General features: G+C 54.8%; 53 protein-coding genes and 10 pseudogenes (1 of these 63 only partly in view). 43 read left to right on the forward strand and 20 right to left on the reverse strand.

What is annotated here, in order from left to right:
- Positions 1–26: 26 nt before the first annotated feature.
- Both B8P98_RS28170 and B8P98_RS28175 read left to right on the forward strand, forming a co-directional pair.
- Positions 27–1,162 (forward strand): IS3-like element ISEc15 family transposase gene (locus tag B8P98_RS28170; protein ID WP_217353424.1). Its coding sequence is split into 2 segments (ribosomal slippage): positions 27–273 and positions 273–1,162, totalling 1,137 coding nucleotides; the frame shifts between segments, so codons are not numbered across the junction.
- A gap of 37 nt (positions 1,163–1,199) precedes the next feature.
- Positions 1,200–1,979: pseudogene (locus B8P98_RS28175) on the forward strand (transposase family protein); the annotation flags it as partial.
- A gap of 70 nt (positions 1,980–2,049) precedes the next feature.
- Here B8P98_RS28175 and B8P98_RS28180 read toward each other — a convergent pair.
- From B8P98_RS28180 to B8P98_RS28200, 5 genes are all read right to left on the reverse strand, one after another.
- Positions 2,050–2,868 (reverse strand): abortive infection family protein, encoded by an 819-nt coding sequence (locus B8P98_RS28180; protein WP_074196144.1) that lies wholly within the window; start codon positions 2,866–2,868, stop codon positions 2,050–2,052.
- Between the two features lie 8 nt (positions 2,869–2,876).
- Positions 2,877–3,449 (reverse strand): recombinase family protein, encoded by a 573-nt coding sequence (locus tag B8P98_RS28185; RefSeq protein ID WP_032676095.1) that lies wholly within the window; start codon positions 3,447–3,449, stop codon positions 2,877–2,879.
- A 287-nt stretch (positions 3,450–3,736) separates the two neighbouring features.
- On the reverse strand, positions 3,737–4,156 hold the full coding sequence (locus tag B8P98_RS28190; protein ID WP_224250481.1) for a hypothetical protein: 420 nt from the start codon (positions 4,154–4,156) through the stop codon (positions 3,737–3,739).
- Between the two features lie 190 nt (positions 4,157–4,346).
- Positions 4,347–5,879, reverse strand: a complete 1,533-nt coding sequence (locus tag B8P98_RS28195) for an IS3-like element ISKpn38 family transposase (protein WP_009310015.1) — start codon at positions 5,877–5,879, stop codon at positions 4,347–4,349.
- A 121-nt stretch (positions 5,880–6,000) separates the two neighbouring features.
- The gene (locus B8P98_RS28200; protein WP_228706668.1) at positions 6,001–6,903 is read right to left on the reverse strand and encodes an IS5 family transposase; all 903 of its coding nucleotides are present in this window, start codon (positions 6,901–6,903) and stop codon (positions 6,001–6,003) included.
- A gap of 225 nt (positions 6,904–7,128) precedes the next feature.
- Between B8P98_RS28200 and B8P98_RS28205 the strand changes: the two genes are divergently transcribed.
- The 16 genes and pseudogenes from B8P98_RS28205 (at position 7,129) to B8P98_RS28280 (ending at position 21,644) form a co-directional block, all read left to right on the forward strand.
- Positions 7,129–7,392 (forward strand): hypothetical protein, encoded by a 264-nt coding sequence (locus B8P98_RS28205; protein WP_064141889.1) that lies wholly within the window; start codon positions 7,129–7,131, stop codon positions 7,390–7,392.
- A 193-nt stretch (positions 7,393–7,585) separates the two neighbouring features.
- Positions 7,586–7,867 (forward strand): helix-turn-helix domain-containing protein, encoded by a 282-nt coding sequence (locus B8P98_RS31510; RefSeq protein ID WP_004118812.1) that lies wholly within the window; start codon positions 7,586–7,588, stop codon positions 7,865–7,867.
- Between the two features lie 34 nt (positions 7,868–7,901).
- Positions 7,902–8,471 carry a small heat shock protein sHSP20 gene (hsp20, locus tag B8P98_RS28215; RefSeq protein WP_004118809.1) on the forward strand — a complete coding sequence of 190 codons (570 nt, stop codon included), beginning with the start codon at positions 7,902–7,904 and terminating at the stop codon, positions 8,469–8,471.
- A 105-nt stretch (positions 8,472–8,576) separates the two neighbouring features.
- Complete coding sequence (gene clpK / locus B8P98_RS28220; RefSeq protein ID WP_004118798.1) at positions 8,577–11,426, forward strand: heat shock survival AAA family ATPase ClpK; 2,850 nt, start codon at positions 8,577–8,579, stop codon at positions 11,424–11,426.
- A 230-nt stretch (positions 11,427–11,656) separates the two neighbouring features.
- A pseudogene (locus B8P98_RS28225) lies at positions 11,657–12,293 on the forward strand (ATP-dependent metallopeptidase FtsH/Yme1/Tma family protein); the annotation flags it as partial.
- Positions 12,293–12,484: a hypothetical protein gene (locus tag B8P98_RS28230; protein ID WP_004118789.1), complete on the forward strand. Its 192-nt coding sequence runs from the start codon at positions 12,293–12,295 to the stop codon at positions 12,482–12,484. The pseudogene B8P98_RS28225 and the gene B8P98_RS28230, both read left to right, overlap by 1 nt.
- A gap of 87 nt (positions 12,485–12,571) precedes the next feature.
- Entirely contained in the window at positions 12,572–13,030 is a 459-nt protein-coding gene (gene hsp20-GI, locus B8P98_RS28235; protein WP_004118778.1) for a small heat shock protein sHSP20-GI, read from the forward strand.
- 22 nt (positions 13,031–13,052) lie between these two features.
- Positions 13,053–13,967 carry a heat resistance protein YfdX1 gene (gene yfdX1 / locus B8P98_RS28240; RefSeq protein ID WP_040088329.1) on the forward strand — a complete coding sequence of 305 codons (915 nt, stop codon included), beginning with the start codon at positions 13,053–13,055 and terminating at the stop codon, positions 13,965–13,967.
- 102 nt (positions 13,968–14,069) lie between these two features.
- On the forward strand, positions 14,070–14,957 hold the full coding sequence (gene yfdX2, locus B8P98_RS28245) for a heat resistance protein YfdX2 (RefSeq protein WP_013307890.1): 888 nt from the start codon (positions 14,070–14,072) through the stop codon (positions 14,955–14,957).
- Between the two features lie 89 nt (positions 14,958–15,046).
- Positions 15,047–15,688, forward strand: coding sequence for a heat resistance membrane protein HdeD-GI (hdeD-GI, locus tag B8P98_RS28250; protein ID WP_023329026.1), 642 nt, complete (start codon positions 15,047–15,049; stop codon positions 15,686–15,688).
- A gap of 48 nt (positions 15,689–15,736) precedes the next feature.
- A complete protein-coding gene (locus B8P98_RS28255) occupies positions 15,737–16,882 on the forward strand; it encodes a hypothetical protein (RefSeq protein WP_023329027.1) in 1,146 nt (381 codons plus the stop codon).
- On the forward strand, positions 16,872–17,312 hold the full coding sequence (trx-GI, locus tag B8P98_RS28260; protein WP_000786814.1) for a heat resistance system thioredoxin Trx-GI: 441 nt from the start codon (positions 16,872–16,874) through the stop codon (positions 17,310–17,312). The genes B8P98_RS28255 and trx-GI overlap by 11 nt, the downstream gene beginning before the upstream one ends.
- A 3-nt stretch (positions 17,313–17,315) precedes the next feature.
- Positions 17,316–19,025 carry a heat resistance system K+/H+ antiporter KefB-GI gene (gene kefB-GI, locus B8P98_RS28265; protein ID WP_023326110.1) on the forward strand — a complete coding sequence of 570 codons (1,710 nt, stop codon included), beginning with the start codon at positions 17,316–17,318 and terminating at the stop codon, positions 19,023–19,025.
- Between the two features lie 2 nt (positions 19,026–19,027).
- Entirely contained in the window at positions 19,028–19,525 is a 498-nt protein-coding gene (psiE-GI, locus tag B8P98_RS28270; RefSeq protein WP_040220900.1) for a heat resistance protein PsiE-GI, read from the forward strand.
- On the forward strand, positions 19,503–20,468 hold the full coding sequence (locus tag B8P98_RS28275; RefSeq protein ID WP_064141887.1) for a zinc metalloprotease HtpX: 966 nt from the start codon (positions 19,503–19,505) through the stop codon (positions 20,466–20,468). The genes psiE-GI and B8P98_RS28275 overlap by 23 nt, the downstream gene beginning before the upstream one ends.
- A 24-nt stretch (positions 20,469–20,492) precedes the next feature.
- Positions 20,493–21,644: a S1C family serine protease gene (locus tag B8P98_RS28280; protein WP_000323730.1), complete on the forward strand. Its 1,152-nt coding sequence runs from the start codon at positions 20,493–20,495 to the stop codon at positions 21,642–21,644.
- 224 nt (positions 21,645–21,868) lie between these two features.
- On the opposite strand, the pseudogene B8P98_RS28285 reads toward B8P98_RS28280, so the two are convergent.
- Positions 21,869–22,264 (reverse strand): annotated as a pseudogene (locus B8P98_RS28285) (IS5/IS1182 family transposase); the annotation flags it as partial.
- A gap of 224 nt (positions 22,265–22,488) precedes the next feature.
- Here B8P98_RS28285 and B8P98_RS28290 point away from each other — a divergent pair.
- The 8 genes and pseudogenes from B8P98_RS28290 to B8P98_RS28325 all read left to right on the forward strand — a co-directional run.
- On the forward strand, positions 22,489–23,484 hold the full coding sequence (locus B8P98_RS28290; protein WP_025714249.1) for an IS110 family RNA-guided transposase: 996 nt from the start codon (positions 22,489–22,491) through the stop codon (positions 23,482–23,484).
- A 322-nt stretch (positions 23,485–23,806) separates the two neighbouring features.
- Complete coding sequence (gene hxsD, locus B8P98_RS28295; RefSeq protein ID WP_000333416.1) at positions 23,807–24,079, forward strand: His-Xaa-Ser system protein HxsD; 273 nt, start codon at positions 23,807–23,809, stop codon at positions 24,077–24,079.
- Positions 24,079–25,467, forward strand: coding sequence for a His-Xaa-Ser system radical SAM maturase HxsB (gene hxsB, locus B8P98_RS28300; protein WP_004118216.1), 1,389 nt, complete (start codon positions 24,079–24,081; stop codon positions 25,465–25,467). Before hxsD ends, hxsB begins: the two co-directional genes overlap by 1 nt.
- Positions 25,460–26,572, forward strand: a complete 1,113-nt coding sequence (hxsC, locus tag B8P98_RS28305; protein ID WP_000005560.1) for a His-Xaa-Ser system radical SAM maturase HxsC — start codon at positions 25,460–25,462, stop codon at positions 26,570–26,572. The genes hxsB and hxsC overlap by 8 nt, the downstream gene beginning before the upstream one ends.
- Positions 26,569–27,204, forward strand: a complete 636-nt coding sequence (hxsA, locus tag B8P98_RS28310; protein ID WP_004118217.1) for a His-Xaa-Ser repeat protein HxsA — start codon at positions 26,569–26,571, stop codon at positions 27,202–27,204. The genes hxsC and hxsA overlap by 4 nt, the downstream gene beginning before the upstream one ends.
- A gap of 556 nt (positions 27,205–27,760) precedes the next feature.
- Positions 27,761–28,138, forward strand: coding sequence for an IS66-like element accessory protein TnpA (gene tnpA, locus B8P98_RS28315; RefSeq protein ID WP_064184130.1), 378 nt, complete (start codon positions 27,761–27,763; stop codon positions 28,136–28,138).
- The gene (gene tnpB / locus B8P98_RS28320; RefSeq protein WP_004152557.1) at positions 28,135–28,482 is read left to right on the forward strand and encodes an IS66 family insertion sequence element accessory protein TnpB; all 348 of its coding nucleotides are present in this window, start codon (positions 28,135–28,137) and stop codon (positions 28,480–28,482) included. Before tnpA ends, tnpB (B8P98_RS28320) begins: the two co-directional genes overlap by 4 nt.
- A 49-nt stretch (positions 28,483–28,531) precedes the next feature.
- Positions 28,532–28,870: pseudogene (locus B8P98_RS28325) on the forward strand (transposase domain-containing protein); the annotation flags it as partial.
- A gap of 20 nt (positions 28,871–28,890) precedes the next feature.
- On the opposite strand, the gene B8P98_RS28330 reads toward B8P98_RS28325, so the two are convergent.
- Positions 28,891–30,002 (reverse strand): IS3 family transposase gene (locus B8P98_RS28330; protein WP_087812879.1). Its coding sequence is split into 2 segments (ribosomal slippage): positions 28,891–29,741 and positions 29,741–30,002, totalling 1,113 coding nucleotides; the frame shifts between segments, so codons are not numbered across the junction.
- Positions 30,003–30,105: 103 nt separating this feature from the next.
- Here B8P98_RS28330 and B8P98_RS28335 point away from each other — a divergent pair.
- The 10 genes and pseudogenes from B8P98_RS28335 to B8P98_RS28380 all read left to right on the forward strand — a co-directional run.
- Positions 30,106–30,591, forward strand: a pseudogene (locus B8P98_RS28335) (Mu transposase domain-containing protein); the annotation flags it as partial.
- Positions 30,592–31,066: 475 nt separating this feature from the next.
- Positions 31,067–31,588 (forward strand): RNA polymerase sigma factor FecI, encoded by a 522-nt coding sequence (gene fecI, locus B8P98_RS28340; protein WP_004197062.1) that lies wholly within the window; start codon positions 31,067–31,069, stop codon positions 31,586–31,588.
- Positions 31,585–32,538, forward strand: a complete 954-nt coding sequence (gene fecR, locus B8P98_RS28345; protein WP_004197067.1) for a ferric citrate uptake sigma factor regulator FecR — start codon at positions 31,585–31,587, stop codon at positions 32,536–32,538. The genes fecI and fecR overlap by 4 nt, the downstream gene beginning before the upstream one ends.
- Positions 32,539–32,623: 85 nt before the next feature.
- Entirely contained in the window at positions 32,624–34,948 is a 2,325-nt protein-coding gene (fecA, locus tag B8P98_RS28350; RefSeq protein WP_095033676.1) for a TonB-dependent Fe(3+) dicitrate receptor FecA, read from the forward strand.
- A 44-nt stretch (positions 34,949–34,992) separates the two neighbouring features.
- Positions 34,993–35,895: a Fe(3+) dicitrate ABC transporter substrate-binding protein FecB gene (fecB, locus tag B8P98_RS28355; RefSeq protein WP_095033677.1), complete on the forward strand. Its 903-nt coding sequence runs from the start codon at positions 34,993–34,995 to the stop codon at positions 35,893–35,895.
- Positions 35,892–36,890, forward strand: a complete 999-nt coding sequence (gene fecC / locus B8P98_RS28360; RefSeq protein ID WP_004118243.1) for an iron-dicitrate ABC transporter permease FecC — start codon at positions 35,892–35,894, stop codon at positions 36,888–36,890. The genes fecB and fecC overlap by 4 nt, the downstream gene beginning before the upstream one ends.
- Entirely contained in the window at positions 36,887–37,843 is a 957-nt protein-coding gene (gene fecD, locus B8P98_RS28365) for a Fe(3+) dicitrate ABC transporter permease subunit FecD (protein ID WP_004118246.1), read from the forward strand. Before fecC ends, fecD begins: the two co-directional genes overlap by 4 nt.
- Entirely contained in the window at positions 37,844–38,611 is a 768-nt protein-coding gene (gene fecE / locus B8P98_RS28370) for a Fe(3+) dicitrate ABC transporter ATP-binding protein FecE (protein ID WP_004152282.1), read from the forward strand. It abuts the gene before it with no gap.
- A gap of 53 nt (positions 38,612–38,664) precedes the next feature.
- Positions 38,665–39,003 (forward strand): IS66 family insertion sequence element accessory protein TnpB, encoded by a 339-nt coding sequence (gene tnpB, locus B8P98_RS28375; protein ID WP_038806866.1) that lies wholly within the window; start codon positions 38,665–38,667, stop codon positions 39,001–39,003.
- Between the two features lie 49 nt (positions 39,004–39,052).
- A pseudogene (locus B8P98_RS28380) lies at positions 39,053–39,311 on the forward strand (IS66 family transposase); the annotation flags it as partial.
- Positions 39,312–39,333: 22 nt separating this feature from the next.
- On the opposite strand, the gene B8P98_RS28385 reads toward B8P98_RS28380, so the two are convergent.
- From B8P98_RS28385 to B8P98_RS31950, 3 genes are all read right to left on the reverse strand, one after another.
- A complete protein-coding gene (locus B8P98_RS28385; RefSeq protein WP_165765869.1) occupies positions 39,334–39,621 on the reverse strand; it encodes an EAL domain-containing protein in 288 nt (95 codons plus the stop codon).
- Between the two features lie 333 nt (positions 39,622–39,954).
- The gene (locus B8P98_RS28390) at positions 39,955–40,965 is read right to left on the reverse strand and encodes a zinc-binding alcohol dehydrogenase family protein (protein WP_004152284.1); all 1,011 of its coding nucleotides are present in this window, start codon (positions 40,963–40,965) and stop codon (positions 39,955–39,957) included.
- A gap of 22 nt (positions 40,966–40,987) precedes the next feature.
- Entirely contained in the window at positions 40,988–41,203 is a 216-nt protein-coding gene (locus B8P98_RS31950) for a hypothetical protein (RefSeq protein WP_004152285.1), read from the reverse strand.
- A gap of 222 nt (positions 41,204–41,425) precedes the next feature.
- Between B8P98_RS31950 and lacI the strand changes: the two genes are divergently transcribed.
- The 4 genes and pseudogenes from lacI to B8P98_RS28415 all read left to right on the forward strand — a co-directional run.
- Complete coding sequence (lacI, locus tag B8P98_RS28400; RefSeq protein WP_016831235.1) at positions 41,426–42,508, forward strand: DNA-binding transcriptional repressor LacI; 1,083 nt, start codon at positions 41,426–41,428, stop codon at positions 42,506–42,508.
- A 121-nt stretch (positions 42,509–42,629) separates the two neighbouring features.
- Positions 42,630–45,704 carry a beta-galactosidase gene (lacZ, locus tag B8P98_RS28405; RefSeq protein WP_004182121.1) on the forward strand — a complete coding sequence of 1,025 codons (3,075 nt, stop codon included), beginning with the start codon at positions 42,630–42,632 and terminating at the stop codon, positions 45,702–45,704.
- Positions 45,705–45,755: 51 nt separating this feature from the next.
- On the forward strand, positions 45,756–47,009 hold the full coding sequence (gene lacY / locus B8P98_RS28410) for a lactose permease (protein ID WP_004098904.1): 1,254 nt from the start codon (positions 45,756–45,758) through the stop codon (positions 47,007–47,009).
- A 65-nt stretch (positions 47,010–47,074) separates the two neighbouring features.
- Positions 47,075–47,215: pseudogene (locus B8P98_RS28415) on the forward strand (maltose acetyltransferase domain-containing protein); the annotation flags it as partial.
- Between the two features lie 14 nt (positions 47,216–47,229).
- Here B8P98_RS28415 and B8P98_RS28420 read toward each other — a convergent pair.
- A pseudogene (locus B8P98_RS28420) lies at positions 47,230–47,923 on the reverse strand (IS1 family transposase).
- Between the two features lie 54 nt (positions 47,924–47,977).
- On the opposite strand from B8P98_RS28420, the pseudogene B8P98_RS28425 reads away from it, so the two are divergent.
- Positions 47,978–48,334 (forward strand): annotated as a pseudogene (locus tag B8P98_RS28425) (ISNCY family transposase); the annotation flags it as partial.
- Positions 48,335–48,451: 117 nt separating this feature from the next.
- Positions 48,452–49,030, forward strand: a complete 579-nt coding sequence (locus B8P98_RS28430) for a hypothetical protein (protein WP_024623136.1) — start codon at positions 48,452–48,454, stop codon at positions 49,028–49,030.
- Positions 49,031–49,032: 2 nt separating this feature from the next.
- Here the strand turns inward: B8P98_RS28430 and B8P98_RS28435 are convergent, their stop codons facing one another.
- On the reverse strand, positions 49,033–49,470 hold the full coding sequence (locus B8P98_RS28435; RefSeq protein WP_370738648.1) for a DUF6904 family protein: 438 nt from the start codon (positions 49,468–49,470) through the stop codon (positions 49,033–49,035).
- A 72-nt stretch (positions 49,471–49,542) separates the two neighbouring features.
- Between B8P98_RS28435 and B8P98_RS28440 the strand changes: the two genes are divergently transcribed.
- Positions 49,543–50,693, forward strand: a protein-coding gene (locus B8P98_RS28440; protein WP_087796248.1) for an IS3-like element ISEc52 family transposase whose coding sequence is annotated in 2 segments (ribosomal slippage) — positions 49,543–49,792 and positions 49,792–50,693 — 1,152 coding nt in all. Because the reading frame shifts where the segments join, the coding sequence is not laid out codon by codon here.
- A 25-nt stretch (positions 50,694–50,718) separates the two neighbouring features.
- On the opposite strand, the pseudogene B8P98_RS28445 reads toward B8P98_RS28440, so the two are convergent.
- The 8 genes and pseudogenes from B8P98_RS28445 to B8P98_RS28480 form a co-directional block, all read right to left on the reverse strand.
- Positions 50,719–51,551: pseudogene (locus B8P98_RS28445) on the reverse strand (IS3 family transposase); the annotation flags it as partial.
- 195 nt (positions 51,552–51,746) lie between these two features.
- Positions 51,747–52,346 (reverse strand): cupin domain-containing protein, encoded by a 600-nt coding sequence (locus tag B8P98_RS28450; protein WP_032432508.1) that lies wholly within the window; start codon positions 52,344–52,346, stop codon positions 51,747–51,749.
- Between the two features lie 45 nt (positions 52,347–52,391).
- Positions 52,392–53,093, reverse strand: coding sequence for a DUF1989 domain-containing protein (locus tag B8P98_RS28455; protein WP_032432506.1), 702 nt, complete (start codon positions 53,091–53,093; stop codon positions 52,392–52,394).
- A complete protein-coding gene (locus tag B8P98_RS28460) occupies positions 53,090–54,343 on the reverse strand; it encodes a M20 family metallo-hydrolase (protein ID WP_032432505.1) in 1,254 nt (417 codons plus the stop codon). Before B8P98_RS28460 ends, B8P98_RS28455 begins: the two co-directional genes overlap by 4 nt.
- Positions 54,340–55,125, reverse strand: coding sequence for an amino acid ABC transporter ATP-binding protein (locus B8P98_RS28465; protein ID WP_032432532.1), 786 nt, complete (start codon positions 55,123–55,125; stop codon positions 54,340–54,342). Before B8P98_RS28465 ends, B8P98_RS28460 begins: the two co-directional genes overlap by 4 nt.
- A gap of 31 nt (positions 55,126–55,156) precedes the next feature.
- A complete protein-coding gene (locus B8P98_RS28470; RefSeq protein WP_032432503.1) occupies positions 55,157–55,798 on the reverse strand; it encodes an amino acid ABC transporter permease in 642 nt (213 codons plus the stop codon).
- Complete coding sequence (locus B8P98_RS28475) at positions 55,795–56,454, reverse strand: amino acid ABC transporter permease (protein ID WP_032432501.1); 660 nt, start codon at positions 56,452–56,454, stop codon at positions 55,795–55,797. The genes B8P98_RS28470 and B8P98_RS28475 overlap by 4 nt, the downstream gene beginning before the upstream one ends.
- A 10-nt stretch (positions 56,455–56,464) precedes the next feature.
- Positions 56,465–56,744, reverse strand: partial view of a transporter substrate-binding domain-containing protein gene (locus B8P98_RS28480; RefSeq protein ID WP_032432500.1) — the 3' portion only. 566 nt of this gene lie beyond the right edge of the window; only the last 280 of its 846 coding nucleotides appear in the window; its start codon lies off the right edge, out of view — the gene reads right to left on this strand; it ends in the stop codon at positions 56,465–56,467.

Raw genomic sequence — 56,744 nt, forward strand, 5'->3', positions numbered from 1 at the left:
CTATAGTTTGAGCATAGGAGGAGTCTATGGGCACACCACGTTTTACCCCTGAATTTAAGGAAGAGGCCGTCCGCCAGATCACCGAGCGGGGCTATTCTATTGCTGAAGTATCTGAACGGCTCGGCGTGTCGGCGCACAGCCTATATAAATGGCTCCGGGCTGTTAAGCCTGACAACAGTGGACAGCAGGCACAGGATTTACTGGATGCCAGAACAGAAATTCTCAGGCTGAAAGCACAGCTTAAACGCACTGAGGAAGAGCGGGATATTCTGAAAAAGGCAGCGCGGTACTTTGCAAGGGAGTCCGACTGAAGTATCGCTTTATCAACGATCACCGTGAAATCTGGTCGATCGTTACAATGTGTCGGGTCCTTAAGGTTGCCCGTGCCGGATTTTATGTCTGGCTCCACAACCCTGTATCTGCCGGAGAAAAGGATAACCAGCGACTGCTGGAACTCATCCGCGACTCCTATACGCTGAGTGGTGGAGTTTACGGTTATCGCAGGGTTCATGGCGATCTTCGCGAAATTGGCGAAGTGTGCAGCAGAAACCGGGTTGCCAAAATCATGAGGAAAAACAGGATTCAGGCTATACATGGTTATAAAGTGCCACGCGGGAGTCGGGGACGACCGTCACTGATAGCGCCTAATCACGTGCGGCGTGAATTTACTGTAGTGAAGCCCAATCAGGTGTGGGTCACCGACATCACCTACATCCGCACCTGGCAGGGCTGGCTGTACCTGGCAGTGGTTATCGATCTTTTTGCCCGTAATGTGGTGGGCTGGTCGATGAAGCCGACACTGTCGCGCGAGCTGGCACTGGATGCGCTGCTGATGGCGGTCTGGCGACGTAAACCTGAAGAAAACGTCATTGTGCACAGCGATCAGGGCAGTCAGTATGGCAGTGATGACTGGCAGCGGTTCTGCCGGGCCAATAATCTGGTACCGAGCATGAGCCGTCGCGGCAACTGCTGGGATAATGCAGTGGCAGAATCGTTCTTCAGTTCACTCAAAAAAGAGCGCATCAGGAAGCGGATATACAAAACCCGGGACATGGCCCGGGCGGATATTTTCGATTATATTGAAGTGTTCTACAACCGGGCCCGGCGCCACAGTCATCTCGGCGGCGTCAGCCCGGAGGCCTTCGAAAAGGCCTCGCAGTGAGGACAGAAACTGTCTACCGGAGCGTGGTCACTCCAGTGAATATGTTGAGAAACATGGTAAGCCGCTGGCATTTTACAGCGACAAACACGGTATTTTTCGAGTAAATCATGCCGCCGGAAGCAAATCTGGAACTCAATTTGGTCGAGTCCTGCACGATATTGGTGTTGAGCTTATCTGTGCGAACAGCCCTCAGGCAAAAGGTCGTGTTGAGCGTGCCAACAAAACACTTCAGGACAGGCTCATCAAAGAAATGCGCCTCAATAAAATAAGCAGTATCGAAGAAGCCAATGCTTGGCTGGAAACGTTTATCGTAAACTTCAACCAGCGCTTCGCCAAAACGCCCAAATATCCAAAAAACCTTCATCGCCCTGTGGCAGAAACGATTGTGGATCTGGATGATATTTTCTCATGGCAGGAAACCCGTAAACTCTCGAAATCATTAACATTCCGTTATGATAAGATGATATATCTGGTTGAACCCACAGAAGAAAACACCCGAATTGCCGGGGAGAATATTAAGGTCTTTGATTACCCTGATGGCACCCTCGCCTTCAAATACGGCCACCGCGCCCTCTCCTATCAGGTATTCGATAAACTGGACTGTATCGATCAGGGGCAAATTGTCGATAATAAGCGACTCGGTGCAGTGCTCCGATTGGCTCAGGATAAAATGGATGAATTGGATCGTAACGGCAAACGTGAGCGAAGCACAAAGATGCCGAAGCGGCGTGCTCAGGCTCGTATACAGGAACAGTTACGAGCAATTAATCCAGTTCTGGTTAATCCAAAAGAATTTCGTGCGAGCTTGAAAAGATAATCTTATCTAAATTTGTAAAGGCATTATTATATTACAATGCCTTTATAAAAAGATAGAAACTCCAATCTAATTATATTTTATTCGCATGGATAACATCCATAATAAATACAACTAAGGTGTGAGATGCATTGACTGCGAGTCTAGCTTCGGCAACTACGATCTGCGGAGGGTTTTGACCACGCCCATGAGCACTCCCTATATGTGATCTGAATGCACCAATACCGTCAATTATTGATGAAATTCCTTTTAAAATTTTGTGCTGATCATCCGCTAACGTAGCGTCGGCATTAAGGTTCAAGCTCGGCTGCACGGCAGCCCAAAGAGGTGCTACATTCAATTTTTGTGGCATAGGTAAATCGAATTTTTCTATGTAGCATTTTAATGCAGATTCAATTATCGCACATGCTGCGGTGACTGATGCATGCGGATCGGTTTGAATATTCTCTACTGCACGAAGAAACTCATTTTCAATAGATGAGTAGTCGCCAGACTTCAGATAATCCTCTAGCGTTTTAGAAATCGGAGTCGAACCTGATTTAGTGATAAATCCATTGAGTCTGTAGACTAATTGGTTCTTAGATAAAGCATCGATTATTCTTTTTTGCCCATATTCGACAGTAGATCCAGCTCCAGCCCTAGAGTATGAATTCGAAGGTAAACCCATGTAATTCTGGATGATACTGCCTAATACTGAAATTGCATCTATCGAGTCGTCTTCATTGCAAATTTTCAGCCAATTACTGCATTTGGTTTCACAGTTTCCCATTGGCACCTCACCAGGTGCGCCTGATTCCATAAACAGCGAATTTAAAGACGTATGGCTAAAATAATGTTCACTAAGTACTGAAGACACCGCGCCAATGACATTGTTAGGTATTTTATTATTCATTTTATTCCTTAGTTATTATTCGATTGCTGATTTTTAATGTATTTTTTTAACCGAAAGTAAGTGGCCCGCGAAATGCCTGTTTTTTCCATAACCACTCTGGCTGGTTGTTTCTGATCAATAAGCGCCATGGCCGAGTCCGATTTCAGGTGGGGCTTACGTCCGAATTTCACACCGGACGCCATAGCAATCAACCGTCCCTCGTTGGTACGTTCCAGAATACGCTCCCGTTCAGCCTCAGCCACAGCAGCCAAAATCTGAATCACCATTTTCCCCATTGTCCCTTCGGTACTCAGGCCATTTTCAAGAAAACGGATGGCAATCCCCTTTTTATAGCAGGCATCAACGATATGGATCATATCTGCGGTATTGCGCCCTAGCCGGTCCATTTTGGTACAAATGATAATGTCGTCTTTTTCCGCCCGGGCAAGCAGCTGCTGCAACCCTGCGCGGTCGTCCGTGGCTCCCGACATCATGTCAGTAAAAATTCTGTCATCTCTAACGCCAATTGATTTCAGCTCTGTAATTTGCACTGTCAGCTTCTGATGGCTGGTTGATACCCTTGCATATCCCAGTAATGCCATAATGGTCTCACAAATCGATATTGATACTATGAAGTATCATTAGACATAAATCACGATTTCTGATACTACATTTGAAGTCGTTTTGAGGAGTCTCACAATTTATAACATTTGAGACGAAGGTATTGTTCGAAAATGAGCATGAAGCCGGTGCGTAGCAAGAAGATGGCTAAAAGACGAGCGCAAGCCGGGCTCAGGAACAACTCAGGGCCATTAACCAAGTGCTGGTGAATCCGGCAGAGTTCAGGGCCAGCCTGAAACGTTAACAACCCCCTATCCTACTTATCCTGTTAGAAATGGCTCTGACAGGCATGGCAATATTTGCTGCCGAAATGGGCATTAATCCCTGTGGCTTGCATCACTGAGGAAAGTTTTTTGGGAGAGCCTTCGTAGCACTTAGGACAGAAAGGACCATTTGGCTTTCCATCAACAGATGTAGTTCTGTAATAAAAACCATCCCGGAATTCTAATTCATCAACTGTACTGAGTTGGGCTTTGAGAGATGAGATTTCCCCCTGCAGAGAACTTATCTCCTGTTGAGCTTCAGCGAGATTCATTCTGGCATCGCTCAGGCTTAAGTATAACTCGCTGAGTTTTAATCGAAACTCTGCTTCATTGAACGCTGCGGTTGCATCCTTAAGGTCTTTTGCAATATTGAAAGCCAGCTTTACTGCATTTAGCCCTGCTGTAATTGAAGCCATATCAGCCATTTATCTTTCCTTTTGATTAAATTCACAGCACCAATTATGCAAACTAAGTGCTCAAAGAACCTTGATGAAGTGCATAAAAGTGACATTTCAATTTTGGAGAAATAGGTGACATTTTAAACTTGCTTTAACAGGTAATGTAGAGGCTCAATGCTAATGTCTATTTGGGGGCTGCGGATGTTTTCCTGGACTGTTATGTTGTGATCCCAAGATGCTGCCGGTACTTCACAGGACTCATTGCACCTAATGATAGCTTGATACGTTTCTCGTTATACCAGCGTATGTACCTGTCCAGGAAGCAGATAAATTTTTCCAGCGTGATACCCGCCCAGTCTCTGCCATAGAACATTTCGTTTTTGATACGCCCGAAGAAGCCTTCACACGCAGCATTATCCGACGAGCATCCTTTGCGCGACATGGACCTTATAAGTCCGGAGGTGTTGATACGCTCGAGCCAGCCCGGCCACCGGTAATGGCCACCACGATCGCTGTGTATCACCGGTTTATCATGTTCGTTGAGCGTATCGAGTGCGTCATCGAGCATCGTATTCACCAGCGTCGCGTCCGGGCGTGTTCCTATCGACCAGCTTACAACCTGGCCATCAAAGCAGTCGATAACCGGCGACAGATAGACTTTTCCAGCCGGAAGCTGGAACTCCGTAATATCGGTCAGCCACTTCTCATTTGGCCTGCAGGAACTAAAATCCCGGGCGAGTAAATTTTCCGGTGCCGGACCGATTTCGCCACAGTAAGAGTTATATCGTCGTCGCCTGGTGCGCTTAACAACGAGCTGCTCTTCTGCCATCAGTCTGCGGACAACCTTTTCAGAAATAACCCTGTTGTTACTGCGAAGCATCGCGTGAAGGCGCCGGTAGCCGTAACAGCGGTAATTCTCCTCAAAGATATCGGCCATGATCACGCGTATTTCCGCATACTTATCGTACAGACGTTTGCTGGCTTTGTGGTAAAAATAACAGCTGCGGGCAAGTTGCAGAACGCTTAGCAACTCAGCAACGGGGTACTTTTTCTTAAGGGCATCAACTATCAGGGTTTTCTCCCTGTTTTTCAGTTTCAAAAAGCTGATGCCCAGATCTTTTTTTATCAGTTCATTCGCCTTTGTCAGTATGTCACGTTCGAGCTGCAGCTGATGAACCTGCTTCCTGAGATGCTGGATTTCACCGAGTAAAGCATCCTGATTTTTATCCTGAGGGGCTGCCTTTCGTTTGCGCATGGATTGATAAGCCTCGTCACTGATAAGGTCTTTCTTCCATTTGTACAGGACCGGGACGCTGACGCCTATGCTTTGTGCAACTTTACGCGCGGTTCCACGTCGGTTACAGAGCTCCCGGACGGCCTGAGACCTCTCTTGCGGGCTGAAGCATTTGCTTGTGCCTGAGCGAATGACCAGGGGACGCGCATTTGGGTAAAACTCTTCAATCCAGCGCTTTAGAATTTCGTTACTGGGGTAGCCGATGGCTCGGCGAGTGTACGACAGGCAACCACCGTGAGTAAGATAATGCTCAACAGCAGCAATTTTCTGTGTACGTGAATAGCGTTCTCTTGGTTTTAATTCCCTGGGTAAATCGCCCTTCTCTTCATAAATCCGAACCCAACGGCCCAGCTGTTTTGTGGAAGGATATCCCAGCTCCATGACGACAACGGAGGCTTTCTTTCCGTACCGGTAATAGAGTTCGACGGCCCGAATCCGGTCCTCGTATGAATGCATAAATTAACTCCTGAAGGTCCAGGAATTTGTCCGCACTTCCTTGTGGCTCATTAGGAATGTCCAGGGGCTTTGTTGAATAAATCAGATTTCGGGTAAGTCTCCCCCGTAGCGGGTTGTGTTTTCAGGTAATACGCACGCTTTCAGGCATACCTGCTTTCGTCATTTTGTTCAGCGCTCGTACCAGGGCCATAGCCTCCGCAACCTGACCATCGTAGTCACGCAGTGTCAGTGAACCTCCGAACAGCTGTTTTACCCGGTACATCGCCGTTTCCGCTATCGAGCGACGGTTATAATCTGTTGTCCATTTCCACCGCGCATTACTCCCGGTCAGCCGCTGATTCGCAACAGCACGGTTACGGTCTGCATATTCACCGGGCCAGTAACCCGCGCCTTTTCGGGGCGGGATAAGCGCGCTGATTTTCTTACGCCGCAGTTCATCGTGACAGAGCCGGGTGTCGTAAGCGCCGTCTGCCGATGCTGCCCTGATTTTTCTGTGAGTCTGCCGGATAAGACCCGGGAAGGCTTCTGAGTCCGTCACATTGTTCAGCGACAGGTCTGCACAGATGATTTCATGTGTGTTGCTGTCAACTGCCAGATGCAGCTTTCGCCATATACGACGGCGTTCTTTGCCGTGTTTTTTGACTTTCCATTCGCCTTCACCAAAGACCTTCAGCCCGGTGGAATCAATCACCAGATGCGCGATTTCACCTCGGGTGAACGTTTTGAAACTGACATTAACCGACTTTGCGCGCTTGCTGACACTGGTGTAATCCGGGCAGCGCAACGGAACATTCATCAGTGTAAAAATGGAATCAATAAAACCCTGTGCAGCCCGCAGGGTCAACCTGAACACGCGTTTAATGACCAGAACGGTGGTGATGGCGAGATCATAATAGCGCTGAGGTCTTCCCCGTGATGAAGGCGTTGCCGACTCATACCAGGCCTGAATAGGTTCATCATCCAGCCAGAAAGTTATGGAGCCACGGTTGATGAGGGCTTTATTGTAGGTGGGCCAGTTGGTGATTTTGAACTTTTACTTTGCCACGGAACGGTCTGCGTTGTCGGGAAGATGCGTGATCTGATCCTTCAACTCAGCAAAAGTTCGATTTATTCAACAAAGCCGCATTGAGGCTGTAGCCCAAGGCGATGTTTGCGATGGAGGCACCGGGTTCAGAACACTCCTGAATGACCTGAGCCTTGAAAGATTTGCTGTAGGTACGGCGCTGAGGGCGCATGGAAAATCCGCTTGATGGGCCATGGCCTTCGGCGGCGGTGTCGGGAAGGTGTGTTGGCCGGACGGATACTGTTGAACTACGTTGTCTGGAGCAACGGAAGTGTTTCGGCCCGACTCTGGAACGCGATCCGCAGCGACGACTGGGCAATTCCGCACGTTGGCCTGAGCAGCCTCGGGGAAATCGTCGTCTGGGCGCGCCCAGACGAGTTTCCGCCAAGGAACATGCAGACGAGCAAGGGGCTGCGGGCACTCGGCTACAACGTGAGGATCGGTGTTTGATCGAGGCGCCTGTGGCACACGCAGGCTGACGAGCCAGGCGCTGTCCATTGCCTGAGCAGTTGACCTGCATCAATGGGGCGGGAGAACGCTGCACATTGACTCTTGAGGTTATTCATAGTAGGTCTAATATTACAAAGTATTGCAAGGATTTCCTTGGCCGGAACCGCAAAGCGACGCGATTGGAGAGGGTGAGATGAAAGCGCACCTACAGGTGATTTTCACGCTCGATGAATTGGCTGCGTACTTGAAAGTCGGCAAGCGGACGCTTTATCGGCTCGCCGCACACGGGGAAATTCCGGCTTTCAAGGTGGGCGGGACGTGGCGGCTTCGTCAAAGTGAAATCGATCAGTGCATCAATGATCAGACCCGAGCCGGAGCAAAGAAGGAGGTGATGCGCAAGCGTGAACAGCAGAAGTCATCCGAGCAGCCCGTGTCGCCTGGGCGCACTGCCCGTCACAGCAGGCAAAGGGCTTGAGTAACTCGTTTTCCAATTTTTCTGGAGGTATGACATGGACATCGATTTCAAGAAGTTGGCTCCCTGGAACTGGTTCAAGAACGAGCAGCAAGAGCAGCAGACCGTCTCTTCCCTGCCGGTGCAGCGCAATGACCTGCCAGCGGCGAGCGGGCCAGTCAGCCCGATCCTGCAACTGCATCGGGAAATCGACCGGCTGTTCGATGACGCATTCCGGGGCTTCGGTTTTCCGGCGTTGAACATGCCGCAGTGGCCATCCGATTGGTCGGGCATGCTGAAGCCGGCCCTGGACATCCAGGAAACCGACAAGCAGTACAAGATTACCCTGGAAGTGCCCGGTGTCGAGGAGAAGGACATCCAGATAACTCTCGACAACGACGTGCTGATGGTGCGTGGCGAGAAGCGCCAGGAACAGGAGAAGAAGGAAGGTGGCTTCCACCGTGTGGAGCGCTCCTACGGCAGCTTTCAGCGTGCCTTGAACCTGCCTGACGACGCCAACCAGGATTCGATCAAGGCATCGTTCAAGAACGGGGTGCTCACGGTCACGATCGACAAGCGCGAGGTCAGCGCGCCGAAGCAGGGACGCTCGATCCCGATCAACGGCTGACGTCGCCGGCTCGTTCGTCACAAGAAAAACCCGGCACGAGACGAGGAGTCGCGGCTCGCGATGCCTCGTCGCCTCAACCTTGTCAACCTTCTCAGGAGCATCAGCATGGCCAGAAAACAATGCCAGGTCTGCGGCCAACCCGCCACCGTGCGGGTGGAAGCCAATCTCAACGGTCGTAACAGCACCATGCTGTTGTGCGACGACCATTACCGGCAATTAGTGCGCCAGCAAAAGCGCACCGTTTCGCCGCTGGAAGCCTTGTTCGGCTCGCGTAGCGGCCTGTTCGAGGACTTCCTCGGCAGTGACTTCTTCCGCATCGGCGAAGACGCGACGCCAGTTGCCGCCGATACCGATGACGTGGTCGATGCCTCGTTTGGCGAGCCCGCCACCGCAGGTTCGGGTGCGCCGCGCCGTCGCGGCAGTGGGTTGGCCAGCCGCATCAGCGAACAGTCGGAAGCCTTGCTGCAGGAGGCCGCCAAACACGCTGCCGAATTTGGCCGCTCCGAGGTGGATACCGAACATCTGCTGCTGGCGCTGGCCGACAGCGACGTGGTCAAGACCATCCTGGGTCAGTTCAAGATCAAGGTCGATGACCTCAAGCGGCAGATCGAGTCTGAGGCCAAGCGCGGGGACAAGCCCTTCGAGGGCGAGATCGGCGTGTCGCCGCGCGTGAAGGATGCGCTCAGCCGCGCCTTCGTGGCCTCCAATGAACTCGGCCATTCTTATGTCGGTCCAGAGCATTTCCTGATCGGTCTGGCCGAGGAAGGCGAAGGGCTGGCCGCCAACCTGCTGCGCCGCTACGGCCTGACGCCGCAGGCGCTGCGCCAACAGGTCAGCAAGGTGGTCGGCAAGGGCGCCGAGGATGGCCGCGCTGAGACGCCGACCAACACGCCAGAACTCGACAAGTACTCGCGCGACCTGACCAAGATGGCGCGCGACGGCAAGCTCGACCCGGTGATCGGCCGCGCGCAGGAGATCGAAACCACCATCGAGGTGCTGGCCCGGCGCAAGAAGAACAACCCGGTGCTGATCGGCGAGCCGGGTGTGGGCAAGACCGCCATCGTCGAAGGGCTGGCGCAGCGCATGGTGGCGGGTGAAGTGCCCGAGACCTTGCGCGACAAGCGCCTGGTGGAACTCAACATCAACGCCATGGTGGCCGGCGCCAAATATCGCGGCGAGTTCGAGGAGCGCGTGCAGAAGGTGCTGAAGGAGGTGACCGAGCACCAGGGCGAGCTGATTTTGTTCATCGACGAGGTGCACACCATCGTCGGTGCCGGCCAGGGCGGTGGCGAAGGCGGGCTGGACGTGGCCAACGTGTTCAAACCGATGATGGCGCGCGGTGAACTCAACCTGATCGGCGCCACGACGCTGAACGAGTACCAGAAATACATCGAGAAGGATGCCGCACTGGAGCGGCGCTTCCAGCCGGTGACGGTGCCCGAGCCGACGGTGGCCCAGGCCATCATGATTCTGCGCGGCCTGCGCGACACCTTCGAGGCGCACCACAAGGTCAGCATCTCCGAGGACGCGATCATCGCGGCGGCCGAGTTGTCCGACCGCTACATCACGGCGCGCTTCCTGCCGGACAAGGCGATCGACCTGCTCGACCAGGCGGCCGCGCGCGTGAAGCTGTCGGCCACGGCCCGGCCGGTGGCCGTGCAGGAGCTGGAGTCCGAACTGCACCAGCTACGGCGTGAACAGGATTACGTGGCCGCGCGCAAGCAGTACGACCAGGCCGCCGAGCTCGGCAAGCGCATCGAAGCCAAGGAGGCCGAGCTCAAGAAGCTCGTCGAGGACTGGGAGCGGGAGCGGGCCTCCGGCAGTGCCGAGGTCAAGGCGGAACACGTGGCGCAGGTTGTCTCGCGCCTGACCGGCATCCCGGTCAACGAGTTGACGGTGGAAGAGCGCGAAAAGCTGCTGCACTTGGAACAACGGCTGCACGAGCGCCTGGTGGGACAAGACGAGGCGGTCCGTGCCGTGGCCGATGCCGTGCGGCTATCCCGCGCCGGCCTGCGCGAAGGCAGTAAACCGGTGGCTACCTTCCTGTTTCTGGGCCCGACCGGGGTGGGCAAGACCGAGCTCGCCAAGGCATTGGCCGAATCGATCTACGGCGATGAGCACGCCCTGTTGCGCATCGACATGTCGGAATATGGCGAACGCCATACCGTGGCGCGGCTGGTGGGCGCGCCTCCGGGCTATGTCGGTTACGACGAAGGCGGTCAGCTCACCGAGAAGGTGCGGCGCAAGCCCTACAGCGTGCTGCTGCTCGACGAGATCGAGAAGGCACACCCTGACGTCTACAACATCCTGCTGCAAGTGTTCGACGACGGTCGCCTCACCGACGGCAAGGGCCGGGTGGTGGATTTCACCAACACCATCATCATCGCCACGTCCAACCTGGGTTCGGACATCATCCAGCGACGGCTGAAGGCGCGTGAGGCGGCTGGCGAGGAGTACGAAAAGACCAAGGCCGAGGTCATGGACGTGCTGCGCGGCCACTTCCGGCCCGAGTTCCTCAACCGCATCGACGAGATCATCGTCTTCCATGCGCTGGGCAAGGAGGAGATCCGCCACATCGTCGGCCTGCAGCTCGATCGCGTGGCGCGCAGCGCCGCCAGCCAGGGCGTGACGCTCACTTTCGATCAGACGCTGATCGACCATTTCGCGGAAGAAGGCTACAAGCCCGAGTTCGGTGCGCGTGAACTCAAGCGCCTGATCCGCAGCGAGCTGGAAACTGCGCTGGCGCGCGAGATGCTCGGTGGCGGCATCGGCAAGGGCGATCACGCCAGCGCACGCTGGGACGACAAGGCCGAACGCGTGGTGTTCGAACGCAAAGAGCCACCGCAGACCCCGGCCGAGCCGGAGCAGCCGGATGTCGCGAAGGCGACCGAGACGCCGCACGGCGACGCTGGCAAAGACTCGAGCAAGAAGAAGTCGGCGAGCGACGCATCTTGATGGCGGGCGAGGCTGCCGTGTCCGACTCCATCAGCCTGGCATGGGCAGCCTCCCTGGCATCGATCGCGGTGGCGGTCGTCTACAAGCGTGATCCGCGGTCGGCCACGCCGTGGGGGCTGCTCATCAGCGGCGGCACTGCCCTCCCGCTCGCTGGCCATCCGTTTGCGTGACGGTGCGGCCCGTCTGTTCACCTGATCCTCTGGCAACTCGACTTTCGAGGAACACGGTCCATGGAAAAAAAGAATCAATGGAATACCGGCTACTGGATCGTTGCCCTCCTGCTGTTGCTGAGTTTGCAGAGCTACTGGCAGACGGCGAAAACCGTCGAGCCGGTGCCCTACAGCGAGTTCGAGAAGGCGCTGGACGAGGGGCGCGTGGCCGAAGTGCTGGTGTCGGATCGTACGGTGACCGGGCGCCTGAAGTCGCCGGACAGCCGGGGCAAGACGACGATCGTGGCAACGAGGGTCGAACCCGATCTTGCCGATCGCCTGTCGAAGTACGACGTACCCTATGCCCGCGTGTTGGAGAGCACCTGGCTGAGCGATGTGCTGTCGTGGATCCTGCCAGCGGTATCCTTCTTTGGCGTCTGGTTCTTCCTGTTCCGCCGCTTCGCCGAGAAGCAGGGCATGGGCGGGTTTCTCAACATCGGTAAGAGCCGCGCCAAGGTGTTCGTGGAAAAGAACACCGGTGTGACGTTCGCCGATGTGGCGGGGGGGGGATGAGGCCAAGGCGGAGCTGGTCGCGATCGTCGATTTCCTGAAGAATCCGCAGGACTATGGCCGTCTCGGGGCGCGCATTCCCAAGGGCGTGTTGCTGGTCGGCCCACCGGGCACCGGCAAGACATTGCTGGCCAAGGCTGTTGCCGGGTGGCCGAATCGACCCAGGCGCGCATCGATCAGGCTATCCGCGACATCGTGATGGGCGTGTTCGAGCGCGCCTACCGGATTCTCGACATCAACCGCGCGGTGCTGGAGCGCTGTGCGCGCGAGCTGCTGGCGCGGGAAACGCTCGACGAAAGCGATATCCGTCAATTGACTCAAGGACTTGTTCGGAACTGAAAACAGTAGTAGCTGCCATTCAGAGTAAACCGACGGCTCTGTTCAGTGCGTCATCCAATTCGTCGGCATTGTTCAAGGAGAACCGATATGTCTGCATTGACTCCGTGGGACCCCTTCCGGGAACTGGATGAATTGCAAAACCGCCTGGCGACGATGTCCGGACGAATACCCCAGCGACAGGGCGCCCGTACCGGCAACGAAGCCATGACCACGGCGGACTGGGCTCCAATGGCGGACATCAGCGAGGATGAGAACGCATTCCTCCTCAAGCTGGATCTGCCGGAGGTCCCCAAGGATGCCGTGCGCGTCAGCGCGGAAAACGGTGTGCTCACCATCAGCGGCGAGCGCAAACTGGAAAAAGAGGAGCAGGGCAAGAAGTTCCACCGCATCGAACGTGCCTATGGCCGCTTTGTGCGCAGCTTTGTCTTGCCTGACAACGTTGATCCGACCAAGGTGACGGCTTCCATGAAAGACGGCGTGCTGGAAGTGCGGCTTGTCAAGGCCGAGCAAGCCAAACCGAAACAGATTGAAATCTCAGTCAACTAACTTCAATCAAGAGCCCAAGATCATGAATATCAAACAGCCACAATACACCTTCTCCGCACTTGCCCTGGCGGTTGTCGTCGGACTGAGCGGACCGGCTCTGGCCCAATCGGCGGCAGGTTCTAGCCCAGGTGCTTCAGCACCCTCTGCCGCATCCAAGGCGGCACAGCCACAGGTAGATGACAAGGCCGCCCGGGAAGCCGATAAAAAGCGTGCCGAGCTCACTCAAGACGCCATCACGGCGCTCACCAAGACCCAGGAGGCTTTGACCCTCCTTGATGCAAACAAGACCAAGGAGGCGCTTGCTGCGCTGGAACTGGCCAGCGGAAAGCTGGAACTGGTATTGGCACGCGACGCCAAACTTGCTTTGGCGCCGGTCGATGTACGCGTCATCACCCACGATATCCACGCCAACGTGGAATCGGTAAAGAAAGCGGTCAAGTTGTCTCGGGAGTTGTTGGGTGATGGCGAGGTGCAAAAGGCCCGGCCCATCGTTGCCAATCTGGCCAGCGAAATCGTAATCCAAACCGACAACCTTCCGATGGCAACGTACCCGGCAGCGATCAAATCGGCCGCACGGCTCATCGACAGCGGCAAGATCGACAACGCCAAAGCGGAACTCGCCCGAGCACTGAACACGCTGGTGGTGACCTCGGTCGCCTTTCCTCTGCCCGTGCTACGGGCCGAAGCCGCGATGGCAAAAGCTGAAAAGCTGGCCGAGACCGACAGGCGCGATGCCAAGCAGAACGAGGAGCTCAGCACCTTGCTGTCGTCCGTGCGCACGGAGATCGAGATGGCGCAGATCCTGGGTTATGGCAAGAAGGCGGACTTCAAACCCATCTTCGATCAGGTGAAGTCCATTGAGCAAAAGTCGGCTGGTGGCAAAAGCGGCAAGGGATGGTTCGACGAGTTGAAGACGCGCATCCAAAAGCTGTTTTGAGGTGATGAAGGGGCTGACTGCTCTGTCGGTCAGTCTCGCGATGTTCGCATTCAGCCCCAATAGATTCGCCTATTTTCACTATCTCATACGAGGCATATCACCATGAATGAGCAAACACCGAATCCCAATGCGACGAACGAAGGAAAAAACGAACAGGCCGCGGTAAGCAGCCTTCCTGTCAGTCCAGAGTCCAAGCCTGAAGTCGTCACGGAGGTACAGCCTGAGGTTCAGAAAGAAACGGACTCGCAGGCGGCAGACAAACGTAAACAAGTCCTCGATGAGGCAGTCTCGGCCTTGTCGCTGACCAAATCAGCGCTGGCCGCACTTGACGGCAAGGACACTGCACGCGCATTGGCAACGCTGGCCGAAGTGACGGGAAAGCTGGAGCTGATCGTCGCGCGCGAACCCACGCTCGCCCTGGCCGGCGTTGATGTGCGCACCATCGTGCACGACTTGTTCGCCAACACGGAAACCATTGAGGCGATGACCGACGAGGCGCTGGATGCCCTCAAACATGGCGAGGTGCAACAGGCTCGCCACGTGCTGGCTTTGCTGGCCAGTGAAATCGTGATCACGGTCACCAGCATCCCTTTGGCGTCCTATCCCGCAGCCGTGAAGGCAGTCGTGCCGCTGATCGATCAGGGCAAGATCGAAGAAGCCAAAGCCGCGCTGCAGTCAGCGCTCAGCACGCTGGTCGAGGAGCGCAGCGTGCTTCCGCTGCCCGTCCTGCGTGCGAAGCTGCTCCTGAAGCGCGCCGAGCCCCTGGTAGAAGATGGTCAGCGCAGCGAAGCATCCAATGAGCGCCTGGAGACATTGTTGAACGAAGCCCGGCAGCAGTTGGAAATGGCAGAACTGCTGGGCTATGGAAAAAGGAAGGACTTTGAGCCCCTGTACGCTGAACTCAAGAAAATCAAGGAAAAGACGGGAGGGGGAGGCTGCGGAAAAGGCTGGCTCGATGAAGTCAAGGCAAAACTGTCCAGGTTGTTCTGAAACCGCTGGAGAGGGGGCGCATAGCGCCCCCTCTCTTGTCCCATGAGTGTTTGATTTTTTATTTTGTATAGATCTTTAGGAGATATTGCATGAAAACAGACACCATCGCCAATTCCAATGCGGATGACCCCACCAAAGCACTGTGTTCGCTGAGCCAAAATTGGTGGCTTTTTGTGCTGCGCGGTGTCTTGGCATTGATTTTTGCAGCCCTCGCGTTCTGGATGCCACAATCGGCTCTGTTGGCCATGACCATCATGTTCGGCGCATTTTCCTTGGTCAATGGCGCGTTCAACTTGTTTGCAGCGGTGCGCCATATCCAGAAAAAAGAGCGCTGGGGCTGGCTGCTGTTCAGCGGCATTGTCGGCATACTTACGGGCGTCGTCGTCCTGGTTGCTCCTTGGGTCGCCACGATAGTCTTGGCTTCTTTTTTATGGGCTAGCGTGGGCTTCTGGGCGATTTTCACCGGTGTGCTGGAGATATCCGCCGCCGTTCGGCTGCGTCGGGAAATCAAGGGTGAAATCTGGCTTGCCCTCAGTGGACTGCTCTCGATTATCCTTGGTGCTATCGTCTTGTGGATATTTTTTACCCGTCCGGTCGAGTCATTCGTGGCCGCAGGCTGGCTGTTGGGTTTCCATGCGGCAGTCTATGGCGTCACGCTTTTGTTCTTGAGTTGGAGTCTTCGCAAACGCGCCTGGGGTAAGAGCGTGCCAAACCAAAATCTATGGATATGAGCATCCTCGATTCATGCCTCCATAGAAATGACATCGAAGGAGTCATACATGCAGATACAATATAGCTATCGAGCTATCGACAAAGAGTTTCATGAACCTTGGCAGAGAGCTTTGGGAAATGTGATCGAGCACGCCCTCAAGCCATTGCTCGACAAACACACTAAAGATTCAGCGCGACTTCAAATCGTCCTTGATCGCGACAAGATCAAGCGGCAATTTCTGGCCAGTGGCTATATGCACCTGCCCGGCAAAAAGATTGTCAGCGTTACTGCATCACATGACGAGCTGACGCCCCTCGCGCAGATGCTCGCACAGTCGTTGTTCCGTCAGGCCAAGAAGCATTTTGACCGACTGCATGCTCAGGATCAAATCAAGCGCAAAGCACGACGCGAGCGCTTGCGCGAGCTCAAGGTGCGGATTGCCGCAAAACCCGCATCAGCCGCCCATGAGGCCGAGGTGACCCGAATGCCTCTACTGTCGAAACTTGAGGCTGTCGCAAGGCGTGAGCTGGCTTATCTGCGGGCCGTCGGCGATTTACCGCGCGATTATCCGACGCTGCGCGACGTGGTGGATGAAGCGATTGTCCGAGCTAAGGTGGAATGGCAATCCGTGCCGGGGGAAAAAGAGGCTTACACCGGTCTTTTGAAGCATCTGTTCGCCGTCCTGGATAACGAAGTGGCAAGCAGCCGGCAATTTGGCGAATTCGTTTCTCTGGACGCGCCGGTCGAACCGGATGCCCAAGACGTGGCCGAGGCCATGGTGGAAGAGGAAATCTTCGAATTTTATCAGCACGATGACACACTCAAGCTGGCCGATATTTTCGCTGGCAGTCAGCATCCCGATGTCGCAACGATCGCGGAACAGGAGGAGCTGATTGATCGGTCGAGCGAGTTCGCTTTTGCATTTGACCTGCTGAAGGACATGCCGCGTTTGTGGCGGCGCATTTTTCTGCTTATCCGTGTGGACGGGCTGAATGCCAGCAGCGTCTCTGAAATCCTGCTGATTCCTAGTAAGGAAGATGCTGTCCGAAGGTGGCTCATGCAGGCCGAAGCATTCATCGCTGCTCATCTGGAAGAGGCCGGAGTAAGCAAAAACGGGAACGATTGGATCCAAGGCGTTGATTGGTCGGCATTGTCTGTGACCCGAAGCGAGGCAGCCTCACTGTGGTCCAAGGAGGCGAACCATGAAGAATGATCTTCACCTCGTCTGCCCGCATTGCCAGTCCATCAACCGCGTACCGACTGCGAAGCTATCGGAACATCCCAACTGTGGCCGCTGCCAGCAGCCCTTGTTCACGGGCGAGCCCATCGAGTTGACTACGGCGACGTTCTCGCGCCACGTGGAGCGCAGCGATCTGCCGCTGCTGGTCGATTTCTGGGCGCCATGGTGCGGGCCGTGCAAGATGATGGCGCCACAGTTCCAGCAAGCGGCGCACCAGCTCGAACCGAGGATCCGGCTGGCGAAGGTGAATACCGAGGCTGAGCCCCACCTGGCCGCGCAGTTCGGTATCCGCAGCATCCCGACGCTCGCCCTGTTCCAGGGTGGGCGGGAGATCGCCCGTCAGGCCGGCGCGATGGGCGCGCAGGACATCGTGCGCTGGACGTCGACGCAAGTGGGGCGCTGACCGATGCAGGGCTTGCTCGGCACTACGCTAATCCTGCTGGCGGCTTGCAGCCTGGCGGCGATGGCCACGGCGGCGTTCAGAGTGCCCGCCTTGCTGGGGTATCTCTCTGTCGGCGTTGTACTGGGCCCCTCAGTCATCGGCGTGATCGCGCCGGGGGAGACGCTGAGCTTTCTGTCCGAGCTGGGCGTGGCGCTGCTGTTGTTCATGGTCGGACTGGAATTCTCCCTCGGAGACTTCTGGCTCGCCCGCAGGACGGTGCTGATGGCGGGCGCTCTGCAGATGATCGCCGTGGCCCCGCCGCTGATCCTGCTATTGATGTGGCTGGGGCAGCCCGGCCAGAGCGCCGCGCTGCTCGGCACTGCGGCGGCCATGTCGTCCACGGCGCTGGTCAGCCGACAACTGGCCGACCAAGGCGAGCTCACCACCCGCCACGGACGCAGTGCCATCGCCGTGCTGGTCTTTCAGGACCTGGCCAGCGTGCCCCTGCTGGCCTTGCTGGCGATCTGGGCGCGCGGCGAGTCGCCGAAGATCGAGCATGTGCTGCTTGAAGTATTCGGTGTGCTGCTGCTGTTCGCGGCAGCGGCCCTCGTCTCGCGCCGTCTGTTGCATGGCCTGCTGGGCTGGGTGGCGCGGCGGGGCCACGAGGAATCGTTCGTGCTCGTCTCCTTGTGCGTGGTGGTGGCTGCCGCCGCTGCTGCGCACGCGGTCGGCGTATCCGCCGCCCTGGGGGCCTTCCTCGCCGGGATGGTGCTGGGCGAGAGCGACTTCCGGCACCACATGGAAAGCCACCTCAGGCCGTTTCGCGATGTGTTGTCGGGCGTGTTCTTCGTGACCATCGGCCTGCAACTGGACGCAGCACAGATTCTTTCGGCACCGCTGGCGGTGCTGGCGTGGCTGGTGGTGCTGGTACCGGTCAAGATCCTGCTCAATACGCTGGCCTTGCGGGCGACGCGCCTGTCCGCCCTCGATGCCTGGCGCACGGGCATAGCGTTGGGGCACGGCGGCGAGTTCGCCCTGCTGTTGTTGGGCACGGTCTTGCAGCAGCATCTGATCCCCGCGACCGTCGTCCAACCCATGCTGGTCGCGCTGGTGCTCAGCATGGCCCTGGCACCGCTACTGATCCGCCATCACGATGTACTTGCCCGGTTCTTGAGCCGCACCGGCGGCGTCATTCAGCCACCCCAGGCTGAAGAAGTCGAGATCGCCGCGCAGACGACGCGATATCGAGACCATGTCATCGTTTGCGGCGCGGGCGAGCTTGGCCTGACAGTCAGCGAGATTCTTCGCCACGCCGGCGTGGCGCATCTGCTGCTGGAGGCGGACGCGCAGAAGGTAGAGGCCGCGCGTGCCGCCGGCGCGCCGGTGTTCCATGGCGATGCCAGTCGGCCCGATACCTTGCTGGCTGCCGGCTTGACGCATGCGCACTTGGTGGTGCTAACGTTCGCCCATGCCCAGCAAGCGTTGCGCATCGCCCAGGCGATTGCCGAGCGCCGTCCGGCGCTAACCTTGTGGGTGTCATGCAGAAGTACGACCGCGGCCGATGCATTTCGCGCCATGCCTAACGTGCGCGTGTATCAGCAATCCTTTGCCGCAGCTATTGGGCTGGCGGAACAGGTGATGTCGACGCTTGGCATGTCGACCGAGTTGATTGAAGGACACATCAGCGCAATGCGCCGCCGTCTCGACAGCAGCCGTTTTCCAGGGAGTTCATAGTCATGAAATCAAAACGCCTTAACCCATTTCAGGTCTTGCGTGACCAATTGGCCATCATGAGTTTTTACGAGCGCTTCGAGCAGGTCGTCGCGCTCGTGCTGTCGGCGGTGATCGCCGTCATCATCATGGTGTCGCTGTTCCAGCTCATCTCCATCGTCTTCACGCTGCTGGTTCTCGATGCCTTCAATCCCCTGGACCACAAGGTATTCCAGAGCGTGTTCGGCATGATCATGACGCTCTTGATCGCGATGGAGTTCAAGCATTCCATCGTGCGCGTGGCGCTGCGTCGGGACAGCATCATCCAGGTTAAGACGGTGGTCCTGATCGCGGTGATCGCACTCTCCCGCAAGTTCGTGATCCTCGACTCCGACGCGAGCCCCGCAAAGATATCCGCGCTGGCAGGCGCCACGCTGGCTCTGGGTGCGACCTACTGGCTGCTGCGCAAGCGCGGCGACCGCGCCGCCGAGACCTCTGAGCATGACCCGTCATCATCCGAGTGATCCGCGCACTGTGCTCTTGCAACACCGCTGGCTCAACCGCCTGCAGACCGGGCTGTTGGTCCTGACCCTGGTCGGGATCGCAGCCGCAGCAGGGAGACTGCCATTTGGGGAAGGCTGCCTGTGGCTCGCGCTGTTTGCCGTTGCAGGTGCGTTGCTGCTGGACCCGGTAGCCGCGTCGGCGCTGAGCTTGCGCCTGTACCGCGTACGGACCTTGCACCCGCAACAAGCCCACGAGATGTGGGCCCTGTTGCGCGAGCTGCCCGCCCGTGCCGGTTTGCCCGCCACGCCGGTGCCGCACTATGTGCCCAGTGCCGTCGTCAACGCCTTCGCCACCGGATCGAAGCAGGAGGCATCGATCGCCCTCACCGATGGCCTGCTGCGCAGCCTGAGCCCACGCGAGCTGGCGGGTGTGTTCGCGCACGAGGTCGCGTACATCGCTAATGAGGATCTGCGTGTCATGGGGCTGGCGGATTCCGTCAGTCGCCTCACGTGCCTACTGGCCCTTATGGGACAGATCGCGATCCTGCTCAGCCTGCCCGCGCTGCTGGTTGGCGCGGCGGAGGTCTATTGGCCTGGTCTATTGTTATTGGCCGCATCGCCCCAACTGGCCCTGCTCGCACAGCTCGGCTTGTCTCGCGTGCGTGAGTTCGACGCTGACCACCTTGCGGCGGAACTGACTGGCGACCCGCAGGGGCTGGCGTCCGCGCTGGCGAAAATCGAGCGGGTCAGCCGCTCCTGGCGTGCCTGGCTATGGCCGGGATGGGGCAATCCCGAGCCCTCCTGCTTGCGCACGCGTCCGGCAACGCAAGAGCGCATCGCACGCCTGCTGACGTTGGCGCCTTGGCCAGCATCAGCGTTGCCACTCCGCGCGCCCCATTTTTTGCCGGAATCCGCTTTGGCGACGCGCCCACCGCGCTGGCGCCCGAGCGGGCTGTGGCGCTGATTGCCCATCAACAGGAGACGTCTCATGGCCTATCTCGACCCGTACCAACGCCCCGCGCCGGACCGCTTCGTCCGGCGCTGGCTCTTCATCACCGCCTGTATTGCCGCGCTCATGCTGCTGTGGCAGTTTCTGCCCGCCATCGAGGCCTGGTTCAGTCCGCGCGAGGCAGCAGAACGCACCGTGATGGCGCGTGGCGATCTGGCGGCGGACGAGAAAACCACCATCGAACTGTTCGAAAAATCACGCGCCTCGGTGGTCTACATCACCACCGCGCAATTAGTACGCGATGTCTGGACGCGCAACGTGTTCTCCGTGCCGCGCGGCACTGGCTCGGGCTTCATCTGGGACGACGCCGGCCACGTCGTCACCAACTTCCACGTCATCCAGGGCGCGTCCGAAGCCACCGTCAAACTGGCCGACGGCCGCGACTACCAGGCCGCGCTGGTGGGGACGAGCCCCGCGCACGACATCGCCGTGCTCAAGATCGGCGTCGGTTTCAAGCGCCCGCCGGCCGTGCCGGTCGGCACCAGTGCCGACCTCAAGGTGGGTCAGAAGGTGTTTGCTATCGGCAACCCCTTCGGCCTGGACTGGACGCTCACCACTGGTATCGTCTCCGCGCTCGACCGCTCGTTGCCGGGAGAAGCGGGCGGCCCGGCCATCGATCACCTGATCCAGACCGACGCCGCCATCAACCCCGGCAATTCCGGTGGCCCGCTGCTCGATTCGGCTGGGCGGCTGATCGGCATCAATACCGCCATCTACAGTCCGTCTGGCGCCTCGGCCGGCATAGGCTTTGCGGTGCCGGTCGATACCGTCATGCGCGTGGTGCCGCAACTCATAAAGACCGGCAAGTACATCCGTCCGGCGCTGGGCATCGAGGTGGATGAGCAGCTCAACACGCGTCTGCAGGCGCTGACCGGCAGTAAGGGCGTATTCGTATTGCGCGTGACGCCGGGCTCGGCGGCGCACAGGGCCGGGCTCGTCGGCGTCGAGGTCACCGCAGGCGGCATCGTGCCCGGCGATCGCGTTATCAGCATCGACGGTATCGCCGTTGACGACGTCACCACATTACAGGCCCGGCTAGACGACAAGAACGTTGGAGATGTTGTGGTCTTGTTAGTGGAGCGGGCCGGCAAGACTCGCGAGATGCTTGTGGAACTACAACCGGGAGTTTGATGGAAAGTGGGTCATGGATCTGCACAGCGAAGCAGCCAAGCGACTTCAGCCTTGCGCCGAACTACGAGCCCTAGCTAGGGATGGTCTGAAGTAGCCCTGTATTTCCGGCTGGCTTCAGCCACTGCTGATTTTGAAAGCGGTGAATTGATCAAAAACGATCGGATCACTCGCTCATTTCGGTGCTTTCAGCCGTCGCGAGCACCTTGCGACGGCCATTTTCCGCATTACAGGCGCACCTCTCCTGCGCTTGCCAGCAAATGTCGGCGGGCCATCCATAGGTTCGACAGGGCAAACAGCGTCACCAGTTGTGCAGTGTTCTTCACCAGCCCTCGGAAACGTACCTTGGTGTAGCCGAACTGCCGCTTGATCACGCGAAACGGGGGCTCTACCTTCGCTCGCACTTGCGCCTTGGCCTTCTCGATCTTGCGCTTGGCTTTGTACAGGGCGCTGCGTTTATCGAGCATCTTGTAGGTGCTGCGGCGTGCTGCGACCTGCCAGATCACTTCTCGGTCGGCATGCTCGGAGCGCTTTTCGACGCCTGTGTAGCCGTCATCGGCGCAGACGACGTTCTCGTCGCCGTGCAGCAGTTTGTCGACCTGGGTGACATCCGCCACGGTGGCTTGTATCTAACAGTTTGTGGTGATTAGCTACCACCACTGAAGCAGAGTGAGCCGCCCCCTTCCCTTAAGGTCAGAAAAGTCGGCACCGCTGAACCTTGATTTGCAGCACATGGCCCTCCGCTTCACCTTTCACGCCAGCACATCAGGTTGAACGGTTATCGGGAGCTCGACTCCGTATGTACAAGGCGAACAGGCGTGACGGTTTATGTGAGAGGAGTTTGACCATGTTTCCAGTCGGCATTGACGTAAGTAAAAACACCCTGGATCTTTGCATGCTTTATGACGGTATCAAAGGACGCATAAAAACCCGTAACATCCAGAATAACAGACATTCAGTTGAAAATATTCTTCGCTGGCTCAGGCTTCAACATTGCAGTCCGGAAGATGTTCATGTGGTAATGGAAGCTACCGGTGTTTATCACGAACGGCTGGCCACTGAATTACATGATGCCGGTTTCCGGGTTTCTCTGGCCAACCCTCACCGTAGTCGGGAGTTTGCGCGTGGCATGGGAATCATGACAAAAACGGATAAGGTGGATGCGTATATGCTGGCCTGTTACGCATTCCTTAAGAAGCCACACCGCTGGGAGCCGCCGGCACCCGAAATCAGATATCTCGGTGCACTCCTGCGACGGCGGGATGTTCTGCTGGGTGATGCCCTGCGTGAGGAGAACAGGCTGGAAAAATACCTGTCGACAGACACACCTGCAGATATTATCAGTTCCTGCAGGCGTATGGCGCAGCTTCTGCGCGAGGAGGTAAGTAATATCGAGCGGCAGATAAAAGCACATATCAAAGCCAGCCCTGCACTGAGGCGTGATTATACACTGCTGACCTCAATTAAATCGGTTGGTCCCCAGCTGGGGATGCATATGCTGGTCGTGCTTCGCAGCCATAACTTTGTATCGGCTGAGCAGGCTGCCGCCTTTCTGGGCGTGGTGCCGATCGAGAAACGCTCAGGCACATCGGTCCGGCGCCGGCCGCGGATGTCGAAAATCGGCCCCCCTCAGTTGAGAGCGAAGCTTTACATGTCCGCCCTGTGCGGAAAAATCTACAATAAGCGAATGCGTAATATTTACGATGAGATGTGCCTGCGGGGTAAACCTAAAATGGTGGCCATTGGCGCGCTGATGCGGAAACTGGTGCACTGGTGTTATGGCGTCCTGAAGACCGGAACCGTTTTTAATGACGAAGACCTGAAACCGGTACTGTCAACCTGACTATACCAGGCTGGCATTAAACACAAGGTAATGCTCACTGCAATAAGTGAGCGCAGTCCGTTATGAGCGAACAGCGGAAGTTCGGAATGCATACTTACTACGATGCATGTTAAGCAATGGGGAGCAGGTCAGACGGGCAGCTATGAACGAGAAGCAGAGGTTCACAATTGGTGATGGCATTACGAACGTTGCGATATATTGATCAACGGCACGCTAGTCACCTGTAACATACCGATAGATATGTTGTATCATTGTTTCTATAGGAAAAATCTGCTTTGAAGAAGTTGCTGGGCGTGATTATTTGCATTGAAAGGTGATGGCAATGTGCGAAAGGACGTTTGAAAAAGAACTTTATTCTGAGTGGGTTATACGCAATAGCCTATACTGGATGACTCCACTTACTCGATGGAAACTCCTTGAGGAGTTGTCCTCTTGGACGATCTCTTTTGAAAACGATAGTCCCGAATGCCTCTATGAATTCGAGAGACTGCTGAATGATTACGCTTTGCGAGAAAAGCTACAGCATAAAACAGGGGCGTTGAGAGATTCTATTGTCCATAAAGTGCTTCGCAGCGTAGATGAAAGGCTTTCGTAATGGAATTGATGCCATTCAATTTTGACAGATTGCCTAATGGACGGGTTTTTATAAGCAACCTCGCAGGCTTTCATCACTTCATTAATGAGCAAGAGCTGCTTGATCTTTCTGATGAGCAAATCAGTGCGGAGCAATCAAACCCACTAGAAAGCAAGCTGTTCATAACCAACGAAAGCTCATCAGCTATTGCTCCCTATGCTTTAAGTTCTGCTTTTGCAAAAAGATTGATGAATGAACTGGCGATCAGGCCAATTTTCATGATTGTGCCCACATTGCGTTGCGACCATACCTGCAAGTATTGTCAGGTCAGTAGAGCTTCAGTGAACGCCTCTGGTTATGATCTAGATCCCGATCTCATCCCTCATATCATTTCGACTATCAAAAAACTATCGATACCACCTTACAAGATAGAGATACAGGGTGGAGAGCCACTCTTGCGGTTCGATTTAATTCAGTCTATCTATGAGCAATGTACTGAAACGTTGGGAAGCTCCGATTTTGAGATGGTGATAGCATCAAGCCTGTCTGTCTTGAATGAGGATATGCTTCAATGGTCGAGAGGCAGGAACATAACGTTCTCTGTTTCGCTTGATGGTGAGGAGGTTGTTCACAACAGTAATCGAATTCTTGGTCATGGGCTTGCTTACAGTAGAACAGTATCAGGAGTAGAGGCTATCAAACGGTCTTTAGGCGCTGGTCGCGTTGCAACGGTTACTACAGTTACTAAAGATCTTATCAGGCATCCTGAATCGATTGTCCAGGCTCACTTGTCTCTTGGCCTCAAGGACATGTTTATCCGACCTGTTAGTCCCTATGGGTTTGCACAAAAAGCATCGTTCACATTTTCTATGGAGGAATACTTCAGTTTCTATGCCTCGTTGATAGATGAAATCCTTAAGATGAATAATGAAGGGATAAGGGTTGTGGAACATTCGGCCTCCATTCATCTGAAAAGGATCTTCAATCCCGGCTTTAGTGGTTATGCGGATTTAAAGTCGCCAAGCGGGGTCGTGCTTAACAGTATTCTTTTCAATTATGACGGTCGAGTATATGGTAGCGATGAGAGCCGTATGTTGCAGAAGGTGAACCCTGAAACGGAGTTCAGTGCGGGTGAGGTTAAAACGCTATCATTTTCTAAGAGTCCTTACTATAACGCAGTGTTGAGTTCATCGTTCAATTTTGCTCTGCCGGGTTGTGATACATGTGCATATCAACCATTTTGCGGTGCAGATCCATGCCAGAACATAAGTGTACAGGGTGAGCCTGTCGGTGATAGGAGTCGTTCAACGTTTTGTCAGTATCACAAGGGGATGTTCAGGTATCTGATGAACTGCATCTCAGAAGGTGGTCCGAAGGCTGAGATGCTAAAAGGATGGGCATATGTCTGAGGTTATTAGGAACGATATCTTTCATTTTGCTTCAAAAAAGAATGTGCCCACGGGGTTCTATCGGTTATGCAAACAAAAACCAATGAACCCTTTATTCTTTTTACCCAATTTACTGGTAGTTGCTGAAGGCAATAATGATGCCATTCAACCATGCTTTGATTTCTCTGTTATTAGCACTGAATTATATGAGTCAATTGAAGATGGAGATATTGGGATAATCAACAATGGCAATATGATACGCGTAATTCTGTCCCGCAGAGCCAATCATAATACTGTCTTAGTAACGGAACGCTGCAATAACTTGTGTCTGTTTTGTTCGCAGCCACCTAAGAAATCAAATGATGACTGGCTACTTACCCAATCAGCTCTTGCTATAGCTTCATTTGGTTTGGATGGAGTTGTTGGGGTCAGCGGTGGAGAACCTTTGCTGTATGGAGATGATTTCCTTCACTTCATTGATTTTATCATCGAGAATTCACCAGATACTGCTTTGCATGTTTTAACAAACGGACGCAAATTTTCTGATATCAACTTTACTCAGGAAATGGCAAAGCGAAGCAAAAAGATAAAAATCACCTTTGGTATCCCGCTCTACTCATCAAGACCACTTGTGCATGATCATCTGGTAGGGAATGATGGCGCATTTAATGAAACGGTTAAGGGATTAATTAATGCAGGAAACTCAGGGATTAATATCGAACTTAGAGTTATTCCGACACTGGCTAACTATACAGAATTGGATGATATTGTAGAGTTCGTTGGCCGTGTGTTCTCCAACATCAATCAGATTTCCCTTATGGGGCTGGAATCTATCGGTTGGGCACGAAAGAACTGGTCAACAATCTTCATTGAGCACAGCAGTTATAGTGAGAAAATAATCTCCGCCATAGACGCTGCGCACAGGTCAGGTATACCTCTAACAATTTTTAATTATCCTTTGTGTCATCTTCCCGAAAGAGCTTGGGAGCTTGCTGCTCAGTCGATCTCTGATTGGAAAAATTACTATCCTAAAGAATGTGATGAATGCACTCAGAAGTCTTCCTGTACTGGTTATTTCAGTTCCTCAACAGGCCGTTTTCATCAACCACCGAGACCAATTTTATGAAAAAATTTAATTTTGCTGCTCTACTTCCGGGATTTTTGGCGCTCAATAATTCTGTATGGGCAAGTGATTCATCCACCGGAGCAAGTGATTTGCCTGGTATGACCCTTAATGAACATGATTTAGTGATAGCCCCACTTAACACCGAAGTTCCATTCTACATTGCAGGGCATCGCAGTCATAGCTCCCATCGAAGCCATAGTTCTCACCGATCATCATCAGGTGGCGGGTACTATGGTGGCAGCACTCCTTATTATCCAAAAACATACAGCTCACCAAGCTCATCTGAGTCTTCAAGTTCAGGAACAAGTTCCTCATCGTCCTCTTCCTCTGTGCGTTCGCTTCGTTCTAACGACAATAACAACTCTACTACTACGAATTCTGTTGGAACTACAGAAGCTAACCGTGCAAGTAATGGGCTGACTTCTGGTACAGAGAAGCGTAAGCGCTTAATCATGCGGGTTCAATTCGCTTTGCTGGACAAAGGTTATTACAACGGGAATATTGACGGCATAATGGGGCCTTCCACAAGGCAGTCCATAAAAAATTATCGCATTGCGAACGGACTACCAACACCTGCAACTGAAACGCTGGATACTCAATTATTGAACTCGTTAAATATTTTGGCTCGTTAAATCTCAGTGGGGCATAAAATGAAAAGTAATAAATTGCATTAGTCGCGTGCACACTATTGGTCACTAAGAGCAAGCAACGTCCGTGAACCACTCCCCATAAATTAAGATATTGCGATGTTATCAATGTCCGCTTCTGGCACAAAGCAGACGTTAAGACTTACAGCATCGGGAAACTTCTGGATGCCGCGTCAGCGGCATGGAGGCGCCAGATGAGGTTACATGTGTCTGTGGCGTCAAATGGCGCCGAAAGCCCGGCGTAGCCGGTTACCGGGCTATAAATTCTGCCACCCTACCCCCTGCCCTGATTAGCCTTAACCATCTAACAGCAATGAAGAAGTCAAAGTAATCCCTTTTAACCCCGGTGAGCGGGCTTTACGGCGTTTACGACGTAAAGGGCGTGATTTCCGGGGCCTTAGCGGCGGCAGCTTGCTGCTGACGCTTAGGGGGATGTTCTTCAGTTATTTGTAAGCGTACAGCGTGAACCGTCTGGTCATAATCTGAAGCATCCGACAAAGTGGTGTCCACCAAATAAGTAGTGGGAACCAAAGTGTCAGATATGCAGAAAAATATGACTCCCGGCAGGCGTAAAGGCTGCCCTAATTATTCTCCTGAGTTTAAACAGCAACTCGTTGCTGCCTCCTGCGAACCCGGGATATCCATCTCAAAACTGGCGCTTGAAAATGGCATTAATGCCAATCTGCTCTTTAAATGGCGCCAGCAGTGGCGCGAGGGAAAGCTGCTATTACCTTCCTCTGAGAGTCCTCAGTTACTTCCTGTGACTCTCGATGCCACCGCCGTACAACCAGAACCGCCCGCTGAGGACTCAGAGCTCAGCATCTGCTGTGAGGTAACGTTCCGGCACGGGACACTCCGCCTCAACGGCACTGTCAGCGAAAAGCTTCTGACTCTGCTGATACTGGAACTGAAGCGATGATCCCGCTACCAACAGGCATCAAAATCTGGCTGGTTGCCGGTATTACCGATATGAGAAACGGCTTCAACGGGCTGGCTGCAAAAGTGCAGACGGCGCTGAAAGACGAACCGATGTCCGGCCATGTCTTCATCTTCCGGGGCCGCAGCGGCAGTCAGGTTAAACTTCTGTGGTCCACCGGCGACGGGCTGTGCCTGCTGACCAAACGGCTGGAGCGCGGGCGCTTCGCCTGGCCGTCAGCTCGCGATGGCAAAGTGTTCCTGACCCCGGCGCAGCTGGCAATGCTGCTGGAAGGCATCGACTGGCGACAGCCGAAGCGGTTGCTGACCTCCCTGACCATGCTGTAGGCTTCTTTATCCTGGTTGTCGCAGAATAAGCCTGGTAAAATGCTGGCTTATGAATGACATCTCTTCTGACGACATCCTTCTGCTGAAACAGCGCCTTGCCGAACAGGAAGCGCTGAACCGTGCCCTGCTGGAAAAGCTGGCAGACCGGGAGCGCGAAATAGACCATCTGCAGGCGCAGCTGGATAAACTTCGCCGGATGAACTTCGGCAGCCGTTCCGAAAAAGTCTCCCGCCGTATCGCACAAATGGAAGCCGATCTGAACCGGCTTCAGAAAGAGAGCGATACGCTGACCGGTCGGGTGGATGACCCGGCAGTACAGCGCACTCTGCGTCAGACCCGCACCCGCAAACCGTTCCCCGAATCACTCCCCCGCGATGAAAAACGCCTGCGGCTGTAAGCACCCCTGCTTCAGTTCCATGCACTTTTTGAGAGTTCCGGTTTTTCAGCCATCAGCCGGTACTCTTCCGGTGTCAGGTTATTCAGGGATTCATGAGGCCGCTCGTTGTTATATTCCATCAGCCAGCGCTCGGTAATTTCCCGTGCTTCATTCAGTGTTCTGAACAGGTAAAAATCCAGGATTTCTGTCCGGTATGTTCGGTTGAACCGTTCGATAAAAGCATTTTGTGTCGGCTTACCCGGCTTGATAAATTCGAGCTGTACGCCATGTTCTTCGGCCCATTGTGCCAGCGCCAGCGAGACCAGCTCTGGCCCGTTGTCCATCCGCATTTTCAGCGGGTAGCCGCGGTTTGCCACGATCCTGTCCAGCACCCGGATGACTCGCTGAGCCGGGATATTCAGGTCGATTTCTATCGCCAGTGCTTCACGGTTAAAATCATCCACCACATTAAAGGTTCGGAAGCGTCTGCCGCAGACCAGCGCGTCGTGCATAAAATCGATGGACCAGCTCTGGTTTAACGCTTGCGGTGTCGCCAGTGGTGCGGGATTACGCACAGGCAGCCGCTGTTTTCCCTTGCGGCGAAAATTCAGTTTCAGCAGGCAGTAAATCCGGTGAACACGTTTATGGTTCCAGGTATTACCCTGCCTGCGCAGCAGCTGGAACAGTTTCTTAAAACCGTAGCGCGGATAGCGTTCTGCCAGCTCAGTCAGCGCGTGGATCACTGGTTCATCATGCCGGGTATCGGGCTGATAAAAATACACCGTCCTGCTCAGCGATAACGTCCTGCAGGCCTGGCGTAAACTCATGGCAAATTGCACCGTCAGATAGCTGACGAGTTCACGCTTTATCGCTGGTTTTAAAGCTTTTTTTCGATGACGTCTTTAAGTGCCCGGCACTCAAGGCTGAGATCAGCAAACATCTGTTTTAAACGTCGATTCTCATCCTCAAGATCTTTGATTTTTTTAATATCGGCCGCTTCCATCCCGCCATATTTCGCCTTCCAGTTGTAATAGCTGGCTTCCGAAATAGCGGCCTCACGGCACACATCCTTGACGGTACGTCCGGCTTCGACGGACTTCAGAACGGCGATGATCTGGTGTTCAGTGAATCGGATCTTACGCATAGCGATCTCCTCAGGGGACATTATCAGTATGTCGGAAGATCTCTAAAAGTGAATGGTTCGTTTTGCCGGGATACTTACAGCCAGAAATAATGAGTCAGCATAAAGGGCCAGAACCAAAGGTAAGGTGGAGCGGATGGTGAAATACCTCAAGGAGAACTTCTTCGTCCGGTACCGCCGGTTCGACAGCTTCGCCCAGGTTAATCAGCTACTGGAGCAGTGGATGGCTGACGTTGCCGACAGGCGGGAACTTCGCCAGTTCAGGCAGACACCGGAACAGCGCTTCACGCAGGAACAGGAGCATCTGCAGCCGTTGCCGGATACGGACTTCGATACCAGCTACTTCGATATCCGTCATGTCTCCTGGGATGGCTATATCGAGGTTGGCGGAAACCGTTACAGCGTGCCGGAAAGCCTGTGTGGCCAGCCGGTATCAATACGGATTTCGCTGGATGATGAACTGCGGATCTACAGTAATGAGCAGCAGATGGCATCGCACCGTCTCTGTTCGGCTGCATCCGGCTGGCAGACCGTGCCGGAGCATCACGCCCCGCTCTGGCAGCAGGTCAGTCAGGTGGAACCCGAAATCTGATTTATTCAACAAAGCCGCACCAAATCATCACTCGAAGATATTCAGGCATGGTACATCCGCGGCAAGCCCCTAATTTGTACTGAGGGGCAAAGTGAAAAAAGTTACTTTTTGTTGAAACGACAGTTAGCAATAACCCCCGCTTGCGGGGGCCATACCCACCAGGAGCAAACGCAGAAAGCCCGAGATACTTCTGCTGTACCGGGGGCTGGCGACATTTCAGGCAACACTCATAGTTGACATCCTCCCCGCCCTAAAGGGCGGGGAGGATGTCAATAATAGCAGACCACATCATGATGTCATTCTGACCGACAGATGCCAGAAGCAGAGGATCCATCCCATTTTATACCTACCTTATAACACTTAGAAAAACAACATGTTAAAAATGTTTATTGGAAACAATTTTATTTCCAATTGTAATGATAACCATTCTCATATTAATATGGCTACGTGATAATTAACTTTTGATGCACTCCGCATGTCTGACCGTGCCACTACCACAGCTTCCTTAACGTTCGAGTCGCTTTATGGCACCCATCACGGCTGGTTGAAAAGTTGGCTGACGCGCAAACTCCAGTCTGCCTTTGATGCAGATGACATTGCCCAGGACACTTTTTTGCGGGTAATGAGCAGCGAAACGCTCTCGACGATCCGCGATCCTCGCTCTTTCCTGTGCACTATCGCCAAACGCGTGATGGTGGACCTGTTTCGCCGAAACGCGCTGGAAAAAGCGTATCTGGAGATGCTGGCGCTTATGCCGGAGGGGGGAGCGCCTTCACCTGAGGAACGCGAAAGCCAGCTCGAGACCCTACAACTCGTCGACAGCATGCTGGACGGGCTAAACGGAAAAACACGTGAAGCGTTTCTGCTTTCGCAACTGGATGGCCTGACATACAGCGAGATTGCGCACAAACTCGGTGTTTCCGTCAGCTCCGTGAAAAAATACGTGGCGAAAGCCGTCGAGCACTGCCTGCTGTTTCGTCTGGAGCATGGGTTATGAATCCTTCGTTAACCGATTCCCGCCGTCAGGCGCTGCGTTCAGCTTCCCACTGGTATGCCGTGCTAAGCGGCGAGCGCGTCAGCCCACAACAGGAAGCGCGCTGGCAACAGTGGTATGAACAGGATCAGGATAACCAGTGGGCCTGGCAGCAGGTTGAAAACCTGCGCAACCAGCTTGGCGGTGTGCCTGGCGACGTTGCCAGCCGGGCGCTGCACGATACCCGCCTCACCCGCCGTCACGTGATGAAAGGATTACTGCTGTTGCTCGGCGCTGGCGGAGGCTGGCAACTCTGGCAGTCGGAAACCGGCGAAGGTCTGCGGGCAGATTACCGCACCCCCAAAGGCGCAGTCAGCCGTCAGCAACTGGAAGATGGCTCCCTGCTCACGCTGAATACCCAAAGCGCGGCGGATGTGCGTTTTGATGCGCATCAGCGCACCGTCCGGCTCTGGTACGGTGAAATCGCCATTACTACCGCGAAAGATGCGCAGCAACGCTCCTTCCGCGTCCTGACCCGTCAGGGCCAACTCACCGCTTTAGGGACAGAATTTACCGTCCGCCAGCAGGATAATTTCACGCAGCTTGACGTGCAGCAGCACGCCGTGGAAGTGCTTCTCGCCAGTGCCCCCGCGCAAAAACGCATCGTGAACGCTGGTGAAAGCCTGCAGTTCAGCGCCTCTGAGTTTGGCGCAGTGAAACCGCTGGATGACGAGAGTACAAGCTGGACGAAGGGCATCCTGAGCTTCAGCGATAAACCGCTGGGTGAGGTGATAGCCACGCTAAGCCGTTACCGCAACGGCGTGCTGCGCTGCGATCCCGCCGTTGCCGGGCTGCGCCTGAGCGGGACGTTCCCGCTGAAAAATACCGATGCGATCCTGAACGTTATCGCTCAAACGCTTCCCGTTAAAATTCAGTCTATTACGCGGTACTGGATAAACATTTCACCGCTGTAAGAAAAATAATTCTCATTTCGATTGTCCTTTTTACCTTCTCGTTCGACTCATAGCTGAACACAACAAAAATGATGATGGAGAAGGTATGACGCCGTTACGCGTTTTTCGTAAAACAACACCTTTGGTTAACGCCATTCGCCTGAGCCTGCTGCCGCTGGCCGGTCTCTCGTTTTCCGCTTTTGCTGCACAGGTTGATATCGCACCGGGATCGCTCGACAAAGCGCTCAATCAGTATGCCGCACACAGCGGAATTACCCTCTCGGTTGACGCCAGCCTGACGCGCGGCAAGCAGAGCAACGGCCTGCACGGAGATTACGACGTCGAGAGCGGCCTGCAACAGCTGCTGGACGGCAGCGGACTGCAGGTAAAACCGCTGGGAAATAACAGCTGGACGCTGGAGCCCGCGCACGCGCCAAAAGAAGATGCCCTGACCGTGGTCGGCGACTGGCTGGGCGATGCGCGTGAAAACGACGTATTTGAACATGCTGGCGCGCGTGACGTGATCCGCCGTGAGGATTTCGCCAAAACCGGCGCAACCACCATGCGTGAGGTGCTTAACCGCATCCCTGGCGTCAGCGCGCCGGAAAACAACGGCACCGGCAGCCACGACCTGGCGATGAACTTTGGCATCCGGGGCCTGAACCCACGCCTCGCCAGCCGCTCGACCGTCCTGATGGACGGCATCCCCGTCCCCTTTGCCCCTTACGGTCAGCCGCAGCTTTCACTGGCTCCCGTTTCGCTCGGCAACATGGATGCCATTGACGTGGTGCGCGGTGGTGGTGCGGTGCGTTACGGACCGCAGAGCGTGGGCGGCGTGGTGAACTTTGTTACCCGCGCCATTCCGCAGGACTTTGGTATCGAGGCGGGGGTGGAAGGTCAGCTCAGCCCAACCTCTTCACAAAACAACCCGAAAGAGACGCACAACCTGATGGTGGGCGGCACAGCGGACAACGGTTTTGGCACCGCGCTGCTCTACTCCGGCACGCGCGGCAGTGACTGGCGCGAGCACAGCGCCACCCGCATCGACGACCTGATGCTGAAAAGCAAATATGCGCCGAATGAGGTGCACACCTTCAACAGCCTGCTGCAATATTACGATGGTGAAGCCGACATGCCCGGCGGCCTGTCCCGCGCGGATTACGACGCCGATCGCTGGCAATTCACCCGCCCGTATGACCGCTTCTGGGGCCGTCGCAAGCTGGCGAGCCTGGGCTACCAGTTCCAGCCGGACAGCCAGCATAAATTCAACATTCTGGGGTTCTACACCCAAACCCTGCGCAGCGGCTACCTGGAGCAAGGCAAACGCATCACCCTCTCGCCGCGTAACTACTGGGTGCGCGGTATTGAGCCACGCTACAGCCAGAGCTTTATGATCGGCCCTTACGCGCACGAAGTGGGCGTGGGCTATCGCTATGTGAATGAATCAACGCATGAAATGCGTTACTACACCGCCACCAGCAGCGGGCAGTTGCCGTCCGGCTCAAGCCCTTACGACCGCGACACGCGTTCCGGCACCGAGGCGCACGCCTGGTATCTGGATGACAAAATCGACATCGGCAACTGGACCATCACGCCGGGTATGCGTTTCGAACATATCGAGTCATACCAGAACAACGCCATCAAAGGCACGCACGAAGAGGTGAGCTATAACGCACCGCTTCCGGCGTTGAACGTGCTCTATCACCTGACTGATAGCTGGAATCTTTATGCAAACACTGAAGGCTCGTTCGGCACCGTACAGTACAGCCAGATTGGCAAGGCTGTGCAAAGCGGCAATGTGGAACCGGAAAAAGCGCGAACCTGGGAACTCGGTACCCGCTACGACGACGGCGCGCTGACGGCGGAAATGGGGCTGTTCCTAATTAACTTTAACAATCAGTACGACTCCAACCAGACCAACGACACCGTCACTGCACGTGGCAAAACGCGCCATACCGGGCTGGAAACGCAGGCACGTTACGACCTGGGTACGCTAACGCCAACGCTTGATAACGTTTCCGTCTACGCCAGCTATGCGTATGTGAACGCGGAAATCCGCGAGAAAGGCGACACCTATGGCAATCAGGTGCCATTCTCCCCGAAACATAAAGGCACGCTGGGCGTGGACTACAAGCCGGGCAACTGGACGTTCAATCTGAACAGCGATTTCCAGTCCAGCCAGTTTGCGGATAACGCCAATACGGTGAAAGAGAGCGCCGACGGCAGTACCGGCCGCATTCCCGGCTTCATGCTCTGGGGCGCACGCGTGGCGTATGACTTTGGCCCGCAGATGGCAGATCTGAACCTGGCGTTCGGTGTGAAAAACATCTTCGACCAGGACTACTTCATCCGCTCTTATGACGACAACAACAAAGGCATCTACGCAGGCCAGCCGCGCACGCTGTATATGCAGGGGTCGTTGAAGTTCTGATGTGTTAACGCCCGGCTTGCCGGGCTTTTAGCTGGAATGTGACTATGTTGGCATTTATCCGTTTTCTTTTTGCAGGCCTGCTGCTGGTGATCGGCCACGCCTTTGCCGCCACGGTTCAGGACGAACACGGCACGTTTACACTCGATAAAACGTCACAACGGATTGTGGTGCTGGAACTCTCGTTCGCCGATGCGCTGGCCGCCGTGGACGTCAGCCCGATCGGTATTGCCGACGATAACGATGCAAAACGCATCCTGCCCGAAGTGCGTGCGCACCTGAAACCGTGGCAGTCCGTCGGAACGCGCGCGCAGCCGAGCCTGGAAGCCATTGCTGCCCTGAAACCAGACCTGATCATTGCCGACAGCAGTCGCCATGCGGGGATTTACACCGCCTTGCAGCAAATCGCGCCGGTACTGCTGCTTAAGTCCCGCAACGAAACCTACGCTGAAAATTTGCACTCAGCGGCTATCATCGGCGAAGTGGTAGGTAAAAAACGAGAGATGCAGGCGCGTCTGGAACAACATAAAGAGAAGATGGCGCAGTGGGCCAGCCAGCTTCCCACAGGGACACGCGTGGCCTTTGGCACATCACGCGAACAGCTATTCAACCTGCATACCCAGGAGACCTGGACCGGCAGCGTGCTGGCTTCTCTGGGGCTGAACGTTCCCGCTGCGATGGCGGGCGCGTCCATGCCGTCCATCGGCCTGGAGCAAATGCTGGCGGTCAATCCTGCCTGGCTGCTGGTTGCCCACTATCGCGAAGAGAGCATTGTTAAACGCTGGCAACAAGATCCGCTCTGGCAGATATTAACCGCCGCGCAGAAGCAGCAGGTTGCTTCAGTCGACAGTAACGCCTGGGCGCGGATGCGCGGTATTTTTGCCGCAGAGCGTATTGCCGCTGACACGGTAAAAATCTTCCACCATCAGCCGCTTACCGATATGAAATGACCGCGCTAAAACACCCGGTGCTGCTGTGGGGGCTTCCCGTTGCAGTACTTATTATTATTTTCTGGCTGAGTCTGTTTTGCTACTCGGCCATTCCTGTTTCCGGAGCAGACGCAATCCGCGCCCTGCTGCCTGGACACACGCCAACGCTACCAGAAGCGCTGGTGCAAAACCTTCGTTTGCCGCGAAGCCTGGTCGCCGTTCTGATCGGCGCAAGCCTGGCGCTCGCGGGCACGCTGCTGCAAACCCTGACCCACAACCCAATGGCCTCTCCTTCACTGCTCGGCATTAACAGCGGCGCGGCGCTGGCTATGGCGCTTACCAGCGCGCTGAGTCCGACGCCGGTTGCAGGCTATTCCCTGTCGTTCATCGCGGCATGCGGGGGCGGCGTGAGCTGGCTGCTGGTCATGACCGCAGGAGGCGGGTTTCGTCATACCCAGGACAGAAACAAACTGATCCTCGCGGGTATCGCGCTGTCGGCCTTTTGTATGGCCCTGACCCGCATCACCCTACTGCTGGCCGAAGATCATGCTTACGGCATCTTTTACTGGCTGGCAGGCGGAGTGTCCCACGCCCACTGGCAGGATGTCTGGCAGCTCTTGCCGGTGGTGGTCACTGCAGTCCCTGTCGTGTTGCTGCTGGCGAATCAACTGAACCTGCTCAACGTCAGCGACAGTACCGCCCATACGCTGGGAGTGAACCTGCCGAGACTACGTTTGATCATCAATATGTTAGTGCTGCTTCTGGTTGGCGCGTGCGTCAGTGTGGCAGGTCCGGTGGCGTTTATCGGCCTGCTGGTGCCACATCTGGCGCGCTTCTGGGCAGGCTTCGATCAGCGCAACGTACTGCCGGTGAGCATGCTGCTGGGGGCCACGCTGATGCTGATGGCAGATGTACTCGCACGCGCGCTGGCCTTCCCCGGCGATCTGCCCGCAGGCGCAGTGCTGGCGCTGATTGGCAGTCCTTGCTTTGTCTGGCTGGTGAGGAGGCGAGGATGAAAATTGCGCTGGTCATTTTCATCACCCTTGCCCTGGCAGGCTGTGCGCTGTTATCACTCCATATGGGGGTGATCCCCGTGCCGTGGCGCGCGCTGCTGACCGACTGGCAGGACGGACGCGAGCATTATTATGTATTGATGGAGTACCGACTGCCGCGCTTGCTGCTGGCACTGTTTGTCGGTGCAGCCCTCGCCGTGGCGGGCGTGCTGGTACAGGGGATTGTGCGTAACCCGCTAGCATCACCGGATATTCTCGGCATTAACCATGCCGCCAGCCTTGCCTCTGTGGGAGCACTGCTTCTTATGCCATCACTATCCGTGATGGTGCTGCCGCTGCTGGCCTTTGCGGGCGGTATGGCGGGGTTGATCTTGCTGAAGATGCTGGCAAAGACCCACCAGCCGATGAAGCTGGCGCTCACCGGCGTGGCGCTTTCCGCCTGCTGGGCGAGCCTGACGGATTACCTGATGCTCCTGCACCCGCAGGATGTAAACAGTGCCCTGCTGTGGCTGACGGGTAGCTTATGGGGGCGCGACTGGCACTTTGTGAAGATTGCCGTGCCGTTGCTCATTCTGTTTTTGCCGCTGAGCCTGCGCTTTTGTCGCGATCTCGACCTGCTGGCGCTGGGCGATGCACGAGCAGCCACGCTCGGCGTGTCGGTTCAGCGCACCCGGTTCCAGGGGCTGATGCTGGCTGTCGCGATGACAGCAACCGGCGTGGCCGTCTGTGGCCCGATAAGTTTTATTGGTCTCGTCGTGCCGCACATGGTGCGCAGGATCGCCGGCGGGCGTCACCGCTGGCTGATGCCCGTTTCGGCCCTGACGGGCGCGTTGTTGCTGGTCATTGCCGATCTGCTGGCACGAATCATTCATCCGCCGCTGGAGCTTCCGGCAGGCGTGCTGACCGCCATTATCGGCGCACCGTGGTTTGTCTGGCTGCTTGTGAGAATGCGATAAATGAGATTACGTACTGAAAATCTGACCGTCAGCTATGGCGCACAAACCGTGCTGGATGGACTTTCTCTCGCCCTGCCTGCCGGAAAAATCACGGCCCTGCTCGGCCCTAACGGTTGCGGGAAATCGACGCTGTTGAACTGTTTTTCTCGCCTGTTAACACCAGACTCTGGCGAGATATTGCTTGATGAAAAACCCATAGCCGGTTTTTCCGCCCGCCAGCTGGCTCGCCGCCTGGCTTTACTGCCGCAACACCATTTATCCCCCGAGGGGATCACTGTACGGGAACTGGTTTCCTACGGCCGCAGCCCGTGGCTGTCGTTGTGGGGGCGACTCTCCGCGGAAGACAACGAGCGGGTCAACGTGGCAATGAGTCAGACCCGGACGCGCAATCTGGCTGACCGCAGGTTAACCCAGCTTTCCGGCGGCCAGCGCCAGCGTGCGTTTCTGGCGATGGTGCTGGCACAGGATACCCCACTCATTCTTCTTGATGAGCCTACGACCTACCTCGATATCAATCATCAGGTTGAACTGATGCGCCTGATGGTTGAACTCAAAAGGCAGGGGAAAACCGTAGTGACGGTACTCCACGATCTGAATCAGGCCAGCCGCTATTGCGATCATCTGGTGGTACTGGCAAGCGGTCGCGTGATGGCGCAAGGTGCTCCGGAAGCAGTGATGAAACCAGAGCTTCTAAAGACGGTGTTCAGCGTAGAAGCGGAAATCCATCCCGAACCGGTATCTGGCAGACCCATGTGTGTGGTGAAGTAGTCTGGCGAAGTGATAAGGATCATCACAGGACAGATAAAGGAAGTGATAACCACCTGCCAACAGGCACCAAAATCTGGCTGGTTGCCGGTATCACCGACATGCGCAACGGCTTCAATGGTCTCGCCGTAAAGGTGCAGACGATGCTGAAAGATGACCCGATGTCCGGCCATGTCTTCATCTTCCGGGGCCGCAGCGGCAGTAAGGTCAAACTGCTGTGGTCCACCGGCGACGGGCTGAGCCTGCTGACCAAACGGCTGGAACGCGGCCGCTTCGCCTGGCCCTCTGCCCGCGATGGCAAAGTGTTCCTGACCCCGGCGCAGCTGGCAATGCTTCTGGAAGGCATCGACTGGCGGCAGCCTAAAAGACTGCTTACGTCCCTGACCATGTTGTAGGCCTCTTTATCCTGGTTGTCGTTGAATAAGCCTGGTAAAATGCGGGCTTATGAACAACACCTCCCCCTGACGACATCCTTCTGCTGAAACAGCGCCTGTCCGAACAGGAAGCGCTGAACCGCGCCCTGCTGGAAAAGCAGGCCGACCGGGAGCGCGAAATAGACCATCTGCAGGCGCAGCTGGATAAGCTTCGCCGAATGAACTTCGGCAGTCATTCTGAATAAATCTCCCGCCGCATCGCGCAGATAGAAGCCGACCTGAACCGGCTTCAGACAGAAAGCGATACGCTGACGGGTCGGGTTGCCGATACGGGCCGGGCCACGTATCGTTTTAACCCTGAATATTCATCGCAGATATTGTTTCGGGTTTTCCGGTATACCAGCCCTGAACTAGGTAACCGGGGCCAAGAGAACGGACGAATTCAAACTGTCCTGGCGTTTCCACCCCTTCAAACACCAGTGGTTTGCCAGTACCACGTAACCCTTTCACCACAGAAACAAGTAGCGCTCGCTTCACCGGGTCATCAATATTGGCAATAAAAATACGGTCTATTTTTATCTCATCGAAATCCAGTACCGTCAGCCATTCAATATGGGGGCCGCTTGGAAAACGGAAAATATCCTACGTTAAGCCTGTTTTTTGAGCTGGCATGACGGGCAGCTATGAGCGAAGTATAGTCATTCGCCCTATCTCTTTTGTCGCACTTTCAACAAGGGGGTCGCTTGGAAAGCGGAACGAGGTCAGTCTCCGCCCGGACTGCTCAGCTCTTTAAACAGCAAAAGAGAGGCATCTTATGAGAAGGGATTATTCAGTATGTCAGGGCAGACTGCTTTTTCATCCGCAGGTACTGAGGGTAAATGCTCAATTCCGGTACGATTCTTACTCTATAGCCAGACAGAATTCAGCATTGTGCTGAACCCGAATCTTTTTTTACTCTGACAGGCCTGTTCATCAGAACCCTGAAAAAACAATTTTCCCGTTCACATTTTTATTTTCCATGTCCTCATGAGCCCGGCGAAGTGCTTTAGCATTCAGCCTGCCATACTCTGCCAGCAACGGAGGTTTGAGCTTACCGGAATCCAGCATGCATGAGAGTTTGTTAAGAATATCATGCTGTTTAGACATGTCCGCAGTAGCATGCATGGGGCGGGTAAACATTGCCTCCCAGTGAACAGAAACGCTCTTAAATTTGATCAAACGCAGATCCAGTGGTTCAGGGTCGTCGATGAGTCCGATACGGCCTTGTGGGGCAATAATTTCGGCCATATTTTCCCAGGCAGATGGCGTGGTGTACGTTGAGAAAATCCGGGTAATGGGAGGGAGTCCAGCAAGGCTGGCAACCTGTGGCGCAAGCGCACATGAATGATCCAGGACATAATGCGCACCAAACCCGCGAACCGCTCTGACACTCTCCTGCCGGGAGGCAGTCCCGATGATGTTCACCCGACTCAGAGTGCGGGCAAGCTGTATAGCCATACAAGGGACTCCGCCCGCACCGCCAAGCATCAACAGGGTCTGATCAGCATCTCCGTTCACTGACAACTGCAGACGATCAAATAACATTTCCCAGGCTGTCAGACCGGTCAGAGGAACCGACGCTGCAGCTTCAAAACTTAGTGCTGCCGGCTTTATCCCCGTAATGCGTTCGTCAACCAGCTGAAACTCTGCGTTGGCTCCCTGGCGATCGAGCACACCGGCATAGAAAACGTGGTCACCTGGCCTGAACAGCGTCACATCTGGTCCGGTTGCTTCAACAACACCGGAAGCGTCGTATCCCATAACTACCGGATTGCCTGCAGAGGGGCTGATGTTTCGCCGGCTTTTCAGGTCCCGTGGGTTAACCGCGACCGCCCTGACTCTGATCAAAAGATCACGCCCCTTGGGCATGGATGGGTGGGGAAGCGACAAATCTTCAATAACGGATGTACTTTCCCCGGGTTGCCAGAAACCAACGGCTTTCATTCTGTCTCCTTAAAAAGGTCAGTCACCAGATAAATAAATGTAAAAGTGTGCGGAACGCGATACCCGCCAGTGCCCCCGGCAGTGCAAATCGAAAAATACGCAGAAAGCGGGCGCTGATGCCCATGAATATACCAATGCCCGGCAAATCAAAACTGTTGATGAGAAATCCGGCTGAGCGGTTAATTTCGTTAACGGTCAGGTTACCGCTATGGATAAGGTCAGTCGGTAATGCTGTCAACCTGTTGATGACTATTTTAATCTGTTGTCATTCAATCCTTGTAACATCAGGATGATCCTGGTGTCAGTGAAAATACGAAATCAACACGTTGGTATCATTACCCACCTGTGAACTGACGTCGGCATTTTGAATCTCACTTCGGCGTGCCCCCTCCGAATGGCGCAAAACATTTCGTGGTATGGCATGATAGCACCCGAAGAGAGTCAATTCAGGGTGGTAAATGTGAAACCAGTAACGCTATACGATGTCGCAGAGTATGCCGGTGTCTCTTATCAGACCGTTTCCCGCGTGGTGAACCAGGCCAGCCACGTCTCTGCGAAAACGCGGGAAAAGGTGGAAGCGGCGATGGCGCAGCTGAACTACATTCCCAACCGCGTGGCACAACAACTGGCGGGCAAACAGTCGTTGCTGATTGGCGTTGCTACCTCCAGTCTGGCCCTGCACGCGCCGTCGCAAATTGTCGCGGCGATTAAATCTCGCGCCGATCAACTGGGTGCCAGCGTGGTGGTGTCGATGGTAGAACGAAGCAGCGTCGAAGCCTGTAAAGCGGCGGTACATAACCTTCTCGCGCAACGCGTCAGTGGTCTGATCATTAACTATCCGCTGGATGACGAGGATGCCATTGCTGTGGAAGCTGCCTGCGCTAATGTTCCGGCCCTATTTCTTGATGTCTCTGACCAGACTCCCATCAACAGTATAATTTTTTCCCATGAAGACGGTACGCGACTGGGCGTGGAGCATCTGATCGCATTGGGTCACCAGCAAATCGCGTTGTTAGCCGGTCCATTAAGTTCTGTCTCGGCGCGTCTGCGTCTGGCGGACTGGCATAAATATCTCACACGCAATCAAATTCATCCGATAGCGGAACTGGAAGGCGACTGGAGTGCCATGTCCGGTTTTCAACAAACTATGCAAATGCTGAATGAGGGCATCGTTCCCACTGCGATGCTGGTTGCCAACGATCAGATGGCGCTGGGCGCAATGCGCGCTATTACCGAGTCCGGGCTGCGCGTTGGTGCGGATATCTCGGTAGTGGGATACGACGATACCGAAGACAGCTCGTGTTATATCCCGCCGTTAACCACCATCAAACAGGATTTTCGCCTGCTGGGGAAAACTAGCGTGGACCGCTTGCTGAAACTCTCTCAGGGCCAGGCGGTGAAGAGCAATCAGCTGTTGCCCGTCTCACTGGTGAAAAGAAAAACCACCCTACCGCCCAATACGCAAACCACCTCTCCCCGCACGTTGGCAGATTCCTTAATGCAGCTGGCACGACAAGTTTCCCGACTTGAAAGCGGGCAGTGAGCGCAACGCAATTAATGTGAGTCAGCTCACTCATTAGGCACCCCAGGCTTTACACTCTATGTGTCCGGCTCGTATGTTATGCGAAAATGTGAGCGGATAACAATTCACGCAGGATACAACTATGACAATGATTACGGATTCACTGGCCGTCGTATTACAACGTCGTGACTGGGAAAACCCTGGCGTTACCCAACTTAATCGCCTTGCGGCACATCCCCCTTTCGCCAGCTGGCGTAATAGCGAAGAGGCTCGCACCGATCGCCCTTCCCAAGAGTCGCGCAGCCTGAATGGTGAATGGCGCTTTGCCTGGTTTCCGGCACCAGAAGCGGTACCAGAAAGCTGGCTGGAGCGCGATCTTCCTGACGCCGATACTGTCATCGTCCCCTCAAACTGGCAGATGCACGGTTACGATGCGCCTATCTACACCAACGTGACCTATCCCATTGCGGTCAATCCGCCGTATGTTCCCACGGAGAATCCGACGGGTTGTTACTCGCTCACATTTAATATTGATGAAAGCTGGCTACAGGAAGGCCAGACGCGAATTATTTTTGATGGTGTTAACTCGGCGTTTCATTTGTGGTGCAACGGGCGCTGGGTCGGTTACGGACAGGACAGTCGTTTGCCGTCTGAATTTGACCTGAGCGCATTTTTACACGCCGGAGAAAACCGCCTCGCGGTGATGGTGCTGCGCTGGAGTGACGGCAGTTATCTGGAAGATCAGGATATGTGGCGGATGAGCGGCATTTTCCGTGACGTCTCGTTGCTGCATAAACCGAGCACGCAAATCAGCGATTTCCATGTAGCCACTCACTTTAATGATGATTTCAGCCGCGCTGTACTGGAGGCAGACGTTCAGATGTACGGCGAGCTGCGCGATGAGCTGCGGGTGACGGTTTCTTTGTGGCAGGGTGAAACGCAGGTCGCCAGCGGCACCGCGCCTTTCGGCGGTGAAATTATCGATGAGCGTGGTGGTTATGCCGATCACGTCACCCTACGTCTGAACGTCGAAAACCCGAAACTGTGGAGCGCCGAAATCCCGAATCTCTATCGTGCGGTGGTTGAACTGCACACCGCCGACGGCACGCTGATTGAAGCAGAAGCCTGCGATGTCGGTTTCCGCGAGGTGCGGATTGAAAATGGTCTGCTGCTGCTGAACGGCAAGCCGTTGCTGATTCGCGGCGTTAACCGTCACGAGCATCATCCTCTGCATGGTCAGGTCATGGATGAGCAGACGATGGTGCAGGATATCCTGCTGATGAAGCAGAACAACTTTAACGCCGTGCGCTGTTCGCATTATCCGAACCATCCGCTGTGGTACACGCTGTGCGACCACTACGGCCTGTATGTGGTGGATGAAGCCAACATTGAAACCCACGGCATGGTGCCAATGAATCGTCTGACCGATGATCCGCGCTGGCTACCCGCGATGAGCGAACGCGTAACGCGAATGGTGCAGCGCGATCGTAATCACCCGAGTGTGATCATCTGGTCGCTGGGGAATGAATCAGGCCACGGCGCTAATCACGACGCACTCTATCGCTGGATCAAATCTGTCGATCCTTCCCGCCCGGTACAGTATGAAGGCGGCGGAGCCGACACCCTCGCAACCGATATTATTTGCCCGATGTACGCGCGCGTGGATGAAGACCAGCCCTTCCCGGCTGTGCCGAAATGGTCCATCAAAAAATGGCTTTCGTTGCCTGGAGAGACGCGCCCGCTGATCCTTTGCGAATACGCCCACGCGATGGGTAACAGTCTTGGCGGCTTCGCTAAATACTGGCAGGCGTTTCGTCAGTACCCCCGTTTACAGGGCGGCTTCGTCTGGGACTGGGTGGATCAGTCGCTGATTAAATATGATGAAAATGGCAATCCGTGGTCGGCTTACGGCGGTGATTTTGGCGATACGCCGAATGATCGCCAGTTCTGCATGAACGGTCTGGTCTTTGCCGACCGCACGCCGCATCCGGCGCTGACGGAAGCAAAACACCAGCAGCAGTTTTTCCAGTTCAGTTTATCCGGGCGAACCATCGAAGTGACCAGCGAATACCTGTTTCGTCATAGCGATAACGAGCTCCTGCACTGGATGGTGGCGCTGGATGGCAAGCCGCTGGCAAGCGGTGAAGTGCCTCTGGATGTCGCTCCACAAGGTAAACAGTTGATTGAACTGCCTGGACTACCGCAGCCGAAGAGCGCCGGACAACTCTGGCTAACGGTTCACGTAGTGCAACCGAACGCGACCACATGGTCAGCAGCCGGACACATCAGCGCCTGGCAGCAGTGGCGTCTGGCGGAAAACCTCAGCGTGACACTCCCCTCCGCGCCCCACGCCATCCCGCAACTGACCACCAGCGAAACGGATTTTTGCATCGAGCTGGATAATAAGCGTTGGCAATTTAACCGCCAGTCAGGCTTTCTTTCACAGATGTGGATTGGCGATAAAAAACAACTGCTGACGCCGCTGCGCGATCAGTTCACCCGCGCACCGCTGGATAACGACATTGGCGTAAGTGAAGCGACCCGCATTGACCCTAACGCCTGGGTCGAACGCTGGAAGGCGGCGGGCCATTACCAGGCCGAAGCAGCGTTGTTGCAGTGCACGGCAGATACGCTTGCCGACGCGGTGCTGATTACCACGGTCCACGCGTGGCAGCATCAGGGGAAAACCTTATTTATCAGCCGGAAAACCTACCGGATTGATGGAAGTGGTCAAATGGCGATTACCGTTGATGTTGAAGTGGCGAGCAATACGCCACATCCGGCGCGGATTGGCCTGACCTGCCAGCTGGCGCAGGTAGCAGAGCGGGTAAACTGGCTCGGATTAGGGCCGCAAGAAAACTATCCCGACCGCCTTACTGCGGCCTGTTTTGACCGCTGGGATCTGCCATTGTCAGACATGTATACCCCGTACGTCTTCCCGAGCGAAAACGGTCTGCGCTGCGGGACGCGCGAATTGAATTATGGCCCACACCAGTGGCGCGGCGACTTCCAGTTCAACATCAGCCGCTACAGTCAACAGCAACTGATGGAAACCAGCCATCGCCATCTGCTGCACGCGGAAGAAGGCACATGGCTGAATATCGACGGTTTCCATATGGGGATTGGTGGCGACGACTCCTGGAGCCCGTCAGTGTCGGCGGAATTCCAGCTTAGCGCCGGTAGCTACCATTACCAGTTGCTCTGGTGTCAAAAATAATAATAACCGGGCAGGCCATGTCTGCCCGTATTTCGCGTAAGGAAATCCATTATGTACTATTTAAAAAACACAAACTTTTGGATGTTCGGTTTATTCTTTTTCTTTTACTTTTTTATCATGGGAGCCTACTTCCCGTTTTTCCCGATTTGGCTACATGACATCAACCATATCAGCAAAAGTGATACGGGTATTATTTTTGCCGCTATTTCTCTGTTCTCGCTATTATTCCAGCCGCTGTTTGGTCTGCTTTCTGACAAACTCGGGCTGCGCAAATACCTGCTGTGGATTATTACCGGCATGTTAGTGATGTTTGCGCCGTTCTTTATTTTTATCTTCGGGCCACTGTTACAATACAACATTTTAGTAGGATCGATTGTTGGTGGTATTTATCTAGGCTTTTGTTTTAACGCCGGTGCGCCAGCAGTAGAGGCATTTATCGAGAAAGTCAGCCGTCGCAGTAATTTCGAATTTGGTCGCGCGCGGATGTTTGGCTGTGTTGGCTGGGCGCTGTGTGCCTCGATTGTCGGCATCATGTTCACCATCAATAATCAGTTTGTTTTCTGGCTGGGTTCTGGCTGTGCATTCATCCTCGCCGTTTTACTCTTTTTCGCCAAAACGGATGCGCCCTCTTCTGCCACGGTTGCCAATGCGGTAGGTGCCAACCATTCGGCATTTAGCCTTAAGCTGGCGCTGGAACTGTTCAGACAGCCAAAACTGTGGTTTTTGTCACTGTATGTTATTGGCGTTTCCTGCACCTACGATGTTTTTGACCAACAGTTTGCTAATTTCTTTACTTCGTTCTTTGCTACCGGTGAACAGGGTACGCGGGTATTTGGCTACGTAACGACAATGGGCGAATTACTTAACGCCTCGATTATGTTTTTTGCGCCACTGATCATTAATCGCATCGGTGGGAAAAACGCCCTGCTGCTGGCTGGCACTATTATGTCAGTACGTATTATTGGCTCATCGTTCGCTACCTCAGCACTGGAAGTGGTTATTCTGAAAACGCTGCATATGTTTGAAGTACCGTTCCTGCTGGTGGGCTGCTTTAAATATATTACCAGCCAGTTTGAAGTGCGTTTTTCAGCGACGATTTATCTGGTCTGTTTCTGCTTCTTTAAGCAACTGGCGATGATTTTTATGTCTATTCTGGCGGGCAATATGTATGAAAGCATCGGTTTCCAGGGCGCTTACCTGGTGTTGGGTCTGGTGGCGCTGGGCTTCACCTTAATTTCCGTGTTCACGCTTAGCGGCCCCGGCCCACTTTCCCTGCTGCGTCGCAAGGTGAATGAAGTCGCTTAAGAAATTAATGTCGGATACGGCGCGAGCGCCTTATCCGACCAACTTATCAGGACGGAATGTTAAAAATGAACATGTCGATGACAGAAAAAATAAAAGCAGGCAAGCTATTTACCGATATGTGCGAAGGCTTACCTGAAAAAAGACTTCGTGGGAAAACATTAATGTATGAGTTCAATCACTCGCATCCATCAGAAGTTGAAAAAAGGGTAATGACTCCAACTTATTGATAGTGTTTTATGTTCAGATAATGCCCGATGACTTTGTCATGCAGATCCACCGATTTTGAGAGCGACAGCGACTTCCGTCCCAGCCGTGCCAGGTGCTGCCTCAGATTCAGGTTATGCCGCTCAATTCGCTGCGTATATCGCTTGCTGATTACGTGCAGCTTTCCCTTCAGGCGGGATTCATACAGCGGCCAGCCATCCGTCATCCATACCACGACCTCAAAGGGTGACAGCAGGCTCATAAGACGCCCCAGCGTCGCCATAGTGCGTTCACCGAATACGTGCGCAAACCGTCTTCCGGAGCCTGTCATACGCGTAAAACAGCCAGCGCTGGCGCGATTTAGCCCCGACATAGCCCCAATGTTCGTCCATTTCCGCGCAGACGATGACGTCACTGCCCGGCTGTATGCGTGAGTTTACCGACTGCGGCCTGAGTTTTTTAAGTGTCGTAAAATCGTGTTGAGGCCAACGCCCATAATGCGTGCACTGGCGCGACATCCGACGCCATTCATGGCCATATAAATAATTTTCTGGTGTGTACCGGGCTGAGAGGGTGTAAGTGAACTGTAGCTGCCATGTTTTACGGCAGTGAGAGCAGAGATAGCGCTGATGTCCGGCAGTACTTTTACCGTTACGCACCACGCCTTCAGTAGCTGAGCAGGAGGGACAACTGATGGAGATGTAAGCCACGGGAGCACCTCAAAAACACCATCGTACACTAAATCAGTAAGTTGGCACCATTACCGTCGTGCTATTGGCAAATACATCGACGTTTACCACTATCCTGATGGTAAGAAAGAGTTGCGCCTGAATGGCGTGGTACTTCCCTACTCCACCTATGACCGGCTATCAGAAATCGACCAGGGCGCGGTTGTTGATAACAAACGTCTTGGCCGTACACTGGAGTTCATCGGTCTGGTACAGAGTAAACGGGATAACACACGTTCTCAGTCAATTCCTGCCGGTGACGGTCCTTCCCGTCGACGGCCCAGGCAGGAAGGGAAGAAATCCCAGCGTTCACTGGACAACAACGATATGCTCGAAGCACTCAAACAACTCCAGTCACGCTCAGAAGAAATTTTTGGTAAAAGAACCAACTGACGTTGCTATAAAAATATTGCCAGAAAAAAATGATTAAGCTATCGTAGTTGTGGATCGCGTCGAGCCCGAAAGGTTTGTCGCTTGCTTTGAAAATGCATAAACATTAAGGACTCCAACATGAATTTACCTTCATATAGCCAGTTTTTTCATACTATCTATGATGAAAAGTCACCAGTAGGCCGAATTGGTCGTGGCACACATTATTCCGTATTTGAAACCGTTCAGTGGCTCTCACCAAGTCTCGGGAGATATAAATCTCCAAAGGTTCAAAAGTTCGCAATTATCTGGGATGAAGATCACGACACCCGGATTGTCGATGTTTTAGAAATAGCATTAATGCGAAACTTATTAGGTCCAGTTGTGTTTGCAGGTGAGCGAAAGGGATCATTAAACATCGTTCTTTCACCAGATTTTGACAGGTTGACTCCTTCAGAAAAAAAAGAGTATCTGGCAAATTGGCAAGAGCTCGCTGATGGTGGATATGCCTCTGACAGCTGGGGCTTTGACTGGAGTTATCTTTCCTCGCCAGCAACCGGTTCGATCATCCAGGATTCCAAGACAAAAACAGAGGCCTATTTATTCAACATTTGTAACCTCTGGGAGCTTGGACACTCAGTCTATAATGAGCGCAACCCTTGGGAGGACGAGGAAAGGATGCAGCAGTCTATAGATAGTCTGAAGTCTTTATCTAAATAAAGTCACAGGGGAGCTCTGACTCCCCTTTCTGATTTATCAAGTAATATCTTCTGGCCAATACCCGTTGTACTATTCATTTCATTCAGCATTTTTACGTCCTGTTTATCGAGGGCATATTTTCCCCATAGCGAACCAAACGAACAGAGAATGTTTCTTAATTGGTTTTTTCTGATTTTAGGTTGCAGATTTATAAAATAACAACACCTGCTGTCGATATTGTCTTCAAGAGACTTAAAATCTGAATCGGCGGCACATTTGGCGATTCTTATCAGATCTTCCCAGCACTCTGGCATTAACTCTTTTAAAGCAGATTCCAGTATGTGCTCAAATGAATACATAAGTAACAAGTGATTTTTATTCACTTGGATGTAGCTCATTGAACGCCTGAATAAAGCTAACTGGATTAGAATAAGTGGCCATAAAAGCTCGACCCCATAAATTGAAGTGGTTTACTGAATTTGGCCACCTGAACAGAGGTGATATGCTCACCTCAGAACAACACAGGTGTCATAATGAAAAAAAGAAATTTCAGCGCAGAGTTTAAACGCGAATCCGCTCAACTGGTCGTTGACCAGAACTACACCGTGGCAGATGCAGCCAGCGCTATGGATGTCGGCCTTTCCACAATGACGCGATGGGTGAAACAATTACGTGATGAACGGCAGGGCAAAACACCAAAAGCCTCCCCCATTACCCCGGAACAAATTGAAATCCGTGAGCTCAGGAAAAAGCTACAATGTATTGAAATGGAAAATGAAATATTAAAAAAGGCTACCGCGCTCTTGATGTCAGACTCCCTGAACAGTTCTCGATAATCGGGAAGCTCAGGGCGCGTTATCCTGTGGCCACTCTCTGCCATGTGTTCGGGGTTCATCGCAGCAGCTACAAATACTGGAAAAACCGTCCTGAAAAGCCAGACGGCAGACGGGCTGTATTACGCAGTCAGGTACTTGAACTGCATGGCATCAGCCACGGCTCTGCCGGAGCAAGAAGCATCGCCACAATGGCAACCCAGAGAGGTTACCAGATGGGGCGCTGGCTTGCTGGCAGACTCATGAAAGAGCTGGGGCTGGTCAGTTGCCAGCAGCCGACTCACCGGTATAAGCGTGGCGGTCATGAGCACGTTGCTATCCCGAATCATCTTGAGCGACAGTTCGCCGTAACGGAACCAAATCAGGTGTGGTGCGGTGATGTGACCTATATCTGGACGGGTAAGCGCTGGGCGTACCTCGCCGTTGTTCTCGACCTGTTCGCAAGAAAACCAGTGGGCTGGGCCATGTCGTTCTCGCCGGACAGCAGGCTCACCATGAAAGCACTGGAAATGGCATGGGAAACCTGTGGTAAGCCCATCGGGGTGATGTTCCACAGCGATCAAGGCAGCCATTATACGAGCAGGCAGTTCCGGCAGTTACTGTGGCGATACCGGATCAGGCAGAGTATGAGTCGGCGTGGAAACTGCTGGGATAACAGCCCAATGGAGCGCTTCTTCAGGAGTCTGAAGAACGAATGGGTGCCGGCGACGGGCTATGTAAGCTTCAGCGATGCAGCTCACGCAATAACGGACTATATCGTTGGATATTACAGCGCACTAAGACCGCACGAATATAATGGTGGGTTACCGCCAAACGAATCGGAAAAACGATACTGGAAAAACTCAAAGTAGAGGCCAGTTTTAGTTGACCACTACATGCGCGGCAGGTGAACTCCGGCCCCTGGTCAGTTCTTATCGTCGCCGGATAGCCTCGAAACAGTGCAATGCTGTCCAGAATACGCGTGACCTGAACGCCTGAAATCCCGAATGCGATGGTAATTGTCAGGCACTCCTTCGTGAAGTCGTCCACACAGGTCAGGCACTTGATCCTGCGACCGGTGGCGAGCGCGTCCATGACAAAATCCATCGACCAGGTCAGGTTGGGCGCCGCCGGGCGGAGCAGCGGCAGACGTTCTGTTGCCAGCCCTTTACGACGTCGTCTGCGTTTTACGCCCAGCCCTCTCAGATGATAAAGGCGGTACACGCGCTTGTGATTAACATGAAGGCCTTCACGCCGCAGTAACTGCCAGATGCGGCGGTAGCCAAAACGCCTTCGCTCCAGTGCCAGCTCAGTGATGCGCCCTGATAAATGCGCATCAGCCGCCGGACGCTGAGCCTCATAGCGGCAGGTCGACAGGGACAAACCAGTAAGCCGGCAGGCACGACGTTGCGACAGACCGGTCGCATCACACATAAACTCAACGGCTTCCCGCTTCTGGTCTGTCGTCAGTACTTTCGCCCCAGAGCCACCTGAAGTGCCTCCTTGTCCAGCATGGCTTCGGCAAGCAGCTTCTTGAGTCTTGCGTTCTCTTCCTCAAGCGACTTCAGGCGCTTAACCTCGGGCACCTCCATACCGCCATACTTCTTACGCCATGTATAAAAGGTGGCATCGGAATTGGCGTGCTTGCGGCAGAGCTCACGGGCAGAAACCCCGGCTTCAGCTTCGCGGAGGATACTGATGATCTGTTCGTCGGAAAAACGCTTCTTCATGGGGATGTCCTCATGTGGCTTATGAAGACATTACTAACATCGCGGTGTATTAATCAACGGGGAGCAGGTCAGCTCGTCCGCGATCGCTTCTTTGCACGGGACGTGCCTTAAACACCGGTCCAGGCCGATGCCTTCATGACGGAGTTTCCGGCTTAAACAGGGGCGATTAGCCGATAAACGACCGATGATGGCAAATCAGAAGGTAACTGGAGTATTCACCCACAAAACTTTGGCGACAACGGGGCCGATATTGCGGTAACCATGCGGGATCTGGCTGGGAAAATAGAACGAATCCCCCTGCTCAAGGAGCCAGATATGGTCTCCCAGACGCAATTCCAGCGCGCCTTCCAGCACATAGCCCATCTCTTCGCCGTGGTGCTCAATCAGGCCATCGCTGGCGACGCCCGGTTCGATAATATGAATATTACCCTGCAGCAACCCGCCTTTGTGGTGCCAGGTCAGGTTCTCCAGTTCGATCCCCCCCTTTTTACTGCGCTGCAGGAACCGCTTACGGTTTCGCTGTTCAGGCTTCAGTACAGGCCGATCGGCCGTCCAGTCATCGGCCATCAGGTCGGCGATACTGGTCTCCAGCGCTTTTGCCAGGCGGTGCAACATCGCCAACGACGGCGAGGCAGCGTCATTTTCCAGTTTGGATAACAGACTTTCCGAGCATTCCACCTTTTGCGCGAGCTGCTTGAGGGTCAGCTCCTGCACCAGACGTGCGTGGCGCAACCTCATTCCCAGCGGGGTTCCGGTAGATTTGATGTCAGCGTTTTTTTCATCTGTCTGCTTCATTAAAGTCTCCCAACGGCCTGCATCATGCAGGCCTGGTAAGATAAATCATGCCATCACGGTGAACTGAATTTCTTTCGGTGAGCAGCCGTTAATGGGCACAATGTCCTGCGGGCAAGCGGACATCACCACCACGCAATCCAGCTCGGCACGAATCTCTACATAATCACCTGCTTTGCTGACAGTTGGCAACCAGGAAATTGAATAATCAGGATTTACTGGCGTGTTCATCCACAAATTAAGCGGCTGCGGCACTTCACGCGCGCGCAGGCCAATCGCCTTCAGCGCCATGCGCATATTGTCAGCGCAGCTGTCGTGATACTCCGTAATCCCCATGTTGGTATAGCGGTAAAGATCGCAGGCAGCGATCAACGTGTCATGCACACCAGGTGAGGTATCGGTGAGCAGAGTGGCGATAGCACGGCGCTGGTTGGTCACCAGCACATCACCTGGCTGCGGAATAATTTTGTCGATAAAGGCACGGGTATGTTCCATGGACGCAAACTCGCTGAGATCGCCGGTATTGAAAAACCACGTGTCGCAGACCTGGCTGCCTGGGGTATTGATGATCTTAATCACCTGCCCTTTTTTCAGCAAAACGGCGCGTCCGCAGCGCGGCGGGATGGTATACAGTTCGTTTAACGTCGGTGCGCCATCGGCTGAAATCGGTGAGGTTGCCGTTGGGTTGAGGCCCAGGGCATCGCCATTGTCTTTATCGCAGCAGATTGGGTAGTGTGCAGTTGCGGTCATGATTTAACTCCTTCAAGTGATTGGGATAGCTCAGTCAGTGCACAGGCCAGCGTACGGGCACCTGCCGCCAGTGAACGAGGATCGGTATATTCAGCCGGATTGTGGCTAATGCCTTGATGGCTGGGGACAAAAAGCATGCTGGTCGGACAGTGTTCGGCCAGATACATGGCGTCGTGAAACGCGCCAGATAACAGCTCCATATGGGCAATATCCAGCGCATTTCCGGCCGCTTTCAAGACATGATTGATGCGCGGGTCAAAGGTGACCGGCGCTTTATTCAGTAGCAGCTCGATGGTGACTTGTTCGCTTGCCAGAGAGGCAATCACCGCGTCGAACCGGGCCAGCGTTTCGGCCGATGGGTGGCGGAAATCAAGGGTAAAACGCACGCTCGACGGGATGGTGTTGATGGCATTTGGCATGACCTGCCAACGGCCAAACGTCAACCGTAACTCGTCATCTGCCGTGTCACCCATCGCCTGCTCAATGATCGCAAGCTGTTCGCGTGCCAGGGTCATCGCATCCTGGCGCAGCGCCATCGGCGTGGTCCCCGCATGTGCCGATATCCCATGGCAGGTGATCTGGTACCAGCGCACGCCCTGGATACCTCTGACGACGGCCAGCGGCACGCGGCGACTTTCCAGTACCGGACCTTGCTCGATGTGCAATTCCACGAAGCAGGCCATCTCGCGATCCGGGCGTAACGGGATGGCTGCAAAGCGGGCCTGGTGGTCTGCCAGCGCATCGCGAAACGAGACACCATCTACGCCCATCGCGCCAAGATGGTCAGACAATCTCGCAGGGTCGACGAAGGTGCTGGAGCCCATCGCCCCCGGCGCAAAGCGGCTGCCCTCTTCATTGGTCCAGATAACCACTTCGACCGGGCGTTCGGTGACAACCCGTGCCTCATTGAGCGCTTTCAGGCACGCAAGTCCGGCCATCACGCCGTAACAGCCATCGTAGTTGCCACCGGACGGTTGCGTATCGATGTGGCTACCGGTGGTCACGGGCGATACAGCAACGCGTCCTGGACGACGGAAGAATAAATTCGCCGCCGCATCGCGGTAGACTTCACACCCGAGCTCTCGGGCGACATCAATAAGCCAGGACCGGGCATCGAGTTCCGCCGCGCTCAAAGCCTGGCGATCGACGCCGCCATTCGCTAACTTTCCATATTCTGCAAGCTGCGCCAACAGTTGGTTCAGCCAATCCTCATCCAGCTGTCGGGCAACCCGTAAGCCTGTTTCCATCATGGTAGTTTCTCCAGTTCTTCGGGTTGCAGAGGCCGACGAAACAGCGGCGCGAGAAAGCTCCGCAGGCGCTCGCTTTTCGGCTGTGTAAAAATCTGTCGCGGCGTGCCGCTTTCAATAATGTTGCCGTCGGCCATAAACACCAGCCGTGACGAGATATGGGCCGCAAACGCCATCTCATGGGTGACCATCACCATGGTCATCCCCTGCCCGGCCAGATCCCGGATAACGTCCAGCACCTCTTCAACACGTTCGGGATCGAGCGCCGAGGTGGGTTCGTCGAGCAGCAATAACTCCGGATTCAGCGCCAGTGCGCGGGCAATACCCACTCGTTGTTGCTGGCCGCCGGAGAGTCGCACCGGCCAGTCATTCGCTTTTTGCGCCATCCCGACACGGCTGAGGGCAGCCATCGCGGCCGTTTTTGCCGCCTGGCGGGACATTTTTTTCCCCAGTACCAGCGGCGCGGCGACATTTTCCTGCACCGTCATGTGCGGCCAGAGATTGAACTGCTGGAACACCATCGAGAGCGGTTTGCGCACATCGGCTATGAGGCTGGCGCTGTCGGCATGCGCGAGGCCACGCTGCGTGCCGGAATAGCCGAGCAGTTGTCCTTTAATCAGCACGTCCCCTTTGTCGTAGGCTTCCAGAAAATTCATGCAGCGTAGTGCGGTGGTTTTCCCGGAGCCCGACGGGCCAATCAGCGTGACTATCTCACCGTGATCGACGCGTAAATTGATGTCATTCAGTACCACATGGTTTGCGAATGACTTGCCTACATGGCGCATTTCGAGCACCGGCACAGATGTATTGCCCACGTTATTCTCCGGTCCGTAGTAGGTGGCTCAATGTTTTTATGCTCATACTCACCCCCTGCGCCAGCAGCCAGTAGCTGACGATCAGCAAGGTATAAGGCAAGATATAGCTGTAGGTGTTAGCAACGATCTGACTCGTCGTCATGGTCAGTTCCGGTACGGTAATGATCGATGCGACGGCGCTCTCTTTAATCGTCAGAATGAACTGATTGCCCAACAGCGGTAGCGCAAAACGAACGGCCTGCGGCGTCTGGATATGCCAGAAACAGTGGACCGTAGAGATGTTGTTTGCCAGCGCCGCCTCTCGCTGTCCCGGCGGAATGGTGTTCCACGCGGCGCGAAAAATTTCGCCGAAATAGGCCGCGCTATACAGCGTCAACGACAGCAGCGTGGCGTCAACGGCGCTCAGCATGATGCCGATGGACGGTAGGCCAAAGTAGATAACGGCTAGCTGCGCCAGAAATGGCGTGCCGCGGATCACCCACACGTAGGCGCGCCACAGACGAAACGCCAGACCACGTCTGCCGCAGAGTCCGTTTAAGGCAAACCCCAACAGCATGCCGCCGCATGCGGCGCAGAGGCTTATCCACAGGGTCACGCCCAGGGCCTGAATGTAGGCTGGCAGGTATTGCGCGAGTTCCGTCATCGTTGTTCCCTCTGCCAGTGGCGTTCTGCCTGACGGCCCAACAGCGCCAGCAGGCTGGTCAGCAGTAGATAGACCAGAGCCACGGCCAGATAGACCTGCAGCGGCTGGTACGTAGATGAGGCCAGTTGCTGGCCCACGCGCATCAGATCCGTCAGCGCGATGACCGACACCACCGCAGAGGCTTTGATCACATCAATCAGCTCGGAAATCAGTGACGGCAGCGTAGTACGGACAACCTGCGGTACCTGGATGCGCCATAAAATCTGCCGTGGGCTCAGCCCGCAAATCGCGGCGGCTTCCAGTTGACCTGGGGTGATGCTGGCGAAACCACTTTTCAGAATTTGCGATTGATAGGCCGCCGTGTTCAGCGTTAATGCCAGCGTGGCGGCGGCAAAGCCGGGAATGTCGATCCCTAATTGTGACGGTAAATAAAAGCAGAGCAGCAGTTGAGCCAGAACCGGGGTCCCGCGAAACAGACTGACCCATCCATGGGCCGTCATGCGGTAAATCGGTAACGGACTGGTCGACATCCGCCATACGCCAATACCCACCAGAAAGCCGGCGACCATCGCTGTCAGGCAGAGCGCTGCGGTGGTGAGTGCTCCCTGCATCAGCATCGGAAGCCAGTGGATAAAGCTCGTCATGAAATCCGTCATCGTTTTCCACTCACAGCGCCGGTGCGGGCATTTCTGTTGCCGGAACGCTCATCGTGAAGCCGAACCATTTCTGCTGCAGTGCCTTCATGGTGCCGTCGCGATTGGCTTCAATGATCCCGTCAGCGATCAGTTTTACCAGAGCGGCGCTGTCGGCATCTTTACGCCCGACCCAGCCAAAGAAGGTCTGTGGCCCTATCATTTCCGGCAGTGTGGCAAAAACGCCCGGGCGGGTTTTAATCAGCGGACCCAGGTTCGAGAGCGACTGGGCGACGCCATCAAGACGGCGGGAT

It is taken from the genome of Klebsiella quasivariicola, assembly GCF_002269255.1.
Classification (GTDB): Bacteria; Pseudomonadota; Gammaproteobacteria; order Enterobacterales; family Enterobacteriaceae; genus Klebsiella; species Klebsiella quasivariicola.

What these genes read in the sequence shown, in the direction of transcription:
- hsp20 (WP_004118809.1), top strand. Translation starts at nt 7,902, where the DNA reads ATGGACATCGATTTCAAGAAGTTGGCTCCCTGGAACTGGTTCAAGAAC.
- hdeD-GI (WP_023329026.1), top strand. Translation starts at nt 15,047, where the DNA reads ATGAAAACAGACACCATCGCCAATTCCAATGCGGATGACCCCACCAAA.
- B8P98_RS28290 (WP_025714249.1), top strand. Translation starts at nt 22,489, where the DNA reads ATGTTTCCAGTCGGCATTGACGTAAGTAAAAACACCCTGGATCTTTGC.
- B8P98_RS28275 (WP_064141887.1), top strand. Translation starts at nt 19,503, where the DNA reads ATGACCCGTCATCATCCGAGTGATCCGCGCACTGTGCTCTTGCAACAC.
- clpK (WP_004118798.1), top strand. Translation starts at nt 8,577, where the DNA reads ATGGCCAGAAAACAATGCCAGGTCTGCGGCCAACCCGCCACCGTGCGG.
- B8P98_RS28465 (WP_032432532.1), bottom strand. Translation starts at nt 55,125, where the DNA reads ATGCGCCATGTAGGCAAGTCATTCGCAAACCATGTGGTACTGAATGAC.
- fecC (WP_004118243.1), top strand. Translation starts at nt 35,892, where the DNA reads ATGACCGCGCTAAAACACCCGGTGCTGCTGTGGGGGCTTCCCGTTGCA.
- fecA (WP_095033676.1), top strand. Translation starts at nt 32,624, where the DNA reads ATGACGCCGTTACGCGTTTTTCGTAAAACAACACCTTTGGTTAACGCC.
- B8P98_RS28205 (WP_064141889.1), top strand. Translation starts at nt 7,129, where the DNA reads ATGGGCCATGGCCTTCGGCGGCGGTGTCGGGAAGGTGTGTTGGCCGGA.
- B8P98_RS28280 (WP_000323730.1), top strand. Translation starts at nt 20,493, where the DNA reads ATGGCCTATCTCGACCCGTACCAACGCCCCGCGCCGGACCGCTTCGTC.
- B8P98_RS28455 (WP_032432506.1), bottom strand. Translation starts at nt 53,093, where the DNA reads ATGACCGCAACTGCACACTACCCAATCTGCTGCGATAAAGACAATGGC.
- psiE-GI (WP_040220900.1), top strand. Translation starts at nt 19,028, where the DNA reads ATGAAATCAAAACGCCTTAACCCATTTCAGGTCTTGCGTGACCAATTG.
- B8P98_RS28430 (WP_024623136.1), top strand. Translation starts at nt 48,452, where the DNA reads ATGAATTTACCTTCATATAGCCAGTTTTTTCATACTATCTATGATGAA.
- tnpB (WP_004152557.1), top strand. Translation starts at nt 28,135, where the DNA reads ATGATCCCGCTACCAACAGGCATCAAAATCTGGCTGGTTGCCGGTATT.
- fecB (WP_095033677.1), top strand. Translation starts at nt 34,993, where the DNA reads ATGTTGGCATTTATCCGTTTTCTTTTTGCAGGCCTGCTGCTGGTGATC.
- B8P98_RS28460 (WP_032432505.1), bottom strand. Translation starts at nt 54,343, where the DNA reads ATGATGGAAACAGGCTTACGGGTTGCCCGACAGCTGGATGAGGATTGG.
- hsp20-GI (WP_004118778.1), top strand. Translation starts at nt 12,572, where the DNA reads ATGTCTGCATTGACTCCGTGGGACCCCTTCCGGGAACTGGATGAATTG.
- yfdX1 (WP_040088329.1), top strand. Translation starts at nt 13,053, where the DNA reads ATGAATATCAAACAGCCACAATACACCTTCTCCGCACTTGCCCTGGCG.
- B8P98_RS28190 (WP_224250481.1), bottom strand. Translation starts at nt 4,156, where the DNA reads ATGGCTGATATGGCTTCAATTACAGCAGGGCTAAATGCAGTAAAGCTG.
- B8P98_RS28255 (WP_023329027.1), top strand. Translation starts at nt 15,737, where the DNA reads ATGCAGATACAATATAGCTATCGAGCTATCGACAAAGAGTTTCATGAA.
- fecD (WP_004118246.1), top strand. Translation starts at nt 36,887, where the DNA reads ATGAAAATTGCGCTGGTCATTTTCATCACCCTTGCCCTGGCAGGCTGT.
- B8P98_RS28470 (WP_032432503.1), bottom strand. Translation starts at nt 55,798, where the DNA reads ATGACGGAACTCGCGCAATACCTGCCAGCCTACATTCAGGCCCTGGGC.
- B8P98_RS31510 (WP_004118812.1), top strand. Translation starts at nt 7,586, where the DNA reads ATGAAAGCGCACCTACAGGTGATTTTCACGCTCGATGAATTGGCTGCG.
- yfdX2 (WP_013307890.1), top strand. Translation starts at nt 14,070, where the DNA reads ATGAATGAGCAAACACCGAATCCCAATGCGACGAACGAAGGAAAAAAC.
- kefB-GI (WP_023326110.1), top strand. Translation starts at nt 17,316, where the DNA reads ATGCAGGGCTTGCTCGGCACTACGCTAATCCTGCTGGCGGCTTGCAGC.
- hxsD (WP_000333416.1), top strand. Translation starts at nt 23,807, where the DNA reads ATGTGCGAAAGGACGTTTGAAAAAGAACTTTATTCTGAGTGGGTTATA.
- B8P98_RS28195 (WP_009310015.1), bottom strand. Translation starts at nt 5,879, where the DNA reads ATGCATTCATACGAGGACCGGATTCGGGCCGTCGAACTCTATTACCGG.
- hxsB (WP_004118216.1), top strand. Translation starts at nt 24,079, where the DNA reads ATGGAATTGATGCCATTCAATTTTGACAGATTGCCTAATGGACGGGTT.
- trx-GI (WP_000786814.1), top strand. Translation starts at nt 16,872, where the DNA reads ATGAAGAATGATCTTCACCTCGTCTGCCCGCATTGCCAGTCCATCAAC.
- B8P98_RS28450 (WP_032432508.1), bottom strand. Translation starts at nt 52,346, where the DNA reads ATGAAGCAGACAGATGAAAAAAACGCTGACATCAAATCTACCGGAACC.
- lacZ (WP_004182121.1), top strand. Translation starts at nt 42,630, where the DNA reads ATGACAATGATTACGGATTCACTGGCCGTCGTATTACAACGTCGTGAC.
- fecR (WP_004197067.1), top strand. Translation starts at nt 31,585, where the DNA reads ATGAATCCTTCGTTAACCGATTCCCGCCGTCAGGCGCTGCGTTCAGCT.
- B8P98_RS28390 (WP_004152284.1), bottom strand. Translation starts at nt 40,965, where the DNA reads ATGAAAGCCGTTGGTTTCTGGCAACCCGGGGAAAGTACATCCGTTATT.
- lacY (WP_004098904.1), top strand. Translation starts at nt 45,756, where the DNA reads ATGTACTATTTAAAAAACACAAACTTTTGGATGTTCGGTTTATTCTTT.
- hxsA (WP_004118217.1), top strand. Translation starts at nt 26,569, where the DNA reads ATGAAAAAATTTAATTTTGCTGCTCTACTTCCGGGATTTTTGGCGCTC.
- B8P98_RS28185 (WP_032676095.1), bottom strand. Translation starts at nt 3,449, where the DNA reads ATGGCATTACTGGGATATGCAAGGGTATCAACCAGCCATCAGAAGCTG.
- fecE (WP_004152282.1), top strand. Translation starts at nt 37,844, where the DNA reads ATGAGATTACGTACTGAAAATCTGACCGTCAGCTATGGCGCACAAACC.
- B8P98_RS28475 (WP_032432501.1), bottom strand. Translation starts at nt 56,454, where the DNA reads ATGACGGATTTCATGACGAGCTTTATCCACTGGCTTCCGATGCTGATG.
- fecI (WP_004197062.1), top strand. Translation starts at nt 31,067, where the DNA reads ATGTCTGACCGTGCCACTACCACAGCTTCCTTAACGTTCGAGTCGCTT.
- hxsC (WP_000005560.1), top strand. Translation starts at nt 25,460, where the DNA reads ATGTCTGAGGTTATTAGGAACGATATCTTTCATTTTGCTTCAAAAAAG.
- B8P98_RS28180 (WP_074196144.1), bottom strand. Translation starts at nt 2,868, where the DNA reads ATGAATAATAAAATACCTAACAATGTCATTGGCGCGGTGTCTTCAGTA.
- tnpA (WP_064184130.1), top strand. Translation starts at nt 27,761, where the DNA reads ATGCAGAAAAATATGACTCCCGGCAGGCGTAAAGGCTGCCCTAATTAT.